Consider the following 54906-nt stretch of genomic DNA (forward strand, 5'->3'; position numbering starts at 1 on the left):
TCTGGGCAGGTCAAGCCGAAAAGCGTGGCTTGACCTGCCCAGACCCGACCTGATCGGAGACGCCCCAGGCTCAGCGAAGGACGACACCAACACCCACCGCCCTTCGCATGGCCCGTGCTCCGAAAAGAACTCCGCGACCTCCGGCCGCGCGCGGGGGGCGCTGCCCCACCGGACCCCCCGCCCCTCGCCGGGGAGGCAGGCTTGCAAAGGCCGGGCAAAAAAAGCAAGAGCAAAAACAAAAGAAGAAAGAGAAAAACACCACACCCTCAGACCCTCGCGACACGCCGAATATAAAACGTTAGAAAGCTAGAATAGTTACATGAGCAAAACGGAGCAGGACCAGAAGAAAGCCCCCACCGAAGCCGAGCTGTGCGCGGCCATCTTCGGCACGGGCGGCGACCCGCTGCCCGAGCACGCCAAGCACATGCAAGACGGCTGGCACGCCGGTTTCATCGCAGGTTACCGCCGTGTCAAGGGGCACGCGCAGGACCAGGACGCGCAGCACGACGCCGCCATCAACGGCGGATTGAACGGCCTCGAGCGCATCGGGTGCTTCGAATGTCTCGAATTCATGGCCCGCAAATTCGGCCGCACCTATTGCGCATAAATCCACCATTCATCAACCCGCACGAAACGGAGCAAATAAATGATCACCAACGCCGAGAACATCACCCTTCCCGAGCACCTCGCGGCCGTGCCCGCGCTGCTGGGCTACATGCCTGCCGACATGATCGCCGTGGTTTTCCTGCGCGCCGGTCGCGTCAGCATGGTTGTCGACGTCGAGCTCGAGCAGGGCCGCGCCGGAATCTCCCACCACCTCGCGCGCCTCGCGCGCCATCACCACATGGACAGCGTGCGCATTCTCGTCATCGCCAGCACCCGCACCGCCGGGGCCGCCCTGCGCATGGCCGACGCCATCGCCGAGCGACAGGAGTTCTTCGGCATCACCGTGGGCGGCTACGCCTACACCCACCAGCTCGCGCGCGGAGCCTCCTACACCGACCAGCTGCGCCAGATCGACGGCATCATTCCCGACCCGGCCGCGACCGCTGCCGCCGTGGCCGCCGTCATCGACGGACACATCATCCTGCCCGGCCGCGCCGACTACGCCGCCAGCTTCCTCGAGCGCCCCGAGCCCAGCTACATGCAGTTCATCGCCGCCGACCGCGACGCCGCTCACCCCGGATTCAACGCCGCCACGCTCGGACGCCTCGCCCGCACTATCGCCGCCAACGCGCAGCCCAGCACCGACCTCGCCGCCCGCACCGCCGTACTCTCCCTGCACCGCGACGCCCGCAACGCCCTGTTCGGCCTGGCACTCATCGACACCCGCGCCGCCGCCCAGCTCTACACCAGCATCGGCAACACGCTGCGCGGCCACCAGCGCGCGCACATGCTGGCCGTGGCCGCCGTCCTCTACTACCTGACCGGCCAGGGCATCGCCTCCTACGAGGCCACCAACCACGCCGACGACGCCGCCCGCGCCGCCCGCCGCGCCCTCATCGACGCCGACGCCGATCCGATCGGCCAGACCCCCGAACTTGTCCGGGTGATGCAGACCGCCCACGCCCATGCCATCCCCGTCGACTTGGTCCGCAACATCCTTGCCGCCGGGCAGATCGCCGCCGCCAAATTCGGCATCGAGACCCCCGGATTCGACACCGAATAGCGAGCCTCGCGGCGAAACACTCGCCACAAAAACGTAAGAAACGTAAGAAATCAGTAACGGGCGAGAGGGGCTGGTACCGGGAGACCGGTACCAGCCACGAACCCGGTTCTTTGACAACTCCACAGTGCACGCCGCGAATATGCGACCCCCGCGACCAGACTCCCGCCCACGCGGGCCGCCCAGCACGATCCGGGCGGACTGGCCGCAGGTCACCGGGCCACCGAGGTCCGGAACAAGCCCCCGGGGCCGCAGCCCCGGGCCACCGCGCGCGGCCCCGCCCGAACCAATCGGAGGGGAATCCCGCGCGTATTTCGAACACCGAAGAAAGGCAATCCAATGGCGAATTACACCCCGTGCCCCGGCACTGGAAAGCCGCCGAAAGACATCGTGTTCTATCCGTCGCAGCGAGAAGGGCTCGGCTATTCCCAGGCCAAGACCTTCGGTCATTGCTCGGTATGCGGATACACGGTCGGCGCGAAAGGAAACGCGAAATCGACCCTGAAAGTCCCCCGGCACAAGCAGCGCGAGAACTGAAACAGGCAGGAGCCCCCGTCATGGAAACCATCCTCATCGACAACGTCCCCGACCTCATCGCCTCACTGCCCGCCCAGCTCTACGGCGAGGACATCCCCGCCCGCGCGCTGGTCACGTTGCTAGTGCGCCGGATGCCCGAAGGACATTGGAGCGTCGAGCACATCCAGGCCACCGCGTTGAGTTTCTGCGCGTGCTGCACCGTCACCGGCGAAATCGACCCGTGGGAAGTGATCGGCCCGCACATGGGAACCGGCGTCGTCGCCGTCGTCATCGATGACGAGGCAGACGGCGGCGGAGACAGCGGCCAGGAGCACGGCGAGCTACTCGACAAGCTCGCGAGCGCGCTGGGCCGCTTGGGCGTGACGCTCGAAGCGAGCTACGCCGCCCGCGCCACCGCGCCCGGTCACCCCGTCTGGTCGCTGGACACCGAGGAGTTCGCCGGGCACGTGCCGTTGGCCCCGCCCGGCCCGGACGGCCACCGCTACGCGCTGGCCGCCGACATCGTCGCCCAGCCGGAAAACAGCCTCGCCCGCCTCGCCACCAACTGACCACCCCATCACCGGAAAAGGAACTACCGCAATGGAATTCGAAATCACCGCCCTCGCCGCCCGCAGCGAACGCGGACTATTCGGGACCATGCTCAACGGCTACGAAGCCACCGTGGTCGACAGCGAGGGCAACACCTACGGTGTCTCGCAGCTCGAGCACGAATCCCCGCAATGGGGAGTGGATTCGGCATTCAGCAAGAACGGGTACCCCTACTTCAGCAACGGATTCGGTTGCCGCGTGGTGAAAGTCCGCGCCATCGCCGACGAGATCGCCCAAGCCCTCAACACCCGCCGCGACAAACTCGCCGCCGAGATCGCCGCCGCCGAAGCCAAGGCGAAGGCCGAGGCCGAGGCCAGCCCCGCCGCCCAGTAACCCAAACCCCTGATCACACGGCAAAGGCTCCCAGCTGGGTCCTGACCAGCTGGGAGCCTTTGCCGCCCACTCTAGGAGACGACACCCGCAATGACCACCACCCGCCCCCACATCATCGACACCGCCGCCGGGCTGGTAGCCGAACTCGCCACCATCTGCGACCGCGACATCCCCGCCCGCGCGCTGGTTCTGCTGCTGGTCCGGCCGATCGCCACCGGTCACTACCTCATCGACAGCACGCAATGCCTCGCCGCCGTCGACGGCGAGGACATCCGCAGCGTCGGTTACACCGATCACGAAGCGTGGGCATTCACCACCAGCCAAACCGCCTACAACGTCGTCGCCGTCGTCGTCGACGCCGCCGCCGAAGGCCCCCGCCAAAACTTCCGTTGGCACAGCAACGTGATCGAGAAGGCCGCCGCCCTGCTGGCCGAGCGAAACACCTATTTCGACGCCATGTACGCCGCCACCGGCACCGCCCCCGGTAGCCCCGTGTGGTCGCTGGACACCGCCGCCTCGCTGGGCGAAGTCCCGCCGATCCTGCCCGTGCCCGACGAGACCCGCTGGGCACTGTCGCGCACCGTCACCGTCATGCCGCCGTTCTGACCGGCCGCCGCCCGCGTGCCCGAGGCCCACCGGCCCCGGCCCGCACCACCCAGCGAAAACCCCACTCACACACCGACAAACGCCCCGGCATGTATCAGGCATGCCGGGGCGTTTGCCGTCCCACTCTAGGAGACAACCGCAATGACCACCACCAAGACCAAGACCCCGGCCGAACTCACCGCCGAGGCCGAAGCCGCTTTCGAGCCGGTCGCCCTGTCCGAGGAGGCCGCCGCCGACCTGCGCGCCCGCATCGCCGCCAGCAAGACCGGCTGCGTGCTGCACGAGATCGACCCCCGCCACGTCGATGTACGCGGCAACGTCCGCAACCGTCAGGACGGCCCCGACGAGGACGACACCGAGGAGCCGCCCAAGATCGACGCCGAGTACGTCGAATCGGTCAAAGAACGCCTGTTGCAAGTGCCGTCCGCGTACCTGCTGCCCAACAACACATTTCGGGTCGGCGACGGGCAGCGCCGCACGCTGGCCGCCCGCGCGGCCGGACTCGAAACGATCGAGTACGTCGTCGAGCTTCCCGACGACAGCGAGGCCATGCAGCGCGCCGCCGAGCTGGTCGGTGGCGTCAAGGCCAACAACGAGCGCCAGGCCCTCACCGACGCGCACGTCTACCACGCCCAAGAGCAACTCGCCGGACTCGACCTGCCCGCCAAGACCAAGGCGAAAGCCCTGCGGGACTTGGGAATCCGCGCCAAGGACGCCAAGGTGATCAACACCTTGCGCGGAGCCGGAAAGGCTCGCCAAACCGCCATCAGCGGCGAACTCGATTTGATCCAGGCCGCCGACGCCCGCGAATTCGAGGACGACCCGGTAGCGATGCAACGGCTCATCAATGCCGCCAGCTGGGATCGCTTCCCCAGCGAACTCGCCGTATTGCGCGAGCAGCGCCGCGTGAAAGCCATCCTCGAGGAGGCCGCAGCCCCGTACGCGCGGCGCGGATTCCGCATCCTGCCCGCGCGCCCTACTCGAGCGAACAGGAAAAGCTGTACGTCCCGATCGCCCAGTTGCACACCCCCGAGGGCAACGAGGTCACCGAGGCCGACATAGCCGCCTCTCAGTGGGCGGTCCACCTCGAACTCAGCGAACGCACCGAACACGTCGAGACCGGCGAGCCGGTGGCCGAATCGCAGATCGACCAGGACACCTACAGCCACCCCGACCGCCCAGCCGCAGACGACATGTACCACGCCGAGCAGGTACGCACCGCCGAATACGCCGCCGTCAGCTACTACTGCCTTGACGTCAAGCGGGCCGGTCTGCGCAAGGTCAAGGCAGCCGCCGCCAGCGGTTCGAGTACCGAACTCAGTGGCAAGGCCGTCGGCATCCTCAACAAGCAAGCCAAGCTCGAAACCCTCGCCCGCCGAACATTCGTCGGCGAATGGCTTTCGCGCACCCCGCGCAACGTCCAGGTGTGGCGCGCCAGCCTCGAAGCCGCCGCGCCGGAGATCTTCAGCGAGAACGCCGCCCGCGTCACCGGGTGCGCGTTGCTCGACATCACCACCGCCAAGCTCACCAGCGGCAAAGCGTTCGAGGGTGCCAGCCTCGCCCGCGCCCAAATGATCGCGATCGGTCTGGGCATGGGAGCCATCGAGGCACGGATGCACCCGCACGAGGATCTCCCCCGCTACTGGCGCATCGCCGCACCACAGGCGAATTCCACCTACGTCGTGGACATGACCCTGTCGCGGCCCTACCTGCGCCAGCTCATCGCCCTTGGACATGCCCCCCGGCATCGTCGAGCGGCTCACGCTCGCAGAGATCACCCCCGCCCAGGCACTCGAAGCCATCGCCACCGGCACCCCGGCCGCCGACATCCCGGCCGCCGCCGACGACGACCACCAGGCCGCCGCCGACCCGGCCGAGGACGACGCCGAGGACCCGGCCGACGCCGAAGACGCCGACGACCCGGCCGAGTAGCCCCGCACACCCCGGGGGCCGCGCCACCACGCGCGGCCCCCGGCCCCGGCATCCCCAAACACCCACCCAGACAAGGAAACCCATGCCCACCAACCGCCACACCGCCGACACCGAACCCGTACAGCGATACGCCCACGTCGACCAGCTACACCCCCGAGTCCGCGAAGCCATGATTCGCCTTGTCACCGACCGCTGGGACCCCGAAGTCACCGAATACAACAAGCTCCCCGCCGACAGCGACGAACGCGACGGACACCTCGCCCAACACGTGAACGTCCTGCACAACTTCCTGAGCCACCACAGCCCCATCCGCCACTAACCCCGCGCACGGCCCCGCCCCGGCACGGCCCCGCCCCGGCACACCCCCGGGCCGGGGCAGCGCAGCCGGGCAACGGAACTCCGCTGCGCTCCGTGCTGTCCCGTTTTCCGCGGGCAGCTTCCAGCCCCGCACGTCCGGGCAGCCAGCGCCGACCACGCACACCACCACACCCATACGCCACCACCCGCGCACGCGCGGGCAGCGCGCCCACGGCGCGCGGGCCCCACCCGTACCCCGAGAAAGGCCACACCACGCCCATCAACCTCGCCACCCTGCCCCGCCGCCCCGCCGACCGACTCGGCACCGGATGGCAGCCCGTGCAATACACCGTGTTCGGCGACAATCACGCCCTCACCGCCCGCATCCAAGGCCCCGCCCCACCAATAGCTCATCCTCGATACCGCCATCCACCGCAACGCACCGGCACCCACCGGCTCCGCCTCGAACTCCCCCACGAACTGCGCGTGCGCCGCCGCACCCACCCCAACCAGATCAGCGCCCCCTCACCATCCGACTCGAGCGCCTCGCCACCCGCGCTCACCGCGAACTGCTCACCCTCGCCCCCGGCGACCCCGAGCACGCCGAACACACCAGCGACGTACCCGCCGCCCCCACCCAAACCACCACCGGCGCAACCGAATACGCCGCCACGATCAGCGACCGACTCGACGGCGAAACCATCGCCACCATGGCGCTGGTCAAACCCGACCCCGCCACCGGCGCATTCGACATCGACATCGACACCGCGGACTACGTCTACGACCGCAACCGCAACACCTGGACCCCCTGCACCCGCCTACACCTCGCCCACGGCCCCGCCACCGACACCGACACCGTCATCACCGCCCTGTCCGAGCTCATCGCCGCCCAGCACGACAGCGAGCCCCAGCCATGACGCAGACCAGAATTCCCGGACAAGGACACAACCATGGTCAAACTCGCGCCAGACCCGTACACCTGGGTATTCCGATGCATCGACTGCGGCCGCAAAGGCACCCGCGATTTCTGGCCCAACCTCGAAGAGGACCGCAAGCGATGGCTCAAGAAAGAAGCCCGCTGGTGCGTCGCCCTCCAGGGCTATCGCATCGTCTGCCGATGGGACGACCCATGCCGACGCCGCCAAAAAGCCAACCAACGCAAACAAGCCGCCGCCGAAGCCAAACAGCGCGCCGAAGCCCCCGCAGCCGGACTCACCCCGCCCACCGATACACCCGCCGATCTCGACGCCGTCGCCACCGCACCCGCCACACCCCGCCGCCGGCACAGGCGGCGGCCGCACAACCACCACCCCGAACAACTCGGCATCTGGTACCAGCGGCGTCCGCGTTCCCGCCTGCCACACGAAAAACCCGCCACCACAACATGGTTCACGCGGGCACTACGCCGGTGCCCGCGTACCCGACCACCCCGTAGGGACCCGGCAATGACCATCACCTACCTCAACGCTCGCGTGGGTGCCATTCCGTTGTCCTCTATTCAGTTGTGGCTATTCAGTTGTGGCCTCGCGGTGCCGTGGGATCTGACATCTCGTGCCATCACCGCGAAAGGGCATTGCCTTTTCGTTCAGGGGCCTGGATCGTCCACAGCAGACCGAAGGTCAGATGGCCTCGCGTTGCCGAATTCGAAAGCCGCCGATGACGAATCCCCACCAGTGGTTGCCCGCACAGATACCGCAGCCCCCACCACCTGGGGTGCAACCGGCGATGGCCCCAGCACCGCAGGTACTGGTGACCATCGCCGATATCACGGTTTTCCCAGGGGTGATAGTCACTCCCTCTGGGCAGATGCCACTACGGGGCGCGATATGGACGGCCTCCGACAACTCGCATGAGCAGAAGAGGATCCCCGGAGCGGTGATCGCGCTGGCGATCCTTCTGATCCCGTTCACCTGCGGTTTCAGCCTGCTGTTGTTGACGGTGACCCAAACCAGCATTTCCGGCTACATCGAGGTCACCGTCGCCAACGCGGGACGATTCCACCAAACGATGTTTCCCGTGAACAGCCGAGGAGCCTTCGCGGAGGTCATGTCCCGTGTCGCGTACGCACGCTCGGTGAGTTTCTGAGCTACCGCCACCGACTGGTGTAGGTGGCGGCACGTTGCTGCTGATACAGCTGCACCCGCTGGAATCCCTGCTCGACATCGGCGGCGTGGACGTTGATCGTGGTCGAGTTGTCCATGCCACCGCGTGAGATCCCCGCCCCCACAAGACCCTTCGCGGGAATGGCCCGCCGCAGCGTCAGCGCCTGCGAACACGTGTTGTCGGAGTTGATCGCATGCAGCAGCAACCTGTGCCGATCCGCAGCCCGCGCATCAACCACGAACTCCCCCGTCCGAGAGCATCGCCGGGATCATGTCCCCGATGGACGACCCGTCGCCAGCCACGTCACCACCGGCGGCGTACCAGCACGGGGTGTGGGAGTTCCATGCGCCTGCCGCTACGGCCGTTGATCCGCAACGCGCCGACACCACATGGCAGGTCTGCGGATCCTTCGCCGACTTCGGCGAACTCACCACCTACCTCCGCGAATCCAAGAACTCCCGCGCCCGCAAACGCATCATCGAAGCAACCATGACCGAACAACGAGAACCCGGCCTACACCGATACCAGTACACCACGATCTGGGAAGGCACCCACCTACCCAAAGGCATGGGCGCGAGCTTCACTGTCGAAGACGCCGAATACCCCCGCGACTACGACACCACCCGCTAGAACCCGCCAGCAGCGCGGGCCGCACCCCGAACGTCAGGCCCGCGCGCTGCTCGGCGGCAACGCCACCGTGAACCGCACACCCGAACCCACCGGCAGCTCCGGCATGAAACGCTCACCGGCCACCACCGCCGCGACATCACCCGCGCTCACCGGCGCGTACACCGCCAACAGCTTCGCCACCTCACGCTCCACGCTCGACACATCCGCCACGACCAACTCCCATCCCTGCCCAACACTACCCAGCATTCTCACCCATACCAGCAGCCCAAACCCACGCCAACCAACACACCCACCCACACGCCGACGCGGCCGCCGAACCCAGCACCCACCCCCAAAAACCATCAGAGCTACCGCGACACCGAGCCCTCCCACACCCAGCGCAGCTCCCGCAGGCTCACCACCCAGCCAACATGCGCCGAAGGCGGCCGCGCCCCAGCCGGCCAGCCCGCCCCGTAGCCCCTCACCATCCGCGGCCTGACGGCCGCGCGTCGCCCGGACCCACGGACTCGGTGTCGTCCTTCGCCGAGCCCACCAGGGGCTATCACCGCAGGCGAGGGGACCACAAGCCGAAAAGCGTGGCTTGCACTCCCCTCACCTGCGGTGATCGAGTCGCCCCAGGCTCGGCGAAGGACGACACCGAGGCACCCGTCCGGCCCGTGCTCCGGATCCCCCGCGTCCTGGCGGCCGCGCACGGGGGCGCCGCCCCCGAAAACCCCCGCCCCTCGCCGGGGAGGCAGGCTTGCAAAGGCCGGGCAAAAAACGCAAGACCAAAACCAAAAGAAAAAGAGAGACAATAGCCACGCCCCGGAAACCGCCGAAAAGCCGAATAGAAAACGTAAGAAAGCTAGAATAGTTACATGAGCAACGGAGAGAACGGAACTCCCGACATGACCCAGACCGCGCCCTCCGCCCGCCTCGCCGCGCACCTTCCTACCGACGCCGCGTCCGACACCGTGGCCGCCCTGCTCGCCTACGCCCGACTCGGCGAATTCGGCTTCCCCGCCGACCTCACCACCAGCATCAGCGGCTACCGCGCCGACATGCAGGAACGCGTACAGGCCCTCGCCGAACAGCTCACCGGCGACGGGCTCGCCGGGTTCGAGCTGCGCATCATCGCCGGTCTCTGGGCCAACACCGCGCCCCCGGCCACCGCTCCCACCGCCGAGCAGATCGACGCCCTGCGCGCCGAATTCGGGATCTAGACCACCCCTCGCCCGCCTCGCCCCGGGCGGGCACCCCAGCGGCGAAAGGAACACGAAATGACCAGCGCCATTATCAAAGGCAACATAGCCCGCACTTCCGGAATTCAGGAATTCGAAGAGGACGGCAATAAGTCCCTGTACGTGACCGTCATCGACAACCACGACCGCAGCGACGGAAACGGCGGCTACACCCCCGCAGGCAAAACCGTCTACGACGTGTCATTCCGCAACGGCATGGCCCAACGTGTCCGCGACAGCTTCAAAGTCGGCCACACCGTGCTCATCGAGGCCGAGAACGTCCGCGCCAGCCTCACCACCGCCAACAGCGAAACCAACCCCGTCATGAAGGCCCGCGGAATCGACATCGGCCGCTCACCCCGCCTCGCCGCATTCAAGTAACCGGCCAAGCCCGCCACCATCACACCCACCAGGAAGGCCCCCGGCCATGACCGCGCGAACCCTGTTCCGCATCACCGACATTCACGAAATCCCGGTACACCTCGCACGCGAATCCGCCGACCTGCTGCGCCTCACCATCAAGCCCCCGAGCCGACAGCAGCACGTACGCCTCACCCACGCCCACGCCGCCCAGCTCGCCGCCGCCCTCAGCGGCGCACCCCACCGGCCCGGCCGACTGACCGAACTCCGCGACGTCGACGGCGACGACATCGGGGCCACCCGCGAGCCCGAAGGCCCGATCAGGCTCGCATTCTTCCGCGAGGACGCCGACGAATTCGCCGAATTCACCGACACCGACGCCGCCGAGCTCGCCGCCGCCCTCGCGGCCGCCGCCGGCGTCCCCGACATCATCCCCACGCCCAAGGACGCAGACGAATTCGCCGAGTCCGGCATGCCGCCCCGCCGCATCCTCGCCCGCGTCGTCGACCGATTGGGAGACGGAGACGCCGTCACCATCGCCGAAGAACTCGACACCGGCGCGCTCATCGTCGCCATCACCTACGGCGACCGCGACGGCTTCGCCCCGTGGGTCCAGATCAGCGACGAATCCGCCGCGCGCATCGCCGCCGCCCTCACCCGCCGCCAGCCCCGCAACCGCTGACACCCCACCGGAAGGAACACCCGTCATGTCCGAACTCATCGCCCGCCGCGCCCCCGAAGGCCACCCCAAGCACACCGGCCCCATCATCGTGATTCACACCGTCGAGGGACTCGGAACCGACATCGAAACCTGGGAAATCATCGAGCACATCGACTACAGCGACACCACCGCAGCGCAGGCCCTCATCGAGTACGGCTACACCCCGGTAGGCGAATGGGCACCCGAGGCCGAGCCCGGCACCGTCGAACGGCTGCACCTCACCCGCACCCCGCGCTACCGCACCCCGGCCCGCATCGAAACCGCCACTCGCGAAGGCATCGGCCCGCGCCCGCTCGACAACACCCCCGCAGCGTTCCACCGCTACCTCGATAAGCGCGTCGAGTTCTGCGTCGAGGCCGCCGAAAACACCATCGAGTCCGCGCAAATGGTGCTGGCCACCGGCGGAACCGCCGACCACGTCCGCGACCTGCGCGACGAAGCCGCGGAATTCTTCGCCGAGGCCCGCCACATCGACGCCATGCGCGTCAAACCCGTTCTGTCCTAACCCCCTTCCCGACCGCCGCGCGCGGGCCGGGCACGTGCTGAGTGTCCGACCCGCGCGAACGCCACCCCAACCCAGCCATGCCACACGAAAGGCGCTCCCGCCCATGACAACCCAGCCCCACCCGCCCTACAGCTTCGGCCGCCCGGACCGGCACGGCCGGTATCCCGTCTACCTCGGCGATACCCCTGCCGGACACGTCTACCGCTACGAGGGCACCTGGTGGGCCGTCACCCTCACCGGCCGTCCCAGCGCCGACCACCACACCCGTGCCGATGCCGCCGCCACCCTCACCACCGACGACGCCACGACGCCCACTCCCACACCATCACAACCCATTCGCGAAGGACAGCCGCACACCATGACCGCCAAGACCTCCGGGCCCGACCGCCGCGCCCTGCACCTGCTCGACGTCCACCGGCCCGAGGCCGAGCTACTCGCACAGCTCGCCGGTGTCGACACCGTCCGCATCGTCAGCACCGGCGGCGGCTGCGAGGCCATCGAGATCGAAGCGGGCCCACTCATGGACCCCACCGGCACCCTCTACCTGCTCGTCACCAGCAACAACAGCAACGGACTCGCCGAACGCCGCGACGAGATCACCGCATGGACCGTCGCCATCTTCGACAACCCCGAATGCACCGGCGAGCCTCTCAGCTACAGCGAACGCCCCGCCAGCTTCGCCGCCGCCTACACCCACGCGTGGCACGCCCTCTACACCGACCGGCCCGGCCTCTACGCCGCCGCCTCACGTCGAGCCCGCTACATCCGCGACGCCGCCCGCGAACTCGCCAGAAGACGCAAGGCCAACGGGTCGACTCCATTGTCATAAAACGTAAGAAATGAGAGAATTTAGATACAAATAGTGACGATCCAGGAGGACCGGAACCATGGGAAAGCGCCGCAGCTACAGCGAAGCCGAACGAGCAGAACGCGCCGCCGCCGACGCCGAGATTCGCGACCAGGCAGACGCACTGCTGTCCGACCCCGCCGCAGTCGCGGCGCTCATCGCCAAACTCAGCCGCTGCACCGCCCCGAAGATGCTGCGCTACAGCCTGCGCAACTGCGCGATGCTCGAAAAGCAGGGCGAGGAGCGCGGCATGGACGTAACCGACGTCGAGAACTTCCGCGGATGGCAGATGCGCGGCCGCGTGGTCCGCCGAGGCGAACGCGCCTTGCGTATCGTCGCGCCACGCGGCACCGAAGAAGCAAAGAAGGACCGAGACAGCGACGCGCACAGCGAAACCGGATGGATCGAACCGGGCACCACCTCCAGCACGCAGTCCGCCGACGGCGACAGTGGGACCGAGACCAAGACCCGCTTTCGCATGACGCCGGTTTTCGACATCTCCCAAACCGACGGCATCGAGGATCTCGACGGCGACCCGGTCACCGTCGAGCCCGTCGCCGATCCGGCCGCCGCCCTCGCCGCCTCACTGGTCGAACAGCTCGAGCGCTACGGCTACCAAGTTTCCACCGGCGACACCGCCGCAGTCGACCACGCCGCCCGCGCCATCACCACCGGCCCCGGCGAGCAGGCCCAGCAGCTCGCCCAGGCCCTCGCCGCCGTGCTCACCCTGCCCCCGGCCGAGCGCCCGCAGCACCAGCCCACCGCCCGCGGGGCCACCCGGCCCGAGTCGCAGCCGGCCGACCCCTCACGGATCAGGCTCGAACTGGGCAAGTACGCCGACATTCACGCCACCATTCGCACCGACTACGCCACCGGCCGCACGTTCTACACCGTCACCGGTCCCCGGGTCAGCGGCACATTCACCGTCGTTCCCCAGCGCCCGGCCGACAGCGACAGCGTGCGCGTACTCGGTGTCGAGTACGGCGAGGAGAACCGACCCCACTCATTCGACAGCTACCACCGCAACGACCGGCCGACCGTCAACGGTATCGACCTTGTCGGCGGATCCGCCGGTTTCAGCATCGACCGCATCGACGACATCGACGGCAACCGCTTGCACTGCCGCCGCCCACTCGGGCCCAGACACGACGAAGACGCCCCGCCCCGCACCAAAGACCGCGCCGCCGCCCTCGTGCGCGCCATCTTCCGCCACTACATGACCCGCGACGACCTGCCCGAGCTGCACCGCGCGGCCGCCGCCGTCGAAGCCCGCTACCTGCGCGCACAGCAGAACCGCAGCGCCGCGCAGCTCGCCGAGCAAATCGCGAAGCTCCAGGCCGAGCGCGACGAGCACCAGGCCAACGCCGACCGCTACGACGCCATCGCCACCGACACCGAGCAACTCACCCTCATCTAGCCGCCGCCCGCCGTCGATAGCCCGGCCACCCGTGCGGAATCAATCGTAAGAAACGATAGATATTAGTTACGGGTGGCAGGGCCGGAAGGACCCACTATGTCCAGCCAGCCCCACAGCCGCCGCCGCGCCGACAACACAACCGCCGCACAGCCAACCCGCGACCTGCGGCCGGTTCCGGACCCCGATCCGGTCGAACAAGTTTACGCGGCCATTCACGAGCACCAGGCCGCCCAGATGCTCGCCGAGGTAGACCCCGAAAACACTTTCATCGAAGCACTGTTGAACACCAGCACCGCTGAAGCCGCCGACGTCCTGCAAATCGTCACCGTCGACGACCTCGCCGCGCACATGCCGCGCGTCATCCTCACCGCCATAACCGAACTCGTCCACCGCGGCCGCCAGCCGACACCCGCAGAAGTCGCCGGCCACGCACGCGGCCCGCTCAACATCGCCCCCCAGCCCTCGCACCGCTCGATCGTGCTCTACCTCGCGAAGGTCTACACCTCGCGCGTCAAGTCCGACCCGTGGGCCGCCGCCGCCCGAGTCATCGAGGACAGCTACCGCCGCAGCTTCGCCGAGTTCGGCGCACGCATCGAACAGATGGCCGACCACTTCGCGCCCATCGAAGATCTCGAACAACTCACCGGCACCGCCGTAAGACAATGGCGCAACATGCGCGAACGAGTCCGCCAAGCCAACGCCCGCTCAGGCGCCCGCACCGCATAGCAGACCCGCGACGGCCCACGGTCGCCCTGGCAACGGAATTCCGCTGCGTTCCATGCTGTGTCTTCTCGGCGGATCGGTCCCAGCCACCGCCGGCCGCCCGCCCGACTCACCCAACGCACCGCCAGACTCGCACAACGCTTCCAGCGCAACCAGCCTTACCCAGTGGCGAGCCAACGGAGTTGGCGCGGCAGCCCGACAAACGCAACCACCGCCCGGCCGCACACGCCCTCGCAACGCGCATCGCCATCACGATCAGCGAACCGGCGGACCCGGATACGCTGAAGAAATCCGGGCCGACCCGAGCACGGACGGGACGAACGTTGCGCCGCGACAGTCGAACACTGCGGCCGGGAGGGACGCGAAACCCTTATGCCCGACCTCATCGAGCCAGATCACCAGCCACACGCCGAGATCGCCCCAACGAACCACGGACAGCTCGCCACCACCACGCCCGAGCGCGATGTCTACGACGCCATCGCCGAACACCTCGAGACACAAGCCGCTGCCGTATTCGACCCGGAAAACAATCTGGCCGCAGCTCTGCTGAGCTTGCCCGCCGCCCAAGCCGCCGCCGTGCTCGACTACGTCCAGGACGACGACCTGCAAGGACACATGCCGCGCGTGATCGTCGGCCTGATTCGCCAGTTGACCGCAGCCGGATCCGACCCGACACCGCAAGCCGTCGCGGCTCGCGCCCGCGGACCCATCACCGCTACGCCCCGCCCCTCGCATCAATCCATCGTGCTGTATCTGTCGACCATCTACACCACGCGACTTCCGCTCACAGCATGGGCAGACGCCACGCAAGTCGTCGAGGACAGCTACCGCCGCAGCTTCGCCGAGCACGGCGCACGCATGGAACAGATGGCCGACACCTACGCGACGATCGAAGATCTTGAGCGGGTCACCGGCGACGCGGTGCGGCTCTGGCGCAAGATGCGTTCGCGCCTCGCGCAACTACAGGCCCATACTCGGACATGAATTCGAGCACCCCAACACAACGAGCGCGGGCCCGGTCGCCGATGGCGACCGGGCCCGCGCGCGTTCTTGCTCTAGGCCATTGCAGATTGCTGGGCGGCGGGAGACTCGCCTGCCACCGCCTCTTCGGCGACAGCAGGCGCAGCCGGGGCCGCACCCTCCTTTTTCGCCGATGCATCAGCCTTAGCGGCCTTGCCGCTTGCGACCCTGCGCCGTGCGCTCTGCGCCGCCGGTTTGATGCCGTCGACCAGCAGGCCCAGAGCCTTCAACTCTTCCTCGCCGAAATGCTTGAGCGCCGCGGCGAAGTTCTTGCGGTAATCCTCCGTTGCGGCCTTCAGTTGGTCACGCGAGCCAGCAAGCGCCCGCCCTGCTGCAATCTTCTGCTCCGCCTGTTGGCGGATCGCAGCCTCCAGCTCATCGAGATCAGACATGCCCATCATCGTAGGCCGATGCGGCGCTCCGCACCGCCTATTCGCGCGCGCTCCGCACGCGTATAGCAGACCGCCTTGCGTGCCGCTTCAAAACCCCAGATCCCAGCCCCGCACCGCTCGTCCCTACGCTCCCCGCGTGAGAGCAAGTTATGGACTTAGACATGCTAAGTGAGGTCGGCGATTGCGCCGCCGATCCGGTCATGCTGCACTGAACACCGGTGGAATGACCGTGAGCACCGTGGCCGGTGCGAACTAGAGAGGGGGTGGGAGCGGTGCCCCACGAGCAGACCCCTACACCACCGGAGCCCCGCGCGGTGCGTATGCTCACCAAGTCCCGCAGCCGCAACGCCGCTCGCGCCGAACGTCGCAAGCGCACCGCCAACGACCCGACGGGACCGCGCACGAAGAAGGTCGAAATCAAGCTCTCCGACGAAGAGCACGCGGAAGTTCTTGAGCTCGCGGCAATCGCAGACGTCCGGCCACCGCGCCTGTTCCGCGAAGCCCTGTTCGCGGAGGAGATTCCCGTATCGCCCGACGAGTTCCGCGAACTGGTCCACGAGCTGTTCCGAACTCAGACTGCGCTGCGCGCGCTCGGCAATAGTCTCAACCAGATCGCCACGTCCGTGAACTCGACCGGCGAACTCGGTGAGCTTGCCTGGGAGTTAGGGCACCTACTCACCGGGATCCGCACCTACTCCGACCGCGCGGGCGCAGCGATCGACGCAGTGGTGACTCGCTGGTGATTCCCAAGGTGACACGCGGCGCGGAAATGAGTGGCCTCATGGCCTACCTGGTCGGGCCCGGCGACGAGAACCAACACCAGAATCCGCACATCGTGGCCGGACACGCTTCGGTGCTCGATCTCGGATTCGGCGGCGAACTCACCGTCGGCCAGGCGCGCGCTATCGCACGCGAGATCGACGCGCCGCGCCGCGCGTTCGGCACAGTGGTGACAGTTCCCAACTACCTGCGCGACGCCGGGGGCCGGACCATCATCGACGCCGAAGGCCGACCCGTGGTGAACCCGCTCCAGCCAAAGAGGGACGGCAACGTGTGGCACTGCTCGCTGAGCCTGCACGCCGACGAGGGCCAGTTGCCCGATGAGAAATGGGCCGCCATCGCGCGGGAGTTCATGGATCTGGTGGAGTTTTCCGGCGACCAGGCCGGGCGCGCAGATGCTCGGTGGGTCGCGATCCGGCACGGCCTGTCCGCGAGCGGGAACGACCACATCCACATTGCCGCCAGCGCCGTTCGCGAAGACGGCACCCGGGTCAATACCTACCGGGATTTCGCTCGTACACAGGACGCCTGCAAACAGCTCGAACAGAAGTACGGTCTGCGAATGGTGCTCGGACGCCACGACGGCCGCACCACTCGCGGCTATCACCTCGCCCAGGTGTACGCCGCTGCCCGCGCCGCGGGCATTCCTCGAGGGGAGGCCAAGCAAGCCATGCGCACCACCACCATCGAACCCGACCGCGACACCATCGAACGCATCGTGCGCGCCTCGCTCGCCGCGTCGCGCGGCGAGGCCGAGTTCGTGCGCACGCTGCGGAGCCAAGGCGTGTTGTTTCGCCGCTCCCGCGATCCGCGTACCGACGAGATCCGTGGTTGGTGCGTCGGTTTGCGGCCGCCGACCGGAGGACGCGGCGGCAGCAGTGGCCGGCGGAGGCCGCCCATCATGCCCGGCGGCGGGTCGATCGCGTCTGACCTCACCCTGCCCCGGTTGCGCCACCAATGGGACGACAACGTCGAAGAACGCGCCGCCGCTGAGCAGGCATGGGCCGAAGCAGAAGATGCTCTGGCCCGCTACCTGCGCGGGGACGAATCCGCGATTCCCGCGCGCCCGCAAACGCTGCCCGCGGCTGTGCGGCGCGTGGCGCCGCCGTCGCGGCGCGACATCAACGCCGCCATCGGTGAACTCGAACGGTGGGCAAACACGTTCACCTCGGTTCCCGTGCATGACACTGTGGCGTTCGCAGCCGCCGCGCGCCACGCTGCCGGAGTTCTGTCCGCCTGGTCGTTGGCATACGAGGCCAAGCCGGGGATCATGGCGCGCGCCGCGCGCACCTTGAGCATGTACGCGCATCTGCCCGCGCACCAGGACGCGCCGTTGCCGCAATGGCAGCGCCGCAACACCGCGAGCGGGTGGGCGGTGATCCTGCTCGCCTCCCGCCAGCACGCCAATCCGACGCTCGCGAATCTCGCGGTGCTGCACCAGATCGGCCGCACTGTCGACGCTATTTCGCGTGCTGCGTTCACCGCGGGCGAGGTGGCCCGCGCGCGTCAGCTCGCCGCGCTCTCTGCCGGTGAGCTGACCCAGATTCACCGCCAGTTCGCTTCGGTCGGCGCCCAGAGCACCGCCACGGCCGCGCCCGCTCGCCGCACCGACGATGCGGCCCAGATCGCGCGGGCCGCGTTCGGTGAGTCCAGCGACGCAATCGATTTCGAGATGCCCGACGGCGACATTCCCTCACGCGGCCGCAGCACCGGCGACTGCGTCCAAGGCCGCGAAGGTATCGACCCGACCCGCTTCGGATGGATGCGCCGCACCACCGGGCCGGTCACCCCGGACGCCGAACCGACCCCAGACCCGTACCAGCACAGCGACGACACCACCGCCGCGGAGACCGACCGCACGACCGGGCCGACGCGCGACCGTGAACGCGACAGCGATCGGCATCGCCAGCCGCCCCAGACGCCCGACCGCGACCGGAACGACCGGGACGACCGGCAGCGGTAAGGGGTCGCGCGCCGCACGCGTGACCGGCCCCCGGGTGTCAGACCTCTAGGTCGAAGCTCAACTGCCCTGAGGCCGCGGCCGCACGGCGCAGCGCCGTGGCCGGGCTATCCGGGTGCAGGTACAAGGCCCGCACCTGCGGGGAGTCGACATAGGTTTGACCCATCCGCGCCGCGACCTCCGCCGCTGACAAGTCTTCGGCGTACAGGCGCGTTTTGACCGTCGCGCGCAACATCCACGGTGTCAGCCCGTCGATACTGGCGTCTTGGCCGATCTCCCCGACGATGTATTCGAGGCTTTGATCGGCTTGGATCCGGCCGTGCCGGGTCAGGGTCACGAACAGCGGACCCGACTTCGCTCGACGCTGCCCGAGCAGCGTCGCGCGCGCGGTGCGCCACCCCAGCAGCACCCAGGTACTCGCCTGCGTCAGCTCTACCCAGCGTTGCTGACCATCGGGGCGAGTCAGCAGCAGCCGGCCACCCCGTGCGGACAGCTGCGCATCGTCGACATTCAGGCGCCGTATCTCCGAAGGGCGCGGACCGACGTCGAGCCACGACACCATCAGTGCGTAGTCGCGCGCCGAGCGGGCCGCCGCCGCATCCAATACCCGGGACTGCTCGTCGCCGGACAGCGTCGGCGGCCGCGCCCGATCAACCGCGCTCGAATCCACGCATACCGGCCCCAATCCGAGCCATTCGTACAACGCACGGATCGCGGCCAAGGTGACCTTGCGGGTAGCCACTGTGGTCGTCGACGGGTAGTCGAGTGCCGCGTCATCACGTGCCGCGGAATCGGTCAACGCCTCCGGATGCGTATCGACGCGAATCAGCCACTTCAGGATGCCGCGGGCCCGCTTGTGATAGGTCGTCTGCGTCGCCGGGGCGAAGCCCTGCCCCGCCGGGTACAGCCGGAACGGGTTGCGCATCGCGCCCTCGAGCGCCGCCGGACCACCGAGGGGCAGTCGCGCCAGATCGGCACCGGTCAGCCGCACCGCCTCCACAGATTCCCACCTCCAAAGCCGTTCGTAACCACCAACAATCGCAGACGACACCGACAAACTTGAGCCTCGAGTTACCCCCGGCAACAGCGCCGAACGCCGGGGGTAACTCAAGCAATTCGCACGATCAACCGCAGCACACCGAGCGGCGGCCGCCACCACGTCGATCGCGGTTCGCCGCATCGCTGCCGCCAGCTCCTACGCTGACGATTGACGCTCTCCGCACCGGGCGCAGCGGACTACGGCCGGAAGAGGATTCGATGGGATCGCCGAACTATTCGAAGGCGCTCTACATCCGAATCGACGCGCTGCGCGCTCAGCTACGTCCAGCCATGCGGGAAATCGGCGCGCTCGACCGCGAGTACTCGGCGCTCGACATCGCGCCTGACGGCATGCCCGATCTCCCGCCGGAGTTACTGGCCCCCAAGGAAGTTCGCCGCCTGCTCGAGGAAGCCAATTCCGGGCTGCTGCGCGTGCTCGAGATCCTCGAAGACGCCCGGGACAACGCCGTGCTGATCACCGATCCAAACCAGTCCGATGAGGACCGGTGTCGCGCACCAGCGTCCCCGTGAAGCCGCCCTAGGCTCACCGATGTGCCCAGTGGATTCGACGTCGCACAACATGAACCGCCCGGCTACCGGCCCGACGCCGGCGCGCTGGTCGCGATGCTCGCCGACCGCCCCGCCGTCGTGCAACTCGCGCAGTGTTTCCGCGGATTTGGCCGCGATCGGATTCGCGTGCACGGTTCTCGATCGCGAGTTCGTTCCGCGCCCGCTGGAGTGCCTGCCGATCGCCGAGAAATGCGCGAACGTCTGGCTGCGGATCATCGACGTCATCGGCCCAGAACTCCACTCGCGGTACAAGTTCGACCGCCAGCAGGTCGCCAACCAACTCGCCGATCCGCAGCTGACCTTTCACGGCCCGGACCTCTCCGGCTGCGTCCACGAGATCCTGCGACTGATCGCACGTATCCGGCCGGTCGCCTCCGGCCTCATCGTCGACGAGAGCGCGCTACCGCAGGTGCGTCACGCCGCCCAGACAGCGGCGGACAAAACCGAGTTCATCGCGCGGCAGTTCGCCTAGTGCGCGTGCTCGAAGTCGCCCGCATCGGCGACAGCGGCCGCCAGGCGCTCGAAGACCGCAGTCAAGTCCCCGATCACCGCCTCCAGCCCTGCGAGCGCGCGGAGCCCGGCCGCGTCGCGCGCGTGCTCGGAGAGGATGGTGGCGTAATCGCCGTTGCCGCACCACTTACCCAAATCCATTGCAGCCGACATGGCTTCGTTTCTCGCCTGTTCGAGCTGCTGGGCGATGGCGCGGCGCTCGCTCTGGTCGCTCATGCGTTCTCCCCTGGTCTGTCGGTGCACGACCCGACTATCGTCCCGCGACGGCCGGAATAGGTCCAGTTCGGCGACATCGCGGGGGTCGAGAGCCGCTATCGTACCGGTCAAAATATTGACCGGTCAAATAATTGACTGCATACTGGCGCCATGCCGAAGGACGTCACTCGATCCGGGGGAGACCCGCTGAAGGACGCCATTCGATTCTGGGAAGACTCGGCCGGCATGGTCTATCTCAGCCGCGGTGACGACCCCCGAGCATGGCCGCTCGGTGAACTCACCTACCGGCACCTGGGCGAGGCCGAGCACCTCGCCCAGCAATGGCACCGCGGGGAATGGACACCGCCCGCCGACCAGAGCGTCAGCCGCGACCGAGCCGGGCTGACGCGCATCGCGACATGGACACCGCGTGGAGGTCTATGGACCACGGCCGAGGAAAGCGACGACGCGCCCCGGCCCGGTACGTGGGGAAGCCTGCTGCTCGGTACCTACATCGACGCCAGCCTCGAAAACGCCTTCGACGACAAAGACGCCACCGACGACGCCACCTATCGAGCCATGCTCGAAAGCCACATCCAAGGCCTGAGCCGCAACGAAATCGCCCGCCGCGCAGAACGATTCTGGTCCCGGCCGGTCACCCTCGAACTCATCACCGCCGCCGAGAACCGCGCCCACCTCGAAGCCCGCCTAGCCGCCATCGGCCTGCGTATCCACGTCCCCACCCGCACCGGCGGCAGCCCCCCGGCCGACCCCTGTGGCGACATCGAAATCGGGATCCGCCGCAAAGACCGCGCGCTGACGTGCTCGGTCTGGCCTACCGACACCAACGATCGTCGCCGCACTGCCGAACAAGCCGTGTCACTGCTCTACGACCTGGGCCACACCCTGAACGTAGGCACGAACTCCGCCACCGCGGTCGAGGCCATCGAACACCTCACCGCCGGACAGACTCTCACCATTCGATGATCTTCGGATCCTCGTAAGCGCCTGCCGCTGAACCGAGCTCGCAGAGCAGCCGTCTGCGCGGAAACGGAGCTTCCTGGCGCGGCTACCGGGCGACAATCGGAAGCGTGGGCCAGCGATCTCGACCTCGCCGGTGCCCCATCTGCCGGACCGCACTCCCCCGCGACGCCCATTCGCGGCGCCGCTACTGCTCTGCGGCTTGCGTCGCCCGCGCCTACCGGGCTCGCAAACGATTCGGCGCGACATATCAGCAGATACTCGACGCTGGGCAACGTCTCGTCGCCGGTGACGATCCCGAAATCGGCATCATCTGCCCAGGCTGCGGCTGGTGGATCTACCCCGGCGGCCGCGACCTGCGCGCCGACGCCCGCCACTGCTCACCTACCTGCCGCCAGCGCGACTACCGCCGCCGACGCAGCGAAAAAAGTTCGTGATCATGACGCACAGCCGTGACACTGTCACGCCTGCCGTCATCTTCCCCGCCGAGCCTGTCGGACCCCTCACCCACACTGGCCCAAACCTGATCCGACCCGGCCCCCTTCGGCGCCGGAACCCGAAGGGGGAAAACAGATGTCGGCTCGCGCCTGGGTGGAACGCGCGATCGTCCCTGACACCACCACGCCCACGACCAAGCGCAAAGTCGCGCTGCACGTCTACCTACCCGACGACGAATACCGAGCCCAGCGCTGGCTACGGCGAGTCCTCGGGTCGCGGGTGAAACTCACCCGGGTTCAACACCGGGGCGTGCAGGTCTGGCAGCTCAGTCCTGCCCATCTGATTCCGTTGGCCGGGGCACTCGCCGACTCCTACGGCGTGGTCAAGATCCGCCTCGAGATCCTGGCAGAGGTCGACCGATGCGACACCAAATGCCGCGACGCGAAAGCCACCTCGGTCTGGGAATGCGTATGTTCCTGCGCCGGTGAGCATCACGGCGGATACGGCATCCGCAGCGACTGGTACCAGACCGGCCGCAGCACCCTCAAACGATACGACAAAACCCAGATCGACCAACTGATCGTCTCCGCCGGGCTGATCCCGGTACGCCAGCACGTACCCCGACCCGCGCCGATCCCCAAACCCGCCCCGGTGCAACCGCCCCGCCCGCGCCCGCGGCCCACCTTGCCCCCGCAGCAACTCCCCGCGACACCGCCGATCCCCGCGCCGGCGCCGGTCGCCGATGTTCGCCCGCCCGCACCGATCCCGCTGCAACGCCCGGTGCCCGCCGCCGCCTATTCCACCGACACGAGACACGCGCCCGGCGACAGCTGGACGAGCCACCGGTACACACCGCCAGAGACACCCACCCTGGCGCGGAATCGCCGCGGGAGCGGCGTGGGCATGGCTCTCGCCGTCGCAGCAGCCGGGATTGCGGCCGTCGTGGTCGGTATCTCCGCCGTGCCCCACCATCCGGCCGCCCATCCCACCAGAACAAGCCAGGTCGGTATCCCGGAACCTGTTACCCAGCCTCAACAAGAGCCGTCCACCGACGCACCGACAACCCACCAGTTCCCGCCCGGCTGCTACCCCCTGCAACAGGGTTGCTGACGCGCCGCGGGCACGGCGAGCAGTTGCCACAGTAAAGCGTCACGCTTTACCGTGGTGGCATGGCGAAACTGAACATCAGCCTCCCGGACGCGACCGCCGAGGCCCTGCGCGAGAGTGCAGACGGCAACGTTAGTGCCGAGATCAACCGGGCCGTTCTCCAGCGGCTCGCGGACAAGGAGTTGCGGCGCATCGCCGCACACGAGCAGGACAACCCACCGAAATACAGTGATGCCGACCTGGTGCGCATCGGCATGGGCATGCCCCTGTGAGGGAACTGCGCCAAGGCGACACCTACACCATCGCAGCCGGTGACGGCTATCTGACAGTGGTAATCGTCGACGGCCAGGCGCTTCTGCGTCATCGCGATGTCGCGCTGGCGGTGCCGGTGGTCGACGCCCGCGAGATGCCGCAGGATCTGCGGATCTTCTCGGTAGGCTGGGACGAAGGCCGCGTGCTCGCGGTACACCGGTTCATACCCTGCGTACGAGCGGTACTCGAGGCCGGGACCTACGACGGGACGGTGACCACCGAGATGCTCGACTTCATCAAGATGGTGTTGGCCGTGCGATTCGACCTCTGACGGCGGAGCATCTGACGGTCCCGCACCAGATCGACTAGCCGAGGCGCTCGGCAATCCACGAAGGAAGCGGCACAATCGGGCCGCTGCGCTCGACGACGTAGGCGACTCCGTCGACGACCGAGCCCGGCCCGATCAGGTAGCCACCGGTGCCGCGGCCGGGGCCGCGCACATCGATCCCCGGCCCCAGGCCCGAGCTCGCCCCGGAAGTACTCGCGACTGGCAACAAGATCTCGGTCAGGCCCCGGATCGGTCCGGCCAGTTGACCTTTGAATGCCCAGCTCTGGCCGTTCCGTCCGTCCCGCGCGATTATCTGGCGACAAGCATCAGCGGCAACATCTCGCTGGGATTTTGCCGCTGGATCGTGCGGAACGCCGCACAAAGGTCGTCGGGTTGCCGGTTCAGTTGTGCCAAGAGAGCCCTGAGGAGTCGTGGTCCGGTGATGCGCGCAGTGATCTGCCACAAGGTGCCGACGACCGTGTTCACCCCAGCGGAGACCAGCGCATGCGCCACGGAGGTAGCTGGCAGGTAGGTGTTCGGCCGCCCGGATTCGCACGCGATTGCTGCCGCCCACCGTAAGTGCTGAAGGTTCAGTCCGGCCAGTTCCCTGAGCGTGAGCCTGGTGGAACAACCCGAGTCTTCTGCGAAGGTGCAGATCCCAGCCTCGGCATAGTCATAGAGATCGCTGGAAGCATGACAGAACATCACGAGGCCGACCTTGTCTCGACATGCCTCTTGCAGCTGTTCGGCAGTAAGACCTTTCGCGACGTCTCGGCTGTTGAAGGTGATAACCGCGTTTGGTTCTCGTGCGAACACCCGCACAATGCCCGCAGCGAGCTCGGTAGCTTCGTCGACTACCAGCACCATGCCCTCGGGCTGTTCAACGCTTATGGACCGACCGCTATCCACCACCGGTCGTGGCGGAAACGGGTTGAACCAGGCGATATCTCGGTTGGCCCCAAGCGCATCACCAGTGTATTTGAGCCCGGTCCATGGTATCCATGTGGCGAACCTCAACGGATTGATTCGTATCTTGCTGTACTGTCCCAGAACTGCAAGGACAGGTTGCAGCTCTTCTGATAGCTGCCGCCGGACATTGCGTGGCCCGGTGATCTCATCGTTCGGCGGATGCATGCTGAGCCGGGCGAAGTCCATCAGCGGGTCGATCCCGACCGGGAAAGAATGGACGTTTACGTCGCCATGCTGCTCGATCAGCACGATCGCCCGCCCTGCGGCGATAAAGATGTGCGCGATAGGCACGTGGTCCTCGTCGACATACGACGTCGTGCACCAACTCGCGAGGCGGCGCGATAGGTATGCGGCACCACGATGAGCCGCCGCCTCCGAACTTAGAGCCAGCCCCGCGACCGTGTCGAACAAAGTATCAATGACGTAGGTCAGGTAGCCTGCCCGCTCCACGCTGTAGACCGGTGTCGGCACTTCCTCGAGCAGAGCGACGATGCGCCTGGCGATGTCCAGTTCTTCTGCGCGGGAACTGGATTCCTTCAACAGCAGCATCCACAGCGCCAGATGGACATTGCCCGCAGGCTGTCCGGCACACCGCGCCAAGCCATCCTCGATCAAGGCACGAGCGCGGGCCCGATCCTCGCATCGGCGAAAAATCCGCGCCAACATGCCGACGATCCCTGGATACAGACGCTCGGGATCATGGGCGTCCGCGAGTGCCATGGCCTTCCGTGCCAAGGCGTCTGCTTTGCCAAAATAGACACGCCGCCGTCTTTTCGGCAGATTCTCCTTCCCCGGTCCGGTTGACTTGAGGGCCGTGGCAATGTCGCAGCCGAGCGTCAATGTGTCAATTTCAATCAGAATCAGGCGGTCCTCGACCTGAATGGTGGACTTGGCCATGCGATGAATCTGTAGTTTGATCTTGATCATGGCGTCGAAGCGCCGACGGCGCGCTCGCCTGATCTCGGCGTCCAGCGAACCGCTGAAACCTGTTCGCTGGGAGGTCAGCTCAACCCATTGGTAGATGCCGCGCGCGAGCTGTCGAAGAAAGTTCACCCGGTCGCGCGCCGACACGACAAGCGCCTGCCTGTCGATCTCGATGGCACGCGACAGCACGCGATCCAGGTTGTTGAGGATCTCTTCCGGTACCCCCGCTCCCTGCCGCCGCATGCCCGCAGCCGCTGACGCTTCGGCCACTTGGGACGTAATTGCCCGCACTGTATCGGTTGCGCTGAACTGACCATCGAGCCCGAGTTCACTTACGATCTCGACAGCATACGGGCAGCGCTACTTTCGTTCCCATGATGGGTGTTGCAGGCGCCGGCCTTCGGAAGCGCAACACAACCACATGTCGGCCATGGGCGGGGCCCGTGCTCTGGGTGCGGGAGTGTGCGACCGGTTGCGCTGGAAGGCGCTGCGGCTGACGGATTCCGGGACCGCGACATGTCGCGGTCAGCCGGGGACGATCGCGGAGGGGTGGCACTGCCGTCCGGTCTTGCTGTTAATTCCCGATCCGGCCCGAATGATCCTCACCGGTCCATTCGTCTCTGGGAGGGTCAATTCCGCCGCACCGTGGACGGCCCGTAGCCGTTTCGGGGTACCTCCACCCCTCCCCCGATGCGTTCGGGGCCGCAGGAGGGACACAGGGACAGGTTGGTGAATAACGCCCGTTATCCACCAACTCCGGTAGAATCGGCGGCGGCGACGTCGACCGATGCGACGGCAGCCGGACAACTCGATTCCCCGTTATCCACCAACCTCGCCGATACAGGAGGCCGCAGTGGCTGTTTCGGTCCTCCGCGACACCCGCGACGTCCTCACCGACGCGCTCGGCGACAGCCACCCACTCGTGACACCCATCGACGACTTCCTCACCGATCTGCGCAACGCCGGCCGCTCCCGCAACACCATCAAGGCATACCGCGGCGACCTGATCATGTTCGCCCGCCACCACCACGACGAAATCGAAGCGTTGACCGTCACACCGGTGCGCGCCTACCTGTCCGACAACATCGACAACTCCGCCGCCACCCGCTCCCGGCGCCGGTCCGCGGTGAAAGCCTTCTGCGCGTGGGCAGTCCGGCAAGAACTCCTAGAAGCCAACCCGGTCGACAAGACCGAAGCCGTGACCGTGCCCAAGGGGCTGCCGCGCCCGGCACCCTACGAGCAGGTGCACAAACTGCTCAACACCATCTGCGCGCGGCGGCCGCGCAAAGACGTGCCGATCGACGTCCTGCGCGACCGAGTCCTTTTCGAACTCGCCTACGTCTGCGGCACACGCGCCGCCGAGGTGTGCAGCGCCTACGTCGAAGACCTCGATCTACGCGTCGACAACGAACACATCACCCTGCACGGCAAAGGCAACAAGACCCGCGTCGTACTGCTCGACGACCGCGGATTCGTCGCCCTGCTACGCCTCTACCTCACCCGCACCGGCTACACCAACGGCCCCCTGTTCCGGCCCTCGATCAACGGCGGAGGCGGCCCGATCTCCTACAACGCCATATTGAATCGGTGGATCAAATACCGCACCGCCGCCGGCGTCGACCTCGAAATCCACCAGCTGCGCCACGCGCACGCCATGGAACTCATGGACTCCGGGGTATCACTCGAAGTCATCCGCCGCCGACTCGGGCACGCCAAGACCGAGACCACCCAGATTTACGCCCAAGCACGGGATGAGTTGGTGGACAACGAAATCCGTGCCGCCCGCCGACGCCGCGACGCCGCCCGCCGCTGAACTCTTCGGTGTCGGTATCGACCGCTGATCAATCCAGTCGAAATGCAATGATCTCTCAGGGTACGTTGAGAGTGCGAAACATTCAGTAGCACTACATATTTGGGTGTTTCCACCACTGTCGAAGGAGGCGTGAACGGTGCCGAACAATCAGGACTCCATCTTGGATCAGGTCCGCGGTTTCACATGGTCCAGCGAGGAATCGGTGGCCTACGAGGCTGCTGTCGAAGCGATCAACAAGGCCGTTGGCGTCTATTCCGCTCTCATCGCCGACCGCGAAGCCGCGCCCGAGCCCGACACGGCCGCGATCTCCGAGATTCTGACCGCTCAACACAATCTGGCTCACCTGCGTGAACAGCTCGACCCGACCGACCACGCCCAGATCGCGCGCACCCGCCAGGAAATGACGTCGCTGGTCGAACAGCTGCGTACCCAACGCCGATGACCAGCCCCGAAGCCGAGCAATACCGGCTCCCCGAGACTGAGAACGAGCGAATCTTTCGACAACGCATCGTCCCTCAGCTACTCAGCGGCCGAACCTCCCACGACCGGCCCACCGTCGTCTTTCTCACCGGCCAGCCCGGCGCGGGGAAAAACCGCGTCAGCATGATGCTGGCCGACGTCCTCAACGCCCGAGGCGGATTCGTCGACGTTGACAGCGACCTCTACAAGCCTTACCACCCGCAATACGACGAACTGCTCGCCCGCGACGACACGTTGATGGCCGCCTACACCCGCGCCGATGGGCGCGCCTGGATGGCCAAGGCTCACCAGTACGCCCGCGACAACAAGATCAACGCTATCATCCAGGAGACCTCGCAGAACGCCGACGCGGTCGCGGCCACGATGCGCGAATACCGCCAAGCCGGATTCCGGGTCGAAGCGATGATCCTGGGCGTTTCGCAGGCGATGAGCAACCAAGGCATCCTCAACCGCTACTACGAACAAGTCGCCGACGGCGGCCGTGGCCGGCTGACCGTGCAGGCCAACGCCGACCAGTCCTACGACGGAATACCGGCCCTCGCCGACCGCATCGACAACGACCGGCTCACCGACCAAGTCGCGGTATTCCGGCGCGGCGAAGAGACTCCCCGTTACCGCAATGCTCTTGACGGCCGCGGGCAATGGGAGTCACAGCCCGCCACCCGCGCCGCCATCGAAACCGAACGTCAGCGGCCCTGGACCGGTCCAGAGGCAACCGACTTCCTCGCTGTCCAACACAAACTCCGCGACGCCATCGACAACGGCACGGTGCTGCGCACCGACGTCCGCCCAGAATTCTCCGCCCGACTCGACATGGTCGATCACCAAGCCGCCTCGCTGCTTGCCTCAGCCCAGCCCTGCTCACTCGGAGCCCGGCCAGCAAGCCCGGACCCCAGCGTAGATGCGATCTTCACCGATCTGGCAGCCGAAGAACCGACCCGCAATCCCGACACCTCCCCCGCAGACCGAGAAGCACCCGAATCGGCAGCAGACCGCGCAGCCCGAATTGCCGGTCGTGCCTTCGGCGGATCAGCGCAGACCGCCATCAATCCTTCGCAGTCCGAAGGACGCTCAGGACCGGCCCCCGACAACCGCGGACCCAGCCACTCCCCGACCCGAGACCGCTGATGGCTTAGCGCCGCCCGACCCCCAGGCACACCGCGTAATCGCTGGCGTCGGGCGCCAATCACATGCGCGCGGTAACACCGGCCGGACCCGACCACCGCACGGAGCCGCTATGGACTGGAAACGAGTTCGTCTGCCCGAGCGAGCCGCCCCGGGGCGATCTCGAAGAACCAGTTGTCATCGGCATCGACGCTCACCGGAGCCTCGCCCACTGCGTCGAGCAGAGCAAGCAGCCGCGGATAGGAGGCGCTGCGTGCAACGCTCGACGATGCCTGGTTTGCGCCACCATTCCACCGCACCGGAGATCAGGTTGATTCCAGTGCTGCGGAGTTTGGCCTCCATGCCGGGCGTGCCGTTCAGCGCCGTCATGACGACATCGCCGGGGTCGGGGCAAATCGTGTAATCCAGGATCAATTCTTCACGCGGAACGGTCATCTGGGTTCCCGGGGTGAGTCGGCCCACCGCCAGCGCGGCGCGATCGAGGGAGTTGCCACCCACGTAGCGGTCGCCCGGCCGATCACCGGCAGCGGTCGTGACGCGCGGACCTCCGGATACTGGACTACCGTCGTGTCAATCCACCGCCCGGAGCCCGGCAGCCACAACACGCAATGCCCGCTGTAGTTCTCCCCATCCCAGCGCGGTTCGCCGTCACCGTAGTAGATCGACTTGCCGGTGTTCTGATCGGTGATCACCAGATCGGCCGGTGTCGGCACCGCCGTGATTCCGATCAGCCCGTAGGCGTAGTGCAAGGTCAGAGCCGCCGATCAGCCACTGATCGTTTCCCTCGGTGACACTGAGGCGGGCGGCAGTAGCGCGTAGCTCTCGAACGGTCAGCTCTCGCGCATCGGACTGCGAGGCCCCCCGGAATCACCATGGCTGACGATGACTTCCTCATCGTCGGCAAGCCGCGGGTACAAAAGGCCGATCAGCGCCAGCCCGAGCAGTGCTCCGAGCACTTGTGCCGCAATGAATCCCGGTGCCGAGGATGGTGCGATCCCGGCGAAGGTGTCGGAATAGATGCGGCCGATGGTGACTGCGGGGTTGGCGAAGGAGGTGGAGCTGGTGAACCAGTAGGCCGATCCGATGTAGGCCCCGACCGCGGCGGCGGACAGGGAAGCGCGGCGGGTGCGGGCGAGGGCGAAGATGACGACGATGAGACCGGCGGTGGCGATGACTTCGCCGAGGAGATGACCGATGGTGGCGCGGTTGTGGGTGGATATCTGGACCGGCGCAAGCCCGTACATGATGTTCGCGAGGACCGCCCCTCCACCAGCGCCCGCGATCTGCGCGACGATGTAGGCGATCAGCTGCCCGACGGTGAGACCGCTATGGTCGCGGCGGTGTGCCAGCCAATCGACGAGAGAGACAGCCGGATTGAAGTGTGCGCCGGAGACGGGACCGAGGGCGAGGATGAGGATTGCCAGGCCGAACACGGTCGCGGTGGAGTTCTCGAGTAGTTGCAGGCCGGTGTCGTTCGGGGACAGCTGTTGGGCGGCGATCCCGGAGCCGATGACAACTGCGACGAGCATTGCGGTGCCGACGAATTCGGCGAGCAGGCGGCGGGCGAGGTGGGTCATATGGCATCTCCGTGGAGTTCGCTGACCAGTTCGCGGATGCGCTGGTCGAGTTCGTCGCGGATGCCGCGTACGGCGTCGAGGGTTTGGCCGAGGGGGTCGGGGACGTCCCAGTCGAGGTAGCGCTTGCCGGGGTAGATGGGGCAGGCGTCGCCGCAGCCCATGGTGACGACGACGTCTGCGGCGCGGACGATTTCGTCGGTGAGTGGTTTGGGGTAGGCGTTGCGGAGGGTGATGCCTTTTTCGGCGAGGGCGGTGGTGATGGTGGCGGGGATGTCGCCGCGAGGTTGGGAGCCCGCGGAGCGGACGGTGACGTTGCCGCAGGCGTGGTGATCGAGCAGGGCGGCGGCCATTTGGGAGCGGCCGATGTTGTGGACGCAGATGAACAGCACCTGCGGGCAGGTCACGTGGGTGAGTCCGGCGGCCTTGCCGTAGTCGATGAGCCGGTCGCGGGCGAATCGTGCTGTGAGCGACGGTAGGTGGACGTTCACGGTGGCCGAGGCAGTGAGCAGCCGATAGGTTTCGCGGACGAATTGGGCGACGGTGGTGCGGGAGAAGGTGCCGCGGAACTGGTCGGCGAGTTCGTCGGTGATGCGCGCGAGCTGCAGGCCGGGTTCGCGTGGCGGTAGTCCGCGGGTGAAGTGGGGGGTCGTGGTCATTCAGACGCCTCCGGAGGTTTGGTTGTACGCGGGGGCGGTGGGTTCGGTGTCGAAGACGTAGCCGAGACCGCGGACTGCGCGGATGTGGGTGGGGCGGGAGCGGTTTCGCTCGATTTTGCGGCGCAGCCGCAGGACGTGGACGTCGACGGTCTTGGGGTCGGCGCGCTCGGGGTCGGGCCACAGTTGCAGCAGTTGCTGGCGGTCGAGGACGGTGCCGGCGTTGAGCATCAGCATTTCGAGTAGGTCGTACTCCTTGGGCGGGAGCGCGAACACCCGCCCGCGCACCCGGACCCGGTGGGCGGCCCGGTCGAGCTCGACGTCTTGGATGTGCAGGATCCTCGGCTGTCCCGCTGAGGTGCGGTTCGGGTTCTGTGTCATCCGAACTTGCCCGTGATGTAGTCCTCGGTCGCCGGGTGCCGCGGGTGGGAGAAGAGGTTTTCGGTTTGGTCGATCTCGATGAGCCGACCGGGTTCGCCGGGTTGGGTGATGGTCAGGAACGCCGTGTATTGGGAGACGCGGGAGGCCTGCTGCATGTTGTGGGTGACGATGATGATCGTGTAGTGGTCTTTGAGCTGGTCTATGGTGTCCTCGACTGTGCTGGTGGCGATCGGGTCGAGCGCGGAGCAGGGTTCGTCCATCAGCACGACTTCCGGCTCGACCGCGAGGGTTCGTGCGATGCACAGCCGCTGCTGCTGGCCGCCGGACAGACTCGCCCCGGGCACGTTGAGGCGGTCCTTGACCTCTTCCCAGAGCCCGGCCTGGCGGAGGCTGCGTTCGACGAGGTCGTCGAACCCGTTGCCGCGCCGTCGTTTTCGTCCCAGTTGGAGTCCTGCGATGACGTTGTCGTAGACGCTCAGGGTCGGGAACGGGTTGGGGCGTTGGAACACCATGCCGACTCGTCGGCGTAGGTCGGTGGGATCCATCTCGCGCAGAACGTCTTGTTCGTCGAGCAGGACCCGGCCGGTGGCGCGTGCGCCGGGCACGGTCATGTGCATGGCGTTGATGCAGCGCAGGACGGTCGATTTGCCGCAGCCCGACGGCCCGATGAGCGCGGTGACCTTCTTGGGTTCGATGGTCATGGTGACGTCGTCGACGACGAGGTGATCGCCGTAGAAGGCCGAGAGGTTTTCCAGTCGGATGGATGCCACGGTCTTTCCTTCCCTGTTCAGCGCTTGGAGATCACGGCCGAGCGGCGGGCGATGAGCCGGGCCGCGACGGTGAGCAGCAGGACGATGGCCACAAGGGTGAGCGCGCCCGCCCAGGCGCGGGCCTGGGCGGCTTTGAAGCCGGTGATGGCGTTGCCGAAGATCTGCAGCGACAGCGTGGACATGCGCTTGTCGGGGTTGGTTTCGATGAACAGGTCGTTGCCGAGGGCGGTCAGCAGCAGCGGTGCGGTTTCGCCCATGGCGCGGGCGACGGCGAGCATGATGCCGGTGATGATTCCCGAACTGGCGGTGGGCAAGACGACCGACACGATGGTGCGTGCCTTGGTGACGCCCAGGGCGAGGGAGGCTTCGCGCAGCTCGTGTGGGACCAGGCGCAGCATTTCCTCGGTGGAGCGAATGACCAAGGGCAGCATGATGAGTCCGAGCGCGATCCCGCCGGCGATGCCGGAGAACCCGAAGAACACCACCCACACCGCGTAGACGAGGGCGCCGGTGACGATGGTCGGGATGCCGACGAGGACATCGGTGAGGAAGCGGGTGATGCTGGCCAACCGGCCGCCGTACTCGACCAGATAGATCGCTGCCGATACCGCGACCGGCACCGATAGCGCGGTGGCGATGCCGGTGGTGATGAGGCTGCCGATGATGCCGTTGAGGAATCCGCCGCCGGGTGAGCTGGGATTGCCGGGCGGGGTCTGGGTGAGGAATTCCGGTCCGAGGTACCGGAGTCCTTGTGCGGCAACGTAGAACAGCACCCAGATCAGCACCGCGACGGTGGCGGCCATGGTGGCGCCGAGCACGCCGTGCATGAGCAGGTTCACCGCGCGCCGCCGCGCAGTGGAGGGCAGCGGCGGCAGTTTCCGTGGGCTGGAGGTGGGTGCGGGTGCGGTGGCGGTCATGCGATGTGCTCCCCGGTGCGGCTGACGATCCGCTTGCCGATCACGTTGACCAGCAACGACATCACCAGCAGGCAGAACGCCACGACGAACAGTGAACTGAGGTGGAAGGGTTGATTGGCCTCGGTGAACTCGTTGGCGATCACGCTGGGCAGGGTCGCGCCCGACGACAGCACGCTGTGCATGATCGACAGCACGTTGTTACCGATCACCATTGTCACGGCGATGGTTTCACCGAACGCGCGCCCCAGACCGAGAATCGACGCGCCGACGATGCCCGAGCGCGAGCGCGGCAGCACCGCCATGCGCAGCATCTCCCATTTGGTGGCGCCGAGGCCGAGCGCGGCCTCCTTCTCCTCGACAGGGGCGGTGTCGAACACTTCGCGACAGATCGCGGTGACGATCGGCAGCACCATGATCGAGAGCACGATGCCCGCGGTGAGGACCGAGTAGCCGAAGAAGGGTCCGCGGAACAGCCACCCGATCACCGGGATTCCTGACAGGCCGGTCAGCCAATCACCGAGCGGGCGGATAGCGGGGATCAGCGCGAAGATCCCCCAGAAGCCGTAGACGACGCTGGGGATCGCGGCGAGCAGATCCACCAGCGACGACAACGACTTCTTCAGGAACGAGGGGGCCAGATTGGTGATGTAGAGCGAGACCGCGACCGACACCGGCACCGCGATCAGCATCGCGAGCAGCGAAGTCACCAGCGTGCCGACGACGAACTGCAGCACCCCGTACGGATTGGGGTGGGCCGCGGTGGCCGATGCCTCCGACGGTGCCCACCGTGTCGACGACAGGAAACTCGTCGGCCCATAGTGGGTCAGCGACGGCCAGGCTTTCACCAGCAGGAATATGGCGGTCGCACCCAGCACGGCGATCACGCCCACAGCGGCCAGCGCCATCAGCCGGGCGAACAGTGCGTCGCTGAATCTGCCTGCGCCAGGCCGGATCCCCGAGATCTTCAGGGGGCGTTCCGCGGTCACGGCTCTCATCTCCTCGAGACCTCCGATCGGATCAGGACGCCAGCGGGGTGCCGTTGAGCGTGATCTTCTTGACCTGGCCGATCGCCAACTGCTGCAGGTCCTTGCCGAGCGGCGCGTAATTGACTGTGGCCGCGTCGTCCTGGCCGGTGCTCAGCGTCCACGACAGGAAGTTCACCAGCGCCTTGGCCTGCGCGGCCTCGGTCTGGTTCTGGTACACCAGCGCGTACACGGTGCCGGTGATCGGGAAGGCGTTGGGGTCCGAGCCGTCGGTCAGGCTGGTGCGCAGGTCCGGCGGGTAGCTGATGCCGTCGGTGCCCTTGGTGATGGTGGCGATGCAGGGCTGAATGAAGTTGCCTGCCTTGTTCTTCACCTGGCCGTAGGGCAGGTTCTGCGCCAGCGCGTAGGCCAATTCGACGTAGCCGATGGAACCTTCGGTCTGGTTGACAACGCCGGAGACGCCCTCGTTGCCCTTGCCGCCGATGCCGACCGGCCAGGCGATGTCCTTGCCGAAGCTCTTGTCCGAGCCGCCCAATGTCGAGACCCACGTGGGACTTTCCTTGGTCAGGTAGTCGGTCCACACCGCAGTAGTGCCCGAGCCGTCGGAGCGGTGTGCCACCGCGATCGCCTCATCCGGCAGCTGCACGTCCGGGTTCAGCGCCTTCAGCGCCGGATCACTCCACTTGGTGATCTTCCCGGCGAAGATCTTGCCCAAGGTCTCACCGTCGAACTTCAGTCCCGTCTTCACGCCCTTGACGTTGTAGGTGGGAATCACCGCACCCAGGGTCAGCGGAATGTGCAGGATGGGACCCTTCGCCTTGGCGATCTCGTCATCCTTCATCGGGGTGTCCGAGGCGCCGAAATCGACTGTGCCGGCGCTGATCTGCTGCACACCACCGCCGGAGCCGATGGACTGATAGGCGACCTGCACGCCGTCGGAGGTCGAGTAGTCCTTTGTCCACACCGACATCACGGGGTTGACGAAGGTGGATCCCGCGCCCGACAGCGTCGAGGCGCCGCCGTCGAGTTTGGTGATGGTGCGCTTGTAGCCGGGCTTGTCGGCGCCCTGCTGCCCACAGATCTGGCCGGCTTGGGCCTGCTGGGTGGTATTGCCGCCACCTACGTCACTAGTGCTGCCACAGGCGGTCAGGCCGGCTGCCGTCAGCGCGACGACCGCGGCGGTGATGGTCTTGCGGAACATTGACACTCCTCATCCGGTGCGATGCCGTATGCATCGGTGTCGATATCGAAGGCCGTCAATATGAAGCCCGTTCCGGCATCACGTGAACACCGAATGAACGTATAGATGACTGTCGATATAGATCATTATCAATAACAGCACGTCAAATACACCCTGCAGGCGAGGGTGTGGAATGAGCGAGCAGACACAGCGCGTCGGCGCGCGGGAGGTTTTCGGTGTTTGGGTTTGACGTCACCATAAGACTCAACGATTATTGAGTCAATGAATACTGATCGGTTGTGGACGGTGGAGCGTCGGGTCGAAGTGCATGCCGCACTCGCCGACACCACGCGGCTGCGCATCGTGGACGCGCTGAGCATCGGCGATATGTCGTCGTCGGAGTTGGGGTCGCTGCTGTCGGTGCCGACCAACCTCATGGCGCACCACATTCAGGTGCTCGACCGTGCAGGGCTGTTGCGCCGCACGCGATCCGAAGGCGATCGTCGTCGCAGCTACCTGCAGCTGGTTCCCGGTTTCGGCACGCAGTTGCTGCCACCCGCCACGGTCGCCGCCACTCGCGTGGTGTTCGTGTGCAGTCAGAACACCGCCCGCTCACAGCTCGCCGCGGCCGCGTGGGCGCAGCACAGCTCGGTCCCGGCCACCTCGGCAGGCACCCATCCCGCCGAACGCGTGCACCCCGGCGCGCTCGCCGCCGCCCGCCGCCACGGCATCGACATCCGTGCCCGTCACCCGCAAAGCGTGGCCGGGATGCTGCGCGACGGCGATGTGGTCATCGCAGTGTGCGACAACGCCCACGAGGAGCTCGACGCCGGACTGACCCGGCTGCACTGGTCGATCCCGGACCCGGTACCGACCGGCACCCCCGCCGCTTTCGATCAGGCGCTCGAACAGATCGTCGACCGCATCGAGCGTGTCGCGTCCACGATCACTCCCACCGACGGATCGACCTGATGAATACCGTTGTCCTGCATCCCGCATTCGCCGACCACCACGGCCGCAGTTCGCTGTCCGCCCTGGCTGAAATGGTGGCGGCGATCATCAGCTGGCTGCGCGCCGGATATCCCGACTACGCACCGCTCACCGGACATTCACCCTTGCTCGCGCTCTACGGCCGTCGGCAACCGCCGGTGACTCCTGCCGAATCGTTCCATAGCACGAACTGAATCGAATTCCGCACCGCCGCAAGTGTTCACCCGCTGTTCGCTTGCTCCGCTTTTCGACCTGCATCAATATCGACGTGTATCTAAGTCAGGTGGTCGATCCCGGATCAGGTCGAGTCGACGCCCAGCTTGCCCGCTGTGCCCGTGTGCCGCGTTCTTTCCTTGAAACCCGGAGCCCATCATGACCGAAAGCCCTGCCGCCCACGCCGATTACCTGCGCAAGGATCTGACCATCGATCAGAAACTCGCACTCAAGACCGCGGCCGCTCGCCTGAAGACGGAATTCACCGACACCTTCGGAGTGGAGACCATCGAACGGTTCCTGCACTCCTCCTACGACCAGTTCGCGGGCCGAGCCACCGTCGTCAACTTCCTGCCACTGCTCGCCGAACGGTTCGCCCGCCAGCGGCTGCGCGCGCTGGCGCGGGTCGAAGGCAAGATCACCGACGGCAAGCCGACCGTGCTGTTCCTGTGCACCCACAACGCGGGCCGCTCCCAGATGGCCCTGGGCTTGTTCACCCACTACGCCGGTGACCGGGCCGTGGCCTGGTCCGGTGGCTCCGAACCCGGCGACCAGATCAACAGCGCCGCAATCGAAGCCATGAAGGAAATCGACATCGACATCTCCCAGGAATTCCCCAAGCCCTGGACCGAGGAGATCGTGCGCGCCGCCGACGTCATCATCACCATGGGCTGCGGCGACGCATGCCCGGTGTACCCCGGCCGCCGCTACGAGGAATGGGTCCTCGACGACCCGGCCGGCCAGGACCTCGACGCCGTGCGCCCCATCCGCGACGAGATCGACGAACGCGTCCGCCGGCTGCTGCTCGATCTCGGCATCGTCGTCTGACCCCATACCCTCAACCGGCCTGCGGGCCACGACCTTCCAGGAGACGCTCGTGACTGCACGCCACCTCATCGCCATCGGCGGCAGCGACGCCGGAATCAGCGCCGCACTCCGCGCGCGCGAACTCGACCCCGCCACCGAGGTCACCGTCGTGGCCGCCGACAACTACCCGAACTTCTCCCTCTGCGGCATTCCCTATTACGTCTCCGGCGAGGTCACCCACTGGCGAAACCTCGCCCACCGCACCGCCGACGACCTCGCCGCCACCGGCATGACCGTGCTCACCGGCACCCGCGCCACCCACATCGACCCCGACGCCGGGAAGCTCACCGTCGTCGACCCCACCGGGCAGACCCGCCTGCTGGACTACGACGCCCTCGTCGTCGGCACCGGCGCGGTCTCGGTGCGCCCCAACATCGAGGGACTCGACCAGCTCGGGCCCGGCGACGGTGTTCACCTGCTGCATTCGATGGGCGACACCTTCGAGGTCATCAACAGCCTCGAAACCCGAAATCCGCAGCGCGCGGCCATCATCGGCGCCGGATACATCGGCCTGGAAATGGCCGAAGCCCTCACCACCCGCGGCATCGCCGTCACCCAGTTCGAGGCCCTGCCCGAAGTCCTACCCACCGTCGACCCCGAACTCGGCGCACTCGTCCACACCGAGCTCGAAACCCACGGCGTCGAGGTCATCACCACCACGGTCGTCACCGCCATCGAACCCGGCACGGCACCCGGCCAACTCGTCGTCACCGCCCGCCGCGACGGCGAAACCCTGACCCGCACCGTCGATCTGGTCCTGGTCGTGGTCGGTGTCCGCCCAGACACCGGCCTGGCCTCAGCCGCCGGTGTCGAACTCGGCGCGCGCGGCGCGATCGTCGTGGACGAACAGATGCGCACCAACATCCCCGGCATCTTCGCCGCAGGCGACTGCGTCCTCACCCACCACCGGCTGCTCGGCACCACTTGGCTCCCTTTGGGCACCACCGCCCACAAGCAGGGCCGTATAGCCGGAGAAAACGCTCTCGGCGGCAATGCCCGCTTCGCCGGCAGCCTCGGCACCCAGGTCGTCAAGGTCTTCGACCTCGTTGCCGCCCGCACCGGCCTGCGTGAACGTGAAGCCGTTGCCGCCCAACGCAACTGGCGGCCGGTCTCCACCACATCCACCCCGGACGACCACAAGGCCTACTACCCCGGCGCAACCCCGATCACCATCCGCATCACCGGCGACGCCGACACCGGCCTGCTCCTGGGAGCCCAACTCATCGGCCACCGCACCGCCGAAATCGCCAAACGCGTCGACACCTACGCCATCGCCCTGTTCCACGGCATGACCGTCGACGCCATCGGCGACCTCGACCTGTCCTACACCCCGCCCCTCGGATCTCCCTGGGACGCAACCCAGATGGCTACCCAGGCGTGGGTGCGCGAACACCGTCTCACTACCCAGCGCGACGCGCTGCCGGTATAACCACGACTGTCACGCATCGGCCCTGCGCAGCCAGTAGTAGCACTGGTCCTTGCCCTCTCGGTCCGGTGCGGTTCCGGCCAAGCAGAATCCGGCTGTCTCGAGTGCTCGACGGCTCGCGGTGTTCTCCGCGTCAGCGAAACCGAGGAAGAGCTTGACCCCTGCGGCGGCGGAGTTCTCGATCGCGGCGAGCTTCGCGCCGGCTGAGTAGCGACGTCCTCTCCGGTTCGGGTCGACGTAGGTGGAGAACCACATGGCCGGCCCTTCAGGCGTGGGCTCTTCCCCAGCGGCCGCACGAAAACCCATGGGCCACATCCACATGTGGCTTCTCGTTGCCGACAGAAACGCCACCGGCTGCCCGTCGTCGAACGCCACCCAGTTGTACAGGTCACCGGTCACTATCGGTGCGCCGAACTCGTGGTTGACAAGAGATTCGAGAGCCAGCGGCCCGATCCACTTCTGGAAGTCCTCACGGTCCGCCCAGTGGTGAACCAGCGCGTGGGTCACCTCGTCACATTCGTGCCAGGGGCGCAGCATCACGGTGGGGATCTGCTCGAGATTGACCACGGCGCCACTGTACGCCCGGCCATTTCGACGTTCCCGACCGCGAAGGTCCTCGCCTGGCCCAGGAACACCGGGTGTGTCGGTGATGCCGGATGTGTCTCATAGTGGTGCACCGCCTTCCGCTGCGCGGAATCGAGCAAGCACCCGCGCCGGCCATCCTCACATCCGCAATCAGCCCTGCTTTCCAAGGATCGAAACGGCCGAGTCCTGGCCACCTACAATGGTTGTAGGAATGGGCTGGTGAACAGCCCGATCGAGGTGACGCAATGACGCATCCGAACGCCGACAGGGAGGCGTTGACCGCGGACCTGGAACGGGCACGGCAGGACTTCCACCGGCTGCTGGCGGGGACGCGGGAAGACGAGTGGGGCAAGCGCTCGGACGGAACCCGCTGGACCAATGAGGAACTGCTGTTCCACATGGTGTTCGGGTACATGATCGTGCAGAAGCTGGTGTTCCTGATGCGTGTTTTCGGTCGGCTGCCGACGTGGGTCGGTCGCAAATACGCTCAGGCCCTCAATACGGCGACAGGGCCGTTCGACGTCATCAACTTCTACGGTTCCCGAGTGGCGGCACGCGTATACAACCGGAACAGGATGGGCGCCAAGCTGGATCGGGTCATCGCGTCACTGCAACGCACGCTTCAGCGGGAAAACGCGGCGGATCTCGCGCGGGGCATGCACTACCCGGATCGCTGGGATCCGTACTTTCGCGACTACCTGACCCTCTCCGACGTCTACCGATATCCGGGTCGCCACTACGACCATCACCGAAAGCAGTTGACCATCGCCAGCGCTCGGCAATCGTGAGCCGCACAGTCAGCGATTCAGGCACGGCGTGCCAGGATTGGTGGCGAGAACACGTCTCGACGAGGAGTGCACATGACGGCCGCGACCCCGTATCAGCCTGTGGAGTCGCCCGCGGTGTGGCGCGGCGCAGAGCTCACCGATGCCACGACATGGGCGACAGTACTCACCGACGAGCAACGGCGGGAGATCGCTGACGCAGCCCGGACGGCCGCTGCTGCGGGGTTGACGACGCCAACCTTGCGGGTGGAGAACTTTCCGCTGCCCGGGCTGACGTCGCTACTGCAGCAGTGGGTCACGACACTGGTCGACGGCCGCGCATTCGTTCTGATCCGCGAATTTCCCTACGACCTGCTGACTCCCGAAGAAACCGAGATCGCCTACGTGGGGCTCGGTCTGCACCTGGGCACTCCGGTCAGCCAGAACGCCGCCGGCGACCTGCTCGGTCATGTGCGCGATGAGCGCATCCCGCGCGACACTCCTGCGGTGCGGCTGTACACCACCAACCAGCGGCAGGACTTCCACACCGACGGCTCCGATCTGGTGGGGCTGCTGTGCCTGCATCCCGCGAAATCCGGTGGGGAGAGCCGGATCGCGAGCTCCCACGCGGTGTACAACCACATACTCGCGCAGCGGCCCGATCTCATCGAGGTGCTGCGGCAACCCTTCTATTGGGACCGCAACGACGAGCAGTCACCCGGTGAGTCCCCGTACTTCACGCTGCCCGCGATCCACGACATCAACGGCACGCCCCGGATCTTCTACATCGGCTGGTATATCCGTGATGCCCAACGCCATCCGGGCGTTCCGCCGCTGACCGACGAGCAGCTCGAGGCCATGCAGATGCTCGAGGACACCGCCAACGACCCGCGCTTCTACCTGCCGATGGAGTTCACTCCCGGCGATGTTCAGATCCTCAACAACGCCAAGATCCTGCACTCCCGTGAGGCGTACACCGATCACGAGGATCCCGCCCAGCGACGGCATCTGCTTCGGCTGTGGTTGACCGCCCACAACTTCGCCACCGTGGAGGACATGCTCCGGGACGGAATCCCTCCGCGCCAGGACTGACGGCCGCTAGCCGCCGAGGGCGTCCGCGAGCGGGGCGCTGTTCGCCAATGCCGACAGGGCATCGATGCCGACCGGATCGTCGGCCTGCGCGGCAATGACAGCCAGTCGCGGGGCGTATTCGGTTGCAACCCTGTTGATTTCAGGCAGTTCGGCGACCGCGCGGCGGCGCAGCAGCGGTTCGGTGGGCCGTGCGGCCGCCAGGCCGTTGTTGATCACCCACGCCCAGGGGTCGATTCCGGCGCGGCGCAGGTCGGCCTGGAGTTCGGCGGCCTCCTGGACCGGGGTGGTCTCGGCGAGGGTGACCAGCACGACCTTGGTCTCGTCCGGATTCTGCAGCCGCATCAACGGTGTGGTGTAGCCACGGGAATCGCCCATCTGGCGGGCGATTTCGCGGTGGTAGGAGCCGGTGGCGTCGAGCAGCAGCAAGGTATGGCCGGTGGGTGCGGTGTCGACGACGACGAAGCGGCGGCGCGACTGGTGCACGATGCGTGAGAACGCCTGGAACACGGCCACTTCGGTGATACAGGGCGAACGCAGGTCCTCTTCCAGCGCGGCCCGGCCCTGCGTATCCAGGGCGGCTCCCTTGGTGGCCAGTACCCGCTCGCGGTACTGGTCGGTGGCCTCGTCGGGATCGATGCGGGAGACCTCGAGGTTGGCCAGGGTGCCGTCCAGGGTCGCTGCGAGGTGTGCGGCCGGGTCGGTGGTGGTCAGGTGCACGTCGTGACCGCGTGCGGCCAATGCGACCGCGATGGCCGCGGCGACCGTGGTCTTACCGACGCCGCCCTTGCCCATGCACAGGATCAGGCCGTGATCATCTTTTTCGATCTCGTCGACCAGCGCGCTGAGGGGTGCGTCGAGGTCGAAGGGCACCTCGGCCGAATTCGCGGCCTCGTCGTCGGGCGAGCACGGAGTGAAGAGGCGGTCGAGCGCCTCGATGCCGACGACGTTGGTGGCGGCCAGTTCGATTCGGTCGCAGGGCAGTTCGGCCAGTGCTGCGGGCATGTCGGCGATGGCGGTCTGCTCGCGGTGATGGATGGCACGAGCCAGCGGGTCGTTGTCACCGGGTGCGGGCAGTAGGGCGTTGAGCACCAGCTGCTGGCTGGTGATGCCGATGTCGGCGAGTTCGGTGTGTGTGCGTGCCAGTTCGGCGAGGGTCGACGATTGCGCGCGGGCCACCAGCACCAGCCTGCTGCGGGACGGATCACGCAGCGCGGCAACGGCTTCGGCGTAGGTGGCGCGCTGGCGGTCCAGCCCCGACAGTGGACCCAGGCAGGAGGGGTCGCCCTTGCCGGTGTCGAGGAACTCGGTCCACGCGCCAGGCAGTTGGAGAAGCCGGATGGTGTGGCCGGTCGGGGCGGTATCGAAGATGACGTGGTCGAACTCGGTGCCGGGTCCGTCGGCGGTGAGCAGGCCGGTGAATTCGTTGAAGGCGGCGATCTCGGTGGTGCACGAACCGGAGAGCTGTTCGGTGATCGCGTCGATCTCCTTGGCGGGCAGCAGGTCCCGGACCGGCCCGATGATCCGCTCGCGGTAGGCGTGCGCGGTCTGTTCGGGATCGATCTCGAGCAGAGACAACCCCGGCACCCGGGAGACCGCGGTGACCGTGGCGCCGACCGCGAGCCCGAATACGTGTCCCAGGTTGGAGGCCGGATCGGTGGAGACGAGTAGCACCCGCCGACCTCGGCGAGCCAGCGCGACGGCGGTGGCGCACGCGACCGACGTCTTGCCGACCCCGCCCTTGCCGGTGAACAGCAGGAACCGGGGTGGGTCGGTGAGGAAGGCGGGTTCGGTCACCGGCTCAGCAGCTTTCGCCCGGGGCGCAGCACGCGCCGCCGTCGGACAGGCCGAGCAGGCTCGCACCTTGCGGCGCGGTCACGGCACCGGAGTTCTCCTCGGCGATGCCGGTCCAGGTGGCCAGCTGCGCGCGGCTGGGGTAGCGGCCGGTGAGTACGGTGACGCCGTCCACGAGCACCAGCGGCAGCCCTTCGGATCCGGCCAGCTCCAAGAACTTCCGTGCGGTCTCGTTGGTGGCGAACACCATCGGGTCACCGGCCAGGTTGTGTCGGGTGACCGCGCCGCCGCGGCTGCGGACCCAGTCCAGGTCGGCGGAGACCTCGACCAGGGTCTGGTCGACGTCGGGCCCGCATACGCCGCTGCTGCAGCACAGGGCGGGTTCGAAGATCTCGACGGTGCTCATATCGGCCTTTCTCGGCGGGTTAGGACTTGGCGGGCAGCAGTTCGGCGATCAGTTCCTCGACCCGCTTGCGGATCTCGTCGCGGATCGGCCGTACGGAGTCGACGCCTTTGCCGGCGGGGTCTTCGAGGGCCCAGTCGCGGTAGTCCACGCCCGGGAAGTACGGGCAGGCGTCGCCGCAGCCCATGGTGATGACGACGTCGGAGGTCTGGACAGCGTCGGGGGTGAGGATCTTCGGCGTCTGGTCGGTGATGTCGATGCCGAGCTCGGACATCGCCTCGACCGCGGCCGGGTTGATGGTCTCGGCCGGAGCACTGCCCGCGGAGCGGACCTCGATGGCGTCACCGGCGAGATCGGCCAGGAAGCCCTGGGCCATCTGCGAGCGGCCGGCGTTGTGGACGCAGACGAACAGGACACTGGGTTTGGAAGTCATGGGTGGCATCACCTTTCAGCGAAGGACAGGCACGGGTTTACGAGGCGGTGGGCTGCTCGGAGACGGCGGGCTGATGGACCGCGGTGTCGCGGAAGCGTTTGCGCAGTGCCAGCGACACGTATACCAGGCCGACAAGAACGGGCACTTCGATCAGCGGGCCGACGACTCCGGCCAGCGCCTGCCCGGAGGACGCGCCGTAGGTGGCGATCGCGACGGCGATGGCGAGCTCGAAGTTGTTGCCCGCCGCGGTGAACGCCATCGTGGTGGTGCGCGCGTATCCGAGGTGCATCAGGGCACCGAGCAGGTAGCCGCCGCCCCACATGAGCGCGAAGTAGATCAGCAGCGGGACCGCGATCCGCACGACGTCCAGCGGCTGGGAGGTGATCTGTTTGCCCTGCAGGGCGAACAGGATCACGATCGTGAACAGCAGCCCGTACAGCGCCCACGGCCCGATCTTCGGGATCAGGGTGGACTCGTACCAGGCGCGGCCCTTGGCCCGTTCGCCGAGGCGTCGGGTCAGAAAGCCTGCCAGCAGCGGGATTCCGAGGAAGATGAGCACCGATTTGGCGATCTGCCAGGGCGAGGTGTCGATGGTGGTTTGCTCCAGGCCGAGCCAGCCGGGCAGCACCGACAGGTAGAACCAGCCCAGCACCGCGAACATGACGACCTGGAAGATCGAGTTCAAAGCCACCAGCACGGCAGCGGCTTCGCGGTCGCCGCAGGCCAGGTCGTTCCAGATGATGACCATGGCGATGCAGCGCGCCAGGCCGACGATGATCAATCCGGTCCGGTATTCCGGCAGATCCGGCAGCAGCAGCCACGCCAGCGCGAACATCAGCGCGGGCCCGAGCACCCAGTTCAGGATCAGCGACCCCAGCAGCAGGCGGCGGTCACCGGTCACGCTGTCGAGGCGGTCGTAGCGCACCTTCGCCAGCACCGGGTACATCATGATCAGCAGGCCGATCGCGATCGGCAGCGAGATGCCGTCGATCTCCACCGCGCTGAGCGCGTCCCCGAGCCCGGGGATCATGCGGCCCAGCCCCAGCCCGGCGACCATGGCCACGCCGATCCACACCGGTAGGAAGCGGTCCAGTGTCGACAGCTTGCCGACCACACCGGGCTGTTCGATCGTCGCGGTCACGCGTTCACTCCCACTACTTGCTCACCTTGCATCAACAACACCTGCGAAAGCCGTTGCAGCGCTTCGGGAACCACCTTGTAGTACACCCATGAAGCGCGGCGTTCGCTTGTCAGCAGTCCGGCCTCGCGCAGCACCTTCAGGTGATGGGAGATCGTCGGCTGCTTGACGTCGATGCCTTCGGACACGTCGCACACGCACGCCTCTTGATCGGCACGGCTGGCGATGGCGCTGAGCACCCGCAGCCGCACCGGGTCCGATAGCGCCTTGAACACCCCCGCCAATTCCGCGGCGGACTGCGCCGACAGCGGCTCGCGCACCAACGGCGCGGCCGCGCACTGCTGGACGGGTGTGATCACCACTTGCGACTTAGACATACATCTATATTGACCAATATCGAATCGGTCAGCAAGTGAATGCTCCGTTACAACCGTCACAGTGGCCGGAGCAGTTGCCGCCGCGACCACGGCTCGGACGGTAGGCGTTATGACCTGCCAGTATGGGCGCGCCTCGATATTGACAGCTGTCGAAATACCACGCAAGTCGGCCTTACGCCCGAGGTTGCTCGACAAGGCGCCGAGCATGACGTCGGACGTGCGACGTACTCGTCGGCGCCACCCTGTGGACACAACTACTCAGGCCAAATTGACTCAATAATTATTGAGCAATACGGTGGGGCCAAGCGTCAGCACGATCCGAAGGAAGATTTCTATGACACCCCCGGTCGCGGTTCACGACCTGATCATCGTCGGCTCCGGACCCGCCGGGTACACCGCCGGGACCTACGCGGCACGCGCCGAACTCGCTCCGTTGCTGTTCGAGGGAACCCAGTTCGGCGGTGCGCTGATGACCACCACGGAGGTGGAGAACTTCCCCGGCTTCCGCGACGGCATCATGGGTCCGGACCTGATGGAACAGATGCGCGAGCAGGCCAAACGCTTCGGCGCTGACATCCGCACCGAAGACGTCACCGAACTGGATCTGACCGGACCGATCAAGAAGGTCGTGGCCGGGGACACCACATACCACGCGCACGCCGTCGTCCTCGCGATGGGCGCGGCGGCACGTTACCTCGGCATCCCGGGCGAAGATACCCTGCTCGGCCGCGGGGTCAGCGCCTGCGCGACCTGCGACGGCTTCTTCTTCCGCGATCAGGACATCGTCGTGGTCGGCGGCGGCGACTCCGCGATGGAAGAGGCGACCTTCCTGACCCGCTTCGCGCGCAGCGTCACCGTGGTGCACCGCCGCGAGGAATTCCGCGCCTCGCGAATCATGCTGGAACGCGCCAGCTCCAACCCGAAGATCCGATTCCTCACCAGCACCGAACCCGTCGAAGTTCTCGGTGAGAGCAGCGTGAGTGGTCTGGTGGTCCGCGACATCGCCACCGGGCAGCGATCCACGCTCGACGTGACCGGCGTGTTCGTCGCCATCGGCCACGATCCGCGCAGCGAATTGGTCAGGGGCCAGGTCGATCTCGACGACGCGGGCTATGTCCGAGTGCAATCGCCGACCACGGCCACCTCGCTCGAGGGCGTTTTCGCTGCCGGTGACCTCGTGGACCACACCTACCGCCAGGCGATCACCGCAGCGGGCACCGGCTGCTCGGCGGCGATCGACGCCGAGCGGTGGCTGGCCCAGCGCGGCGACATCACCGCCAACACCCTCGCCTCGGCGGGTGCCGCTGTCGCGGTCACCGCAGCGCAGTCGGCGCAGCGTCCGTCGGTGCTGTTCGTCTGCGTCAAGAACGGCGGCAAATCGCAAATGGCCGCCGGCCTGATGGGCCACCTCGCCGGAGACCGCGTCAATGTGCACTCCGCGGGCACCAACCCGGGCACCGATCTCAACGCCCTGTCCGTCGACGCCTTGCTGGAACTCGGCGTGGACATCACCGCCGAGACCCCGAAAGCCGTTGACCCACAACTGGTTGACGCCGTCGATGTCGTCGTCACCCTCGGCCGCGAAGCCCACCTCGACCCCGTACCCGGCACACGCTTCGAGAACTGGGACACCGACGAACCCTCCGAGCGCGGTATCGAGGGGATCGAACGCATGCGCCTGGTCCGTGATGACATCGCCGCCCGCGTCCGCGCGCTCGCAGAACAACTGAACGGCATGTGACACCACCCGGGTCAACGCAGGCGTGAACGGGCTCGGGAACGCCGGTCTCGGTCGGCAGCAGGCTCGACGGGCCACATGTCCTCTATGTGATCTGTCTCCGCCAGCGGCTGGCCGGGTGCCCGGTCAGCGGCCGAGGTCGTGCAACCGGCGGGCCAGGTCGGCGGCGTCGCGACCGACTCCGCGCAGCGAGTTGGAGGACAGGCTGCGCTGCCATTCCAGGCCCAGGTATCCCAGCCCGGCATGGGTGATGGACACACCCCGCCAGTGCCGCGGACGCCCGTCGACGGTCAGGGCATCGATCCCGGAAAGGTAGGGCAGATGCGGGGTGTAGCCGGTGGCGAGGATCACGGTGTCCACGCGGGTGCGGGACCCGTCGGGCCAGACAGCGGTATCGGATTCGAGGCTTGTGAACATCGGCCGAGCGTGCGGGCGGCCGGCGGAGACGGCGGCGCGGTAGCGGCCGGTGTCGAAGACGGGTGCGGTCGGCGGGTGCCGCAGCAGGTGTCCGACGGGTGCGCTGTCGATGCCGGTGAGGGTGAACCAGAAGTGCATGTCTCGCCTCAGCGGGCGCTGGGGAGCGAACTTCACGGGCGTGCGGCTGGCGAGTGTCACCGTGGCGGCCTGTGCCAGCTCCACGGCGATCTGGACTGCGGAGTTCCCGGCGCCGACCACGATCACGTGCTGGCCCGCGAAGTCCTCGGGTAATCGATAGTCGCTGGCGTGCAACAGCTTTCCAGCGAATCGATCCTGGCCGGGCAATGCCGGCAGGTGGGGTGAGCCGAACGTGCCGGTGGCCGCGATCAGCCGCGGCGCGCAGAACACCGCGTCGGCGTGAGTCCGCACGTGGAAACCGGCTCCGTCGTGGTCGACGAATTCGGCTCGGTGACCGGTGTGGATGTCGACGTCGAGAGCTTCGGCGTAGGCGCGTAGGTAGTCGACGACTTCGTCGCGGTGCGGGTATTGGTCGGGGTCGCCGGGAAACGGGAGTCCAGGCAGTGAACTGTATTTGGCGGGCGAGAACAGGGTGAGGCTGTCGTAGTAGTGCGGCCACGAGCCGACCGGTTCGGTGCCGGCCTCGACAATCGCGACCGCCAGCCCGCGGCGGCGAAGGTGATGCGCAGCGGCCAGGCCCGATTGACCGCCACCGACGATGAGCGCGTCGTATTCGGTTGTCACAGAGGGTCCTTTGTTCAGGAAGTACGTGCAGAACGTTGCACGGCGGTGGCCGTAGCGGTGAGCGCCGCCACGACAGCGATGGCGGCGAGGAGCAGGTAGGCGTGGGCGTAGCTGCCGGTCCACGACGACAACAGGGTGCCCGCCCAGGGGGCGAGCGCCATCACGATCACCACGGGCGCGGACAGCAGCCCGTTCAGCCGCCCGTAATGCGTTGCGCCCCAACGGTCGGTGATCGCCGTGGCCTGGATGAGGGTGAAGATCCCGCGCACCAGCCCCGCCCCGATCGAGACCGCGATCAGCACCGCGACACCGGTGACCAGACCGAGCAGCGCTGTCGCCCCAGCGATCGCGAGCAGAATCACCAGGGTGCGGGCGGTGACCGAGCTGCGGGCGGCCAGCGGCAGGTAGCCGATGCGGCCCAGTACCTGCCCGGCCCCGCCGAGCCCGAGTGCCAGCGCTGCCAGCGACGGGGAGAACCCACGTTCCTCGAGCAGGGGTACGAGATTGAACACCGCCGCTCCGGTGGTGAACGCACCCAGGCACAGCGTGACCACCAGCATGGTGAAGGGCCGGCTGCGGGCGATGCGGGCGTGGTCGGCGAACGAGTCATGGATCGGTGCAGGTGGATCCGGCCAATGCCCACGCAACCCTATCCAGTGGGCAGGGACCGTCACGACAGCCAGGATGGCGGCGAGCACCAGATAGGTGCTGCGCCAGCCGGTGTGCTCGTTCAACGCGGCGGTCAACGGAGCGAACACGGTGCTCGCCAGGCCCGCGGCCAGGGTGAGGATCATCAGCGCCTTCACCCGCTCCTGACCCCACCAGCGGGTCAGTGCAGCGAACGCAGGCGGATACAGCACCGCCCCCATCGCCGCCCCAGCAGCAACCCAAGCGCCATAGAACACAACAAGATTCGGCGCTACGGCGATCACGACGAGCGCCCCGACACCGGCGGCGGACCCGGCGGTCATCACGGCGCGGGGACCGAGGCGGTCGAGCGTGTGACCCACAGGGATGCCGGTCAGGGCGGCAGCGAGCTGGCCGAGAGAAAAGGCCGCGGTGATGGTCGGCAGCGACCAGCCGGTGCTGCGGGAGATCGAGACCGCCAGCACCGGGAACGCGTAGTACAGGATGCCCCAGCTGGTGATCTCGGTCAGGCACAGCACCGCCAGCACCCGTCGCAGCCCGGCACGGGTGAGCGTGCCAGGCCGCGAGGAGGTTTCGACGTCGGTCATGGAGTTCAGTTGTCGGTGTGCGGCGCTCCGAGGCTGATCAGCTGGGGCGCTGGGGCTCCGCAGCAGCCGCCACTGGCAGCGGTCTCGGGTTCGTCGAACACGCCCGCGCCGCCGCACACACCGGTCTCGGGCAAAGTCAGCTCGACCCGGGCCGCGGCCTCATGGTCGCCGGCCAGCTCGGCGACGACACTGCGGACCTGCTCGTAACCGGTCAGCGCGAGGAAGGTCGGCGCACGTCCATAACTCTTCATTCCGACCACGTAGAACCCCGGCTCCGGATGCGAAAGTTCCTTCACTCCGTGCGGATACACCGTGCCGCACGAGTGGACATTGGGGTCGATCAACGGCGCCAGCCCGATCGGTGCCTGCAAGACCGGGTCCAGGCCGAGGCGGATCTCCGACAGCCACGACAGGTCCGGGCGGAATCCGGTCAGTGCGACTACCTGATCGACGCCTTCGATCCGGGTGCCGGCCTCGGATGCCAGCGCGATGCGACCGTCGTCATCCGTTTCGATTGCGGCGGTACGGAATCCGGTCACTACCTCCAGGAAACCGGCGTCGACGGCTTCTTTGGCGCGGCGGCCCAGTGCACCGCGTTCGGCCAGCTCATCGGCTTCGCCGCCACCGAAGACATTGCCGAGCTCCCCGCGGCGCAACGCCCAGCTGATCCGTGTCCCGGGCTCCTGCTTCGCCAGCGCGGCCAGCGCCACGATCGCACCCAGCGCCGAGTGCCCGCCGCCCGCGATCACCGTATGGCGACCGGCATACCTAGCGCGCACCGATTCGCTGTCCAGATCCGGCATCCGATACGAGATCACCCCGAGGCCCGCTGTTTCACCGAGAGCGGACAGACCGTCGCCGCCGAGCGGATTCGGGTTGCCCCAGGTGCCGGACGCGTCGATCACCGCTCGCGCGAGCACTCGCTCCTCGCGACCATCAGCGTGGCGGACACGCACCGACAGCGGCTGACCCTCACGCCCGGCATCGACCACCCGATCGCGGCCGCGGCGCGCTACCCCGACCACCTCGACACCGAGCCGGACGATGTCATCGCCGAGCACCTTACCCAGCGGCACCAGGTAGTCATTGGCCCACTCCTGACCGGTCGGGTACGAATCGTCCTGCGGCGCAGACCATCCCGCCGAGTCCAGCAGTCGGCGCGCAGCGGGCGCGACCAGCTCGCCCCAGCGAGAGAACAATCGCACGTGATTCCACTCGGCCACCGCCGCACCCGCGGTCTCACCACGTTCGAACACCAGCGGCGTCAGCCCACGCTCACGCAACTCGGCCGCCGCGGCCAGGCCGATCGGCCCGGCACCCACCACAACCACAGGCAACTCGCTCATATCGAATCCTTTCATCGATGAACATCGATCAATCGAGATGAACTCTATCGACGAACATCGATGAAATCAACCATCGATGGATATCGATATAGTGGAACAATGACCGAGCTGGACATGCCCGCCGTGCGCACCGACCACCGGGTGGACACGCTGCCCCTCGCCGACGCCACCACCTACGCCAGCTGGTTCGCCTGCCTCGCCGACCCCACCCGCGTCCGCCTGCTCCACCACGTCGCCACCCGCCCCACCGGCATCACCATCGGCGAACTCGCCGAAGCCCTCGGCATCGGCCAGCCCACCGTCTCCCACCACGTCCGCAAACTCGCCGAAGTCGGCTTCGTGAAGGTCCACAAGGACCGGACCAGCACCATCGTCGTCGTCAACCCGGCATGCTGCACCGGCCTCCCGCATGTTGCCGACGCCGTCATGGGCGTCCTTCCGCCCTTGCCCTGCTGCCCCACGGACGTCCCCGACGACGTCACCGTCCGCCCCCTCAGCGACAACGACTGGGACGACGTACACCACATATACGAAGACGGAATCGCCACCCGCAACGCAACTTTCGAAACCGAGGTCCCCACCCGAGAAGACCTCGCCGCCAGATGGCTACCCGACCACCGCTGGGTCGCCGAAATCGACGGTCACGTCGTCGGCTGGGCCGCCCTCACCCCCGTCTCCACCCGCGACTGCTACCGCGGCGTCGCCGAAACCTCGGTCTACGTCGCCGACGGCATGCGCGGCCGCGGCGTCGGCAAAGCTCTGATCCGCACCCAGGTCATCGCCGCCGACGAGGCCGGCTTATGGACCCTGCAAACCTCGATCTTCCCCGAAAACCGCGCCAGCATCGCCCTGCACCACTCCGCCGGCTTCCGCACACTAGGCGTGCGCGAACGCATCGCCCAGCTTGACGGCGTGTGGCGCGACACCGTCTTCCTGGAGCGCCGCAGCCCGGTTTGCTAGAGCCACCGGGCTGACTACGGCACGAAATCGCCTCGGTCGATCTTCTTGCCCGCCTTGCGAAACGATCCTTCCCCCAGCCCTGGTGCCGCTCGGTCGATTTCGTTCTTTCGGTTCGCGAGCTCGGCCAGACTCCGCCGGACGTCCGCGAGCTCCACCGTCGAGGCGGGGTTGAGGTCGAGGTTTCTCACCTGCCGAAGTTCGACCTTCAACGCCGCAAGATCCCGGCCGGTGTCGAGGTGTTTCTGCGCGGTCTCCTGCGGATTCACCAGAGTGAGAACCGCTGATACCGCGCTGGCGATCAGTGCCGCCACCGCGGCGACCACGGGTGACCATTGTCCGATCACGGATGCTGCCGCGATCGCCGCAGAGACCGCCGCGATACCGCCGAAGAGCAGATGGCTGCGTTGGCCGTGTTCGGCCGCCGCGAAATGAGACTCCTCGGTGTACAGCAGGTCGCTGAGCATATGGTCGGCCTCGGCCTCGAGGCTCTGATGTAGATCACCCAACACCGCCAGAAACACATTCATCGCAGTCACGTACAGGTAGTCACCGCGCGAAGTCTCCCCCGCCACATCCCCCCGCGACGTCATCGCCCACACGCGCCATCGTCGCGCCCCGGCCCCGGCCCCGGCGCGGCGGGCCACCGCTCGAGGGCCGAGCGGAACCGCTCGAGCAGCTCCCCGGCAGCAGCTCTGCCCGCCGATCGTCGAGGCCGCCTAGATGCGGGACACGTTGCGGCAAAACATCATTCATCTCACTACCTCTACCCCGTGGCGGGTGCTCGACAGCACCCGCCGAATTCGCGGCCGCGCCGTTCATGCTGCGGTCCACACCTGTACGAGCTCCGGCGGCGGGGGCGCACAGTTCAGCTTCTCGGCGTCCTCGCCGTCGTAGTGCTTGGCCGTCGTGCACCGGCTGTAGGGCCCGTTCTTGGCCATCAGCTTGCCCATCATGCGGTCGGCGACGTCCCACCAGGCCAACATGCCCTCCGGCGTACCTGACAGCTCCCGCCACCGCTGATACAGCGGGCCGAGGCGCTCCACGGCCTCCGGATGCTTCGCCCAGTCCGGGCACCAGCGCCAGCCGGCCTCGCCGATCGCGTCCACATCGCGCCAGTACACGTAGGCCAGATAGTTTTCGACCCAGTCGCCGAGGTGGTCGAACGGCGGTGGCGCCGGGCTGGCGGCCGCCTCCGCTGCCAACCGCGCGAGCTGTGCTTGCGCGGTCAGCTCCGCCCGTTCCTCGATCGTGCGTTTGAGCTCGGGATCGGCTTCCAGTGCCGCCGTGAGCTTCTCGGCCGCGGTCTTGGCCAGCATCGCCTTGAGCTGGCGGGCTACCTCAGCGTCGATCTGCTGCTCATCCATCCGTCATCGGCCCTTGTCGTGTGAACGGTTCGGCGCGTTCATCGGCGGCACCGCAGAACTCGGTGTCGTACCGCTCGAAGGCTGCACCGGCGAGGTCGGATCGGTGCCGAACGCGCGATTGGCGACCTTCCACGCCCGCGCGGCCGCCGGATCCATCCCCGGTGTCGGACCACGCTGCGGCCCGGTGTCGGACAAGATGTCATCCACGGTGGTATCTCCGCCGCTGTTCGGGTCGAGGTCGATCAGGTCGGCATCGCGCGTGCCTACCGCCTTACGCATCGCCCAAATCGTCAGAGCTACCGGATTGCGTGCATCGTCGTGACGCAGGCCTGCCACCACATCGGCGAGGTTGTTCGGATCCGCGCCCGCGGCCACCAGTCCGCGGAATGTCGTTTCCGCGCCCTGACGCCAGCCCGGCTTGGCGAACACCCACCCGGGAATCCGGTCACCCACAAGGTCTTTGAGCGTCGGTGGCTTCGGCGCCGCCGTCGAGCGGCCCGCGCCCTTGCCCGCCTTGCTCTGACCCGATCGCCCCCGCACGGGGTCACCGCCGCCTGTGCTGCGGGTATCGCCGGAGGAGGAGGCCGATTGCTGCGGTGTCTGCTCGTCGTCGCGTGCCGCGGTGTAGGCCCGCCACATCCCGATCAGGTCGTCGGGATCTTGCGCTGCAGTCCCTTCGGGCAGCAGGCCCAGCACCTGCGAGGCTTCGGCCCACCGGCGCGCTTCGTGGGTTTCGTAGTCGCGCACCAATTCCGCGCGCGCTGTGGCCCGATCGGCTTCGGGCACTGCGTCCAAATGCGCCTGATAGGCCATGTACGCCATCGGATCGCGGGTCTGTAGCCAGGTCTGCGCGCGGTCGAGAATCGCGCGCTCAGCATCGGACCCGGTACCGATGTCCTGTTGTCCGGCGGTGTGCGAGCGCCACGCGGCCATCAGCCGATCCGGGGTGTCGGTCGAGACCGACTCGGGCAGCGTGCCCGCCTGCCGCGCCTCATCGGCCCAGGTCTCGGCCTTCATCTCGTGATAGTCGGCGACCATGTCCGCATCGCGGGCGGCCGCCTCGCCCGGCGGCCGGTTCGGATCGGCGTGCCAATCCTGCCAATCGCGCCACAAGTCCGGATCCTGTTGCAGCACACGGGTAGCCGCTTGGGTCTGCTCGGCCCACCGCGCTTCCAGC

General features: G+C 67.1%; 68 protein-coding genes and 1 pseudogene (1 of these 69 only partly in view). 41 read left to right on the plus strand and 28 right to left on the minus strand.

Annotation, left to right across the window (positions count from 1 at the left end; genetic code table 11):
- Positions 1-319 precede the first annotated feature (319 nt).
- The 12 genes from ABZV44_RS27880 to ABZV44_RS27935 all read left to right on the plus strand — a co-directional run bounded on the left by ABZV44_RS27880 (position 320) and on the right by ABZV44_RS27935 (position 8044).
- Positions 320-607, plus strand: a complete 288-nt coding sequence (locus ABZV44_RS27880; RefSeq protein WP_354842257.1) for a hypothetical protein — start codon at positions 320-322, stop codon at positions 605-607.
- Between the two features lie 39 nt (positions 608-646).
- Positions 647-1669 (plus strand): DUF4192 family protein, encoded by a 1023-nt coding sequence (locus ABZV44_RS27885; protein WP_354842259.1) that lies wholly within the window; start codon positions 647-649, stop codon positions 1667-1669.
- 336 nt (positions 1670-2005) lie between these two features.
- On the plus strand, positions 2006-2203 hold the full coding sequence (locus ABZV44_RS27890; RefSeq protein WP_354842262.1) for a hypothetical protein: 198 nt from the start codon (positions 2006-2008) through the stop codon (positions 2201-2203).
- Between the two features lie 20 nt (positions 2204-2223).
- The gene (locus tag ABZV44_RS27895) at positions 2224-2751 is read left to right on the plus strand and encodes a DUF4192 family protein (protein ID WP_354842265.1); all 528 of its coding nucleotides are present in this window, start codon (positions 2224-2226) and stop codon (positions 2749-2751) included.
- A 31-nt stretch (positions 2752-2782) separates the two neighbouring features.
- Positions 2783-3124, plus strand: a complete 342-nt coding sequence (locus ABZV44_RS27900) for a hypothetical protein (RefSeq protein WP_354842268.1) — start codon at positions 2783-2785, stop codon at positions 3122-3124.
- A gap of 90 nt (positions 3125-3214) precedes the next feature.
- A complete protein-coding gene (locus ABZV44_RS27905; protein ID WP_354842271.1) occupies positions 3215-3730 on the plus strand; it encodes a hypothetical protein in 516 nt (171 codons plus the stop codon).
- A 141-nt stretch (positions 3731-3871) separates the two neighbouring features.
- Positions 3872-4792, plus strand: a complete 921-nt coding sequence (locus ABZV44_RS27910; RefSeq protein ID WP_354842273.1) for a hypothetical protein — start codon at positions 3872-3874, stop codon at positions 4790-4792.
- A gap of 666 nt (positions 4793-5458) precedes the next feature.
- A complete protein-coding gene (locus ABZV44_RS27915; protein WP_354842276.1) occupies positions 5459-5662 on the plus strand; it encodes a hypothetical protein in 204 nt (67 codons plus the stop codon).
- Positions 5663-5744: 82 nt separating this feature from the next.
- Positions 5745-5981 carry a hypothetical protein gene (locus tag ABZV44_RS27920; protein WP_354842279.1) on the plus strand — a complete coding sequence of 79 codons (237 nt, stop codon included), beginning with the start codon at positions 5745-5747 and terminating at the stop codon, positions 5979-5981.
- Positions 5982-6669: 688 nt separating this feature from the next.
- Positions 6670-6876, plus strand: a complete 207-nt coding sequence (locus ABZV44_RS27925) for a hypothetical protein (protein WP_354842282.1) — start codon at positions 6670-6672, stop codon at positions 6874-6876.
- A 33-nt stretch (positions 6877-6909) separates the two neighbouring features.
- Positions 6910-7812, plus strand: a complete 903-nt coding sequence (locus ABZV44_RS27930; protein ID WP_354842284.1) for a hypothetical protein — start codon at positions 6910-6912, stop codon at positions 7810-7812.
- Between the two features lie 22 nt (positions 7813-7834).
- Positions 7835-8044, plus strand: coding sequence for a hypothetical protein (locus tag ABZV44_RS27935; RefSeq protein ID WP_354842287.1), 210 nt, complete (start codon positions 7835-7837; stop codon positions 8042-8044).
- A gap of 1 nt (position 8045) precedes the next feature.
- On the opposite strand, the gene ABZV44_RS27940 is transcribed toward ABZV44_RS27935, so the two are convergent.
- On the minus strand, positions 8046-8300 hold the full coding sequence (locus ABZV44_RS27940; protein ID WP_354842290.1) for a hypothetical protein: 255 nt from the start codon (positions 8298-8300) through the stop codon (positions 8046-8048).
- 41 nt (positions 8301-8341) lie between these two features.
- Between ABZV44_RS27940 and ABZV44_RS27945 the strand changes: the two genes are divergently transcribed.
- Positions 8342-8692: a hypothetical protein gene (locus ABZV44_RS27945; protein WP_354842293.1), complete on the plus strand. Its 351-nt coding sequence runs from the start codon at positions 8342-8344 to the stop codon at positions 8690-8692.
- A 33-nt stretch (positions 8693-8725) separates the two neighbouring features.
- On the opposite strand, the gene ABZV44_RS27950 is transcribed toward ABZV44_RS27945, so the two are convergent.
- On the minus strand, positions 8726-8902 hold the full coding sequence (locus tag ABZV44_RS27950; protein WP_354842296.1) for a hypothetical protein: 177 nt from the start codon (positions 8900-8902) through the stop codon (positions 8726-8728).
- Positions 8903-9549: 647 nt separating this feature from the next.
- Between ABZV44_RS27950 and ABZV44_RS27955 the strand changes: the two genes are divergently transcribed.
- The 8 genes from ABZV44_RS27955 to ABZV44_RS27990 all read left to right on the plus strand — a co-directional run bounded on the left by ABZV44_RS27955 (position 9550) and on the right by ABZV44_RS27990 (position 15469).
- Positions 9550-9894, plus strand: a complete 345-nt coding sequence (locus tag ABZV44_RS27955) for a hypothetical protein (RefSeq protein ID WP_354842299.1) — start codon at positions 9550-9552, stop codon at positions 9892-9894.
- Positions 9895-9951: 57 nt separating this feature from the next.
- Positions 9952-10293 (plus strand): hypothetical protein, encoded by a 342-nt coding sequence (locus tag ABZV44_RS27960; protein ID WP_354842302.1) that lies wholly within the window; start codon positions 9952-9954, stop codon positions 10291-10293.
- 46 nt (positions 10294-10339) lie between these two features.
- Positions 10340-10954: a hypothetical protein gene (locus ABZV44_RS27965; protein ID WP_354842305.1), complete on the plus strand. Its 615-nt coding sequence runs from the start codon at positions 10340-10342 to the stop codon at positions 10952-10954.
- A gap of 25 nt (positions 10955-10979) precedes the next feature.
- The gene (locus ABZV44_RS27970; protein ID WP_354842307.1) at positions 10980-11498 is read left to right on the plus strand and encodes a hypothetical protein; all 519 of its coding nucleotides are present in this window, start codon (positions 10980-10982) and stop codon (positions 11496-11498) included.
- A 103-nt stretch (positions 11499-11601) separates the two neighbouring features.
- Positions 11602-12327: a hypothetical protein gene (locus ABZV44_RS27975; RefSeq protein ID WP_354842310.1), complete on the plus strand. Its 726-nt coding sequence runs from the start codon at positions 11602-11604 to the stop codon at positions 12325-12327.
- Between the two features lie 58 nt (positions 12328-12385).
- Positions 12386-13762: an ArdC-like ssDNA-binding domain-containing protein gene (locus ABZV44_RS27980; RefSeq protein WP_354842313.1), complete on the plus strand. Its 1377-nt coding sequence runs from the start codon at positions 12386-12388 to the stop codon at positions 13760-13762.
- A gap of 96 nt (positions 13763-13858) precedes the next feature.
- The gene (locus ABZV44_RS27985) at positions 13859-14488 is read left to right on the plus strand and encodes a hypothetical protein (protein WP_354842316.1); all 630 of its coding nucleotides are present in this window, start codon (positions 13859-13861) and stop codon (positions 14486-14488) included.
- Positions 14489-14857: 369 nt separating this feature from the next.
- Entirely contained in the window at positions 14858-15469 is a 612-nt protein-coding gene (locus ABZV44_RS27990; RefSeq protein WP_354842318.1) for a hypothetical protein, read from the plus strand.
- Between the two features lie 71 nt (positions 15470-15540).
- On the opposite strand, the gene ABZV44_RS27995 is transcribed toward ABZV44_RS27990, so the two are convergent.
- Complete coding sequence (locus tag ABZV44_RS27995) at positions 15541-15897, minus strand: hypothetical protein (RefSeq protein ID WP_354842321.1); 357 nt, start codon at positions 15895-15897, stop codon at positions 15541-15543.
- A gap of 320 nt (positions 15898-16217) precedes the next feature.
- On the opposite strand from ABZV44_RS27995, the gene ABZV44_RS28000 reads away from it, so the two are divergent.
- The gene (locus ABZV44_RS28000) at positions 16218-16640 is read left to right on the plus strand and encodes a hypothetical protein (protein ID WP_354842324.1); all 423 of its coding nucleotides are present in this window, start codon (positions 16218-16220) and stop codon (positions 16638-16640) included.
- Between the two features lie 110 nt (positions 16641-16750).
- Complete coding sequence (locus ABZV44_RS28005; RefSeq protein ID WP_354842327.1) at positions 16751-18640, plus strand: hypothetical protein; 1890 nt, start codon at positions 16751-16753, stop codon at positions 18638-18640.
- Positions 18641-18677: 37 nt separating this feature from the next.
- Here the strand turns inward: ABZV44_RS28005 and ABZV44_RS28010 are convergent, their stop codons facing one another.
- A complete protein-coding gene (locus ABZV44_RS28010; RefSeq protein ID WP_354842330.1) occupies positions 18678-19637 on the minus strand; it encodes a tyrosine-type recombinase/integrase in 960 nt (319 codons plus the stop codon).
- 257 nt (positions 19638-19894) lie between these two features.
- Here ABZV44_RS28010 and ABZV44_RS28015 point away from each other — a divergent pair, with 257 nt between their 5' ends.
- Positions 19895-20206: a hypothetical protein gene (locus tag ABZV44_RS28015; RefSeq protein ID WP_354842332.1), complete on the plus strand. Its 312-nt coding sequence runs from the start codon at positions 19895-19897 to the stop codon at positions 20204-20206.
- Between the two features lie 49 nt (positions 20207-20255).
- Positions 20256-20717, plus strand: a complete 462-nt coding sequence (locus ABZV44_RS28020) for a hypothetical protein (protein WP_354842335.1) — start codon at positions 20256-20258, stop codon at positions 20715-20717.
- On the opposite strand, the gene ABZV44_RS28025 is transcribed toward ABZV44_RS28020, so the two are convergent.
- A complete protein-coding gene (locus tag ABZV44_RS28025) occupies positions 20714-20971 on the minus strand; it encodes a hypothetical protein (protein WP_354842337.1) in 258 nt (85 codons plus the stop codon). The two genes, ABZV44_RS28020 and ABZV44_RS28025, sit on opposite strands and share 4 nt — an antisense overlap.
- Positions 20972-21121: 150 nt before the next feature.
- Between ABZV44_RS28025 and ABZV44_RS28030 the strand changes: the two genes are divergently transcribed.
- From ABZV44_RS28030 to ABZV44_RS28045, 4 genes are all read left to right on the plus strand, one after another.
- The gene (locus ABZV44_RS28030) at positions 21122-21937 is read left to right on the plus strand and encodes a hypothetical protein (protein WP_354842340.1); all 816 of its coding nucleotides are present in this window, start codon (positions 21122-21124) and stop codon (positions 21935-21937) included.
- Between the two features lie 567 nt (positions 21938-22504).
- On the plus strand, positions 22505-23479 hold the full coding sequence (locus ABZV44_RS28035) for a hypothetical protein (RefSeq protein ID WP_354842342.1): 975 nt from the start codon (positions 22505-22507) through the stop codon (positions 23477-23479).
- 59 nt (positions 23480-23538) lie between these two features.
- Positions 23539-23748 (plus strand): hypothetical protein, encoded by a 210-nt coding sequence (locus tag ABZV44_RS28040; protein WP_354842345.1) that lies wholly within the window; start codon positions 23539-23541, stop codon positions 23746-23748.
- On the plus strand, positions 23745-24059 hold the full coding sequence (locus ABZV44_RS28045) for a hypothetical protein (RefSeq protein WP_354842347.1): 315 nt from the start codon (positions 23745-23747) through the stop codon (positions 24057-24059). Before ABZV44_RS28040 ends, ABZV44_RS28045 begins: the two co-directional genes overlap by 4 nt.
- Positions 24060-24093: 34 nt before the next feature.
- Here the strand turns inward: ABZV44_RS28045 and ABZV44_RS28050 are convergent, their stop codons facing one another.
- Together ABZV44_RS28050 and ABZV44_RS28055 are read right to left on the minus strand one after the other, a co-directional pair.
- On the minus strand, positions 24094-24282 hold the full coding sequence (locus tag ABZV44_RS28050; RefSeq protein ID WP_354842349.1) for a bifunctional DNA primase/polymerase: 189 nt from the start codon (positions 24280-24282) through the stop codon (positions 24094-24096).
- Between the two features lie 83 nt (positions 24283-24365).
- Positions 24366-26219, minus strand: coding sequence for a CHAT domain-containing protein (locus tag ABZV44_RS28055; RefSeq protein ID WP_354842352.1), 1854 nt, complete (start codon positions 26217-26219; stop codon positions 24366-24368).
- Positions 26220-26802: 583 nt separating this feature from the next.
- Between ABZV44_RS28055 and ABZV44_RS28060 the strand changes: the two genes are divergently transcribed.
- From ABZV44_RS28060 to ABZV44_RS28070, 3 genes are all read left to right on the plus strand, one after another.
- Positions 26803-27762, plus strand: a complete 960-nt coding sequence (locus ABZV44_RS28060; RefSeq protein ID WP_354842355.1) for a tyrosine-type recombinase/integrase — start codon at positions 26803-26805, stop codon at positions 27760-27762.
- Positions 27763-27964: 202 nt separating this feature from the next.
- Complete coding sequence (locus ABZV44_RS28065; RefSeq protein ID WP_354842358.1) at positions 27965-28204, plus strand: hypothetical protein; 240 nt, start codon at positions 27965-27967, stop codon at positions 28202-28204.
- Complete coding sequence (locus tag ABZV44_RS28070; protein WP_354842360.1) at positions 28201-29370, plus strand: zeta toxin family protein; 1170 nt, start codon at positions 28201-28203, stop codon at positions 29368-29370. Before ABZV44_RS28065 ends, ABZV44_RS28070 begins: the two co-directional genes overlap by 4 nt.
- A gap of 174 nt (positions 29371-29544) precedes the next feature.
- On the opposite strand, the gene ABZV44_RS28075 is transcribed toward ABZV44_RS28070, so the two are convergent.
- The 9 genes from ABZV44_RS28075 to pstS all read right to left on the minus strand — a co-directional run bounded on the left by ABZV44_RS28075 (position 29545) and on the right by pstS (position 35849).
- Positions 29545-29802: a hypothetical protein gene (locus ABZV44_RS28075; RefSeq protein WP_354842362.1), complete on the minus strand. Its 258-nt coding sequence runs from the start codon at positions 29800-29802 to the stop codon at positions 29545-29547.
- A complete protein-coding gene (locus tag ABZV44_RS28080; protein ID WP_354842365.1) occupies positions 29799-30116 on the minus strand; it encodes a hypothetical protein in 318 nt (105 codons plus the stop codon). Before ABZV44_RS28080 ends, ABZV44_RS28075 begins: the two co-directional genes overlap by 4 nt.
- A gap of 81 nt (positions 30117-30197) precedes the next feature.
- Complete coding sequence (locus ABZV44_RS28085; RefSeq protein WP_354842368.1) at positions 30198-30944, minus strand: MIP/aquaporin family protein; 747 nt, start codon at positions 30942-30944, stop codon at positions 30198-30200.
- A complete protein-coding gene (locus tag ABZV44_RS28090; RefSeq protein WP_354842371.1) occupies positions 30941-31600 on the minus strand; it encodes an arsenate reductase ArsC in 660 nt (219 codons plus the stop codon). The genes ABZV44_RS28085 and ABZV44_RS28090 overlap by 4 nt, the downstream gene beginning before the upstream one ends.
- Positions 31601-31978 carry a response regulator transcription factor gene (locus ABZV44_RS28095; protein ID WP_354842374.1) on the minus strand — a complete coding sequence of 126 codons (378 nt, stop codon included), beginning with the start codon at positions 31976-31978 and terminating at the stop codon, positions 31601-31603.
- A complete protein-coding gene (gene pstB, locus ABZV44_RS28100; RefSeq protein ID WP_354842377.1) occupies positions 31975-32748 on the minus strand; it encodes a phosphate ABC transporter ATP-binding protein PstB in 774 nt (257 codons plus the stop codon). The genes ABZV44_RS28095 and pstB overlap by 4 nt, the downstream gene beginning before the upstream one ends.
- Before the next feature lie 17 nt (positions 32749-32765).
- A complete protein-coding gene (gene pstA / locus ABZV44_RS28105; protein WP_354842380.1) occupies positions 32766-33665 on the minus strand; it encodes a phosphate ABC transporter permease PstA in 900 nt (299 codons plus the stop codon).
- Entirely contained in the window at positions 33662-34651 is a 990-nt protein-coding gene (gene pstC / locus ABZV44_RS28110) for a phosphate ABC transporter permease subunit PstC (RefSeq protein WP_354842383.1), read from the minus strand. The genes pstA and pstC overlap by 4 nt, the downstream gene beginning before the upstream one ends.
- A gap of 31 nt (positions 34652-34682) precedes the next feature.
- Positions 34683-35849, minus strand: a complete 1167-nt coding sequence (gene pstS, locus ABZV44_RS28115) for a phosphate ABC transporter substrate-binding protein PstS (protein ID WP_354842386.1) — start codon at positions 35847-35849, stop codon at positions 34683-34685.
- Between the two features lie 261 nt (positions 35850-36110).
- Here pstS and ABZV44_RS28120 point away from each other — a divergent pair, with 261 nt between their 5' ends.
- The 4 genes from ABZV44_RS28120 (at position 36111) to ABZV44_RS28135 (ending at position 39327) form a co-directional block, all read left to right on the plus strand.
- Entirely contained in the window at positions 36111-36800 is a 690-nt protein-coding gene (locus ABZV44_RS28120; protein WP_354842389.1) for a helix-turn-helix domain-containing protein, read from the plus strand.
- Positions 36800-37012 carry a hypothetical protein gene (locus ABZV44_RS28125; RefSeq protein WP_354842391.1) on the plus strand — a complete coding sequence of 71 codons (213 nt, stop codon included), beginning with the start codon at positions 36800-36802 and terminating at the stop codon, positions 37010-37012. Before ABZV44_RS28120 ends, ABZV44_RS28125 begins: the two co-directional genes overlap by 1 nt.
- 178 nt (positions 37013-37190) lie before the next feature.
- Complete coding sequence (locus ABZV44_RS28130; RefSeq protein WP_354842394.1) at positions 37191-37859, plus strand: arsenate reductase ArsC; 669 nt, start codon at positions 37191-37193, stop codon at positions 37857-37859.
- Positions 37860-37908: 49 nt separating this feature from the next.
- A complete protein-coding gene (locus ABZV44_RS28135; protein WP_354842397.1) occupies positions 37909-39327 on the plus strand; it encodes an FAD-dependent oxidoreductase in 1419 nt (472 codons plus the stop codon).
- Positions 39328-39336: 9 nt separating this feature from the next.
- Here ABZV44_RS28135 and ABZV44_RS28140 read toward each other — a convergent pair whose 3' ends face one another.
- Positions 39337-39891 (minus strand): GNAT family N-acetyltransferase, encoded by a 555-nt coding sequence (locus ABZV44_RS28140; protein WP_354842400.1) that lies wholly within the window; start codon positions 39889-39891, stop codon positions 39337-39339.
- A 263-nt stretch (positions 39892-40154) separates the two neighbouring features.
- Here ABZV44_RS28140 and ABZV44_RS28145 point away from each other — a divergent pair, with 263 nt between their 5' ends.
- Together ABZV44_RS28145 and ABZV44_RS28150 are read left to right on the plus strand one after the other, a co-directional pair.
- Entirely contained in the window at positions 40155-40697 is a 543-nt protein-coding gene (locus ABZV44_RS28145) for a DinB family protein (protein WP_354842403.1), read from the plus strand.
- 72 nt (positions 40698-40769) lie between these two features.
- Complete coding sequence (locus ABZV44_RS28150) at positions 40770-41765, plus strand: TauD/TfdA family dioxygenase (RefSeq protein ID WP_354842404.1); 996 nt, start codon at positions 40770-40772, stop codon at positions 41763-41765.
- A 6-nt stretch (positions 41766-41771) separates the two neighbouring features.
- On the opposite strand, the gene arsA is transcribed toward ABZV44_RS28150, so the two are convergent.
- Genes arsA through ABZV44_RS28175 form a run of 5 tightly spaced genes read right to left on the minus strand, consistent with a single transcriptional unit; the run spans position 41772 to position 45907 of the window.
- On the minus strand, positions 41772-43559 hold the full coding sequence (gene arsA / locus ABZV44_RS28155; RefSeq protein ID WP_354842406.1) for an arsenical pump-driving ATPase: 1788 nt from the start codon (positions 43557-43559) through the stop codon (positions 41772-41774).
- Between the two features lie 4 nt (positions 43560-43563).
- The gene (arsD, locus tag ABZV44_RS28160) at positions 43564-43962 is read right to left on the minus strand and encodes an arsenite efflux transporter metallochaperone ArsD (protein WP_354842408.1); all 399 of its coding nucleotides are present in this window, start codon (positions 43960-43962) and stop codon (positions 43564-43566) included.
- A 19-nt stretch (positions 43963-43981) separates the two neighbouring features.
- Positions 43982-44392 carry an arsenate reductase ArsC gene (locus ABZV44_RS28165; RefSeq protein ID WP_354842410.1) on the minus strand — a complete coding sequence of 137 codons (411 nt, stop codon included), beginning with the start codon at positions 44390-44392 and terminating at the stop codon, positions 43982-43984.
- A gap of 37 nt (positions 44393-44429) precedes the next feature.
- A complete protein-coding gene (arsB, locus tag ABZV44_RS28170; RefSeq protein ID WP_354842413.1) occupies positions 44430-45533 on the minus strand; it encodes an ACR3 family arsenite efflux transporter in 1104 nt (367 codons plus the stop codon).
- Complete coding sequence (locus ABZV44_RS28175; protein WP_354842785.1) at positions 45530-45907, minus strand: metalloregulator ArsR/SmtB family transcription factor; 378 nt, start codon at positions 45905-45907, stop codon at positions 45530-45532. Before ABZV44_RS28175 ends, arsB begins: the two co-directional genes overlap by 4 nt.
- A gap of 334 nt (positions 45908-46241) precedes the next feature.
- Between ABZV44_RS28175 and trxB the strand changes: the two are divergent.
- Both trxB and ABZV44_RS28185 read left to right on the plus strand, forming a co-directional pair.
- Positions 46242-47210: pseudogene (gene trxB / locus ABZV44_RS28180) on the plus strand (thioredoxin-disulfide reductase); the annotation flags it as partial.
- Between the two features lie 42 nt (positions 47211-47252).
- Positions 47253-47648, plus strand: a complete 396-nt coding sequence (locus tag ABZV44_RS28185; protein ID WP_354842788.1) for a low molecular weight phosphatase family protein — start codon at positions 47253-47255, stop codon at positions 47646-47648.
- A 123-nt stretch (positions 47649-47771) separates the two neighbouring features.
- On the opposite strand, the gene ABZV44_RS28190 is transcribed toward ABZV44_RS28185, so the two are convergent.
- From ABZV44_RS28190 to ABZV44_RS28200, 3 genes are read right to left on the minus strand one after another with little or no spacing between them, the layout of a single operon-like run.
- Positions 47772-48824, minus strand: a complete 1053-nt coding sequence (locus tag ABZV44_RS28190; RefSeq protein ID WP_354842416.1) for an FAD-dependent oxidoreductase — start codon at positions 48822-48824, stop codon at positions 47772-47774.
- A 14-nt stretch (positions 48825-48838) separates the two neighbouring features.
- Positions 48839-50059 carry an MFS transporter gene (locus ABZV44_RS28195; RefSeq protein ID WP_354842419.1) on the minus strand — a complete coding sequence of 407 codons (1221 nt, stop codon included), beginning with the start codon at positions 50057-50059 and terminating at the stop codon, positions 48839-48841.
- A gap of 5 nt (positions 50060-50064) precedes the next feature.
- Positions 50065-51405: an FAD-dependent oxidoreductase gene (locus ABZV44_RS28200; protein ID WP_354842421.1), complete on the minus strand. Its 1341-nt coding sequence runs from the start codon at positions 51403-51405 to the stop codon at positions 50065-50067.
- Between the two features lie 99 nt (positions 51406-51504).
- Between ABZV44_RS28200 and ABZV44_RS28205 the strand changes: the two genes are divergently transcribed.
- Positions 51505-52365: a GNAT family N-acetyltransferase gene (locus ABZV44_RS28205; RefSeq protein ID WP_354842424.1), complete on the plus strand. Its 861-nt coding sequence runs from the start codon at positions 51505-51507 to the stop codon at positions 52363-52365.
- A 14-nt stretch (positions 52366-52379) separates the two neighbouring features.
- On the opposite strand, the gene ABZV44_RS28210 is transcribed toward ABZV44_RS28205, so the two are convergent.
- From ABZV44_RS28210 to ABZV44_RS28220, 3 genes are all read right to left on the minus strand, one after another.
- The gene (locus tag ABZV44_RS28210) at positions 52380-52955 is read right to left on the minus strand and encodes an SLATT domain-containing protein (protein WP_354842791.1); all 576 of its coding nucleotides are present in this window, start codon (positions 52953-52955) and stop codon (positions 52380-52382) included.
- Between the two features lie 225 nt (positions 52956-53180).
- Complete coding sequence (locus ABZV44_RS28215; RefSeq protein WP_354842427.1) at positions 53181-53729, minus strand: DUF4913 domain-containing protein; 549 nt, start codon at positions 53727-53729, stop codon at positions 53181-53183.
- Between the two features lie 3 nt (positions 53730-53732).
- On the minus strand, positions 53733-54906 hold the 3' end of the coding sequence (locus tag ABZV44_RS28220) for a hypothetical protein (RefSeq protein WP_354842430.1). The gene runs 1205 nt beyond the window's last position; only the last 1174 of its 2379 coding nucleotides appear in the window; its start codon lies beyond the right edge, outside the window; the stop codon is at positions 53733-53735.

Origin of the sequence: Nocardia sp. NPDC004860 (assembly GCF_040609015.1) — a bacterium.
Taxonomy (GTDB): Bacteria; Actinomycetota; Actinomycetes; order Mycobacteriales; family Mycobacteriaceae; genus Nocardia.

Coding starts and splice junctions, on each gene's coding strand:
- ABZV44_RS28040 (WP_354842345.1), top strand. CDS start 23,539: ATGGCGAAACTGAACATCAGCCTCCCGGACGCGACCGCCGAGGCCCTG.
- ABZV44_RS27990 (WP_354842318.1), top strand. CDS start 14,858: ATGCCCGACCTCATCGAGCCAGATCACCAGCCACACGCCGAGATCGCC.
- ABZV44_RS27930 (WP_354842284.1), top strand. CDS start 6,910: ATGGTCAAACTCGCGCCAGACCCGTACACCTGGGTATTCCGATGCATC.
- ABZV44_RS28035 (WP_354842342.1), top strand. CDS start 22,505: ATGTCGGCTCGCGCCTGGGTGGAACGCGCGATCGTCCCTGACACCACC.
- ABZV44_RS27900 (WP_354842268.1), top strand. CDS start 2,783: ATGGAATTCGAAATCACCGCCCTCGCCGCCCGCAGCGAACGCGGACTA.
- ABZV44_RS27965 (WP_354842305.1), top strand. CDS start 10,340: ATGACCGCGCGAACCCTGTTCCGCATCACCGACATTCACGAAATCCCG.
- pstA (WP_354842380.1), bottom strand. CDS start 33,665: ATGACCGCCACCGCACCCGCACCCACCTCCAGCCCACGGAAACTGCCG.
- ABZV44_RS28030 (WP_354842340.1), top strand. CDS start 21,122: ATGCCGAAGGACGTCACTCGATCCGGGGGAGACCCGCTGAAGGACGCC.
- ABZV44_RS28000 (WP_354842324.1), top strand. CDS start 16,218: ATGCTCACCAAGTCCCGCAGCCGCAACGCCGCTCGCGCCGAACGTCGC.
- ABZV44_RS27890 (WP_354842262.1), top strand. CDS start 2,006: ATGGCGAATTACACCCCGTGCCCCGGCACTGGAAAGCCGCCGAAAGAC.
- ABZV44_RS27920 (WP_354842279.1), top strand. CDS start 5,745: ATGCCCACCAACCGCCACACCGCCGACACCGAACCCGTACAGCGATAC.
- ABZV44_RS27960 (WP_354842302.1), top strand. CDS start 9,952: ATGACCAGCGCCATTATCAAAGGCAACATAGCCCGCACTTCCGGAATT.
- ABZV44_RS28070 (WP_354842360.1), top strand. CDS start 28,201: ATGACCAGCCCCGAAGCCGAGCAATACCGGCTCCCCGAGACTGAGAAC.
- ABZV44_RS28215 (WP_354842427.1), bottom strand. CDS start 53,729: ATGGATGAGCAGCAGATCGACGCTGAGGTAGCCCGCCAGCTCAAGGCG.
- ABZV44_RS28090 (WP_354842371.1), bottom strand. CDS start 31,600: ATGACCACGACCCCCCACTTCACCCGCGGACTACCGCCACGCGAACCC.
- ABZV44_RS28205 (WP_354842424.1), top strand. CDS start 51,505: ATGACCGAGCTGGACATGCCCGCCGTGCGCACCGACCACCGGGTGGAC.
- ABZV44_RS28145 (WP_354842403.1), top strand. CDS start 40,155: ATGACGCATCCGAACGCCGACAGGGAGGCGTTGACCGCGGACCTGGAA.
- ABZV44_RS28085 (WP_354842368.1), bottom strand. CDS start 30,944: ATGACCCACCTCGCCCGCCGCCTGCTCGCCGAATTCGTCGGCACCGCA.
- ABZV44_RS28150 (WP_354842404.1), top strand. CDS start 40,770: ATGACGGCCGCGACCCCGTATCAGCCTGTGGAGTCGCCCGCGGTGTGG.
- ABZV44_RS27975 (WP_354842310.1), top strand. CDS start 11,602: ATGACAACCCAGCCCCACCCGCCCTACAGCTTCGGCCGCCCGGACCGG.
- ABZV44_RS28120 (WP_354842389.1), top strand. CDS start 36,111: ATGAATACTGATCGGTTGTGGACGGTGGAGCGTCGGGTCGAAGTGCAT.
- ABZV44_RS28210 (WP_354842791.1), bottom strand. CDS start 52,955: ATGACGTCGCGGGGGGATGTGGCGGGGGAGACTTCGCGCGGTGACTAC.
- ABZV44_RS28095 (WP_354842374.1), bottom strand. CDS start 31,978: ATGACACAGAACCCGAACCGCACCTCAGCGGGACAGCCGAGGATCCTG.
- ABZV44_RS28015 (WP_354842332.1), top strand. CDS start 19,895: ATGGGATCGCCGAACTATTCGAAGGCGCTCTACATCCGAATCGACGCG.
- ABZV44_RS28200 (WP_354842421.1), bottom strand. CDS start 51,405: ATGAGCGAGTTGCCTGTGGTTGTGGTGGGTGCCGGGCCGATCGGCCTG.
- ABZV44_RS28195 (WP_354842419.1), bottom strand. CDS start 50,059: ATGACCGACGTCGAAACCTCCTCGCGGCCTGGCACGCTCACCCGTGCC.
- ABZV44_RS27905 (WP_354842271.1), top strand. CDS start 3,215: ATGACCACCACCCGCCCCCACATCATCGACACCGCCGCCGGGCTGGTA.
- ABZV44_RS28130 (WP_354842394.1), top strand. CDS start 37,191: ATGACCGAAAGCCCTGCCGCCCACGCCGATTACCTGCGCAAGGATCTG.
- pstS (WP_354842386.1), bottom strand. CDS start 35,849: ATGTTCCGCAAGACCATCACCGCCGCGGTCGTCGCGCTGACGGCAGCC.
- ABZV44_RS28075 (WP_354842362.1), bottom strand. CDS start 29,802: ATGACCGTTCCGCGTGAAGAATTGATCCTGGATTACACGATTTGCCCC.
- ABZV44_RS28125 (WP_354842391.1), top strand. CDS start 36,800: ATGAATACCGTTGTCCTGCATCCCGCATTCGCCGACCACCACGGCCGC.
- ABZV44_RS28165 (WP_354842410.1), bottom strand. CDS start 44,392: ATGACTTCCAAACCCAGTGTCCTGTTCGTCTGCGTCCACAACGCCGGC.
- ABZV44_RS27880 (WP_354842257.1), top strand. CDS start 320: ATGAGCAAAACGGAGCAGGACCAGAAGAAAGCCCCCACCGAAGCCGAG.
- ABZV44_RS27995 (WP_354842321.1), bottom strand. CDS start 15,897: ATGTCTGATCTCGATGAGCTGGAGGCTGCGATCCGCCAACAGGCGGAG.
- ABZV44_RS27980 (WP_354842313.1), top strand. CDS start 12,386: ATGGGAAAGCGCCGCAGCTACAGCGAAGCCGAACGAGCAGAACGCGCC.
- ABZV44_RS27885 (WP_354842259.1), top strand. CDS start 647: ATGATCACCAACGCCGAGAACATCACCCTTCCCGAGCACCTCGCGGCC.
- ABZV44_RS27945 (WP_354842293.1), top strand. CDS start 8,342: ATGGACGACCCGTCGCCAGCCACGTCACCACCGGCGGCGTACCAGCAC.
- ABZV44_RS28025 (WP_354842337.1), bottom strand. CDS start 20,971: ATGAGCGACCAGAGCGAGCGCCGCGCCATCGCCCAGCAGCTCGAACAG.
- ABZV44_RS27925 (WP_354842282.1), top strand. CDS start 6,670: ATGGCGCTGGTCAAACCCGACCCCGCCACCGGCGCATTCGACATCGAC.
- ABZV44_RS27910 (WP_354842273.1), top strand. CDS start 3,872: ATGACCACCACCAAGACCAAGACCCCGGCCGAACTCACCGCCGAGGCC.
- ABZV44_RS27985 (WP_354842316.1), top strand. CDS start 13,859: ATGTCCAGCCAGCCCCACAGCCGCCGCCGCGCCGACAACACAACCGCC.
- arsD (WP_354842408.1), bottom strand. CDS start 43,962: ATGAGCACCGTCGAGATCTTCGAACCCGCCCTGTGCTGCAGCAGCGGC.
- ABZV44_RS28175 (WP_354842785.1), bottom strand. CDS start 45,907: ATGTCTAAGTCGCAAGTGGTGATCACACCCGTCCAGCAGTGCGCGGCC.
- ABZV44_RS28020 (WP_354842335.1), top strand. CDS start 20,256: ATGAACCGCCCGGCTACCGGCCCGACGCCGGCGCGCTGGTCGCGATGC.
- ABZV44_RS27970 (WP_354842307.1), top strand. CDS start 10,980: ATGTCCGAACTCATCGCCCGCCGCGCCCCCGAAGGCCACCCCAAGCAC.
- ABZV44_RS27955 (WP_354842299.1), top strand. CDS start 9,550: ATGAGCAACGGAGAGAACGGAACTCCCGACATGACCCAGACCGCGCCC.
- ABZV44_RS27895 (WP_354842265.1), top strand. CDS start 2,224: ATGGAAACCATCCTCATCGACAACGTCCCCGACCTCATCGCCTCACTG.